The following is a 57,671-nucleotide window of genomic DNA, read 5'->3' as shown; positions in this document are numbered from 1 at the left end:
TACCCAGTAGCACAGGCTACCAGTGCCCCAAACAGACGAAAGCGAGTGCGACGAAATGCCCCACCCTCTCCGGCCGCGGCAGGCTTGGGCCGAAGGATGACCCTCACACCGCCGCCCAATAGGTGACCCTGATCACTTGTGGCATCATTGAAGGGCGAATGCAGAAAACAAAAGAATCGAACAAGGAATGATCAGTGAACGATAAATACAATATTGAAATTACCGGTGAAGCGGTTGGGGGGAAAAGCCAGCACGAAGCCGTTGCGGCGCTGGCCCGTTACGCGGGCATTAGTGAAGAGCGCGCGCAGCAGATGTTTGCCAGTGCGCCAACCGTGGTGAAGCGCGATATTCCCGAAGACCTCGCCCAGCGCTACGAGCGCAAGCTGGCGGATCTCGGTATCGGTGCGCGGCGTGCCGTTGCCAGTGTGCGCGAAGAGGCATTGGCACTGGAGCCGATGGAAGCCGGCGAAGATTCGTCCGAAGAGGTAACCAGTGCGGCATCATCGACCCCTACAGAGCGCCAGTCCGTGGATGCTCCGTCACCACAGGCCAGCCAGGTACCACCCGGCGGTGGCAGCGCGGGTGGCGAAACGGAAGGCAAGCGTCATATCGGATTTGTGTTTTCCGGAAACGGGTACGAATACTTCAAGATCTGGATTGTGAATATCCTGTTGACCATCGTGACCCTGGGCCTCTATGCACCCTGGGCCAAGGTGCGAAATGCGCAGTATTTTTATGGCAACACCAGCCTGGACAACGCCAGCTTCGCGTTTACCGCGGATCCAAAGAAAATGCTTATCGGCCGCCTGATTGCCCTTGGGTTGTTGCTGGCTTTAACGGCGATTTATAACTTCTCGCCAATGACGGGTATTCTGTTGAGCATTGGTTTGATTTTTGTTTTCCCCTGGGTGTTGAATCGCACCTTTGCGTTCTATGCCCGCAACAGTACCTACCGCAATATCCGCTTCCGGTTTGTGGGCCGCTACACCGATGCGCTAATAAATTTTCTCGGCTGGCCAATCCTGGCTTCGCTGAGCCTCGGTCTGCTGTCACCGTTTATGCTCTATAAACAGAAGCAGTATGTGATTGATAACCACCGCTACGGCAACAAGAGCTTTGCGTTCCGTGCCAAGGTCGGAGATTTCTACGGACTGGTGTTTATCGCTATCGGCATTGGTCTGGCAGGGCTGATTGCCGGTTCCTTGGTGGGGGTGGTCTTGGCGCTGATCTATACGCCGCTGGGTGTTCTTTCCGGTGTTGCTGCCCTGGCTGGTTACGCGGCGGGTATCCTGTACTTCGTCACCAACATGCAGAACCTGATTTTCAACAACACCAGCCTGGCGGATAACGATTTCAAGGCCCGTTACCAGATGAAGTCTTTCGGATTGCTGATGGTGACCAACTTCCTGTTGACCGTGGTCACTCTCGGGCTGTTTATTCCCTGGGCCAAGGTGCGTGTTGCACATTATGCCGCCGAGCACACCGCAGTGGATGTAGCTCAGGACCTGGATAAGTTCGCAGCGATCAGCCAGCCGGATGAATCCGCCTTTGGTGAAGAGTTCGGTGATGTGTTTGATATGGAAGTGGGCATCTAAGAAATCCGTATACCATGCAATACATCATCAAAGGAAAATGGCAGGACGGCGCGACCAGCGCCGTTGTGCCTGCAGAGTTGCGTTGCCTGGAAGGACGGGTATACCTGTGTGTGGATGGGCGGGAAATCCTGCGCGCACCCCACAGCCAGCTGAAGTTGTCCGCCAGGCTCGGGCGCACACCGCGATACCTTCATTTTGCCGATCAAGCCGGCCAGTTTGAAAGCGATGACCATGAACACCTTGACCGCCTGAGCGGTGACCTGGGTGGCCGTGGATTTGCACTTATTCACCGTCTGGAAAACAGTCTCGGCATGGTGCTCATGGCCACGGTGGTGGTGGCGGCACTGATCTGGGGCTATTTTGTCTGGGGCGTGCCGGTCGGCAGCAAGGTACTGGCCGAGCGGATGCCTGCGGATCTGCTGGATCGATCCGCACAGGAAACCCTGTTATTCCTCGAGAAATTTCAATTCGAGGAAACCGCGTTAAGCCTCGAGCGGCAGCAGGAAATCCGTGACACTTTCCAGGCGTTTGCGCCGGAATACCAGATTGAGAAACTGCGCTTCTATCGCGGTGGAGACCAGGGGGCGAATGCTTTTGCCTTGCCGGATGGCACGATTATTTTTACCGATGAAATTATCGCACTGGCAGATACCGATGAAGAGTTGCTGGCGGTATTCGGCCATGAACTTGGCCATGTTGCGCACCGTCATTCACTGCGCCATGTGATACAGGGGTCGGCCCTTTCCCTGACGCTGGCCCTGATTACCGGAGAGGTCTCCGCACTGGGTGACTTGCTATTGACCGCACCGGTGGTATTTAGCCAGCTATCCTACTCGCGACAGTTTGAGCTGGAGTCAGATGATTACGCGGTACGTATGCTGCGTGAGCGTGGTCACTCCGCCGACGCCCTCGCGGATATGCTGACCAAGCTCTATCTCAGTAAGCACTGCGAAACCGATAGCACCTGTGACATTACTGATGACGAAACCGCAGGTGGCAATGCCGACACTGCAAGGGATCAGGAAGCCAACTGGTTAAAATACCTCAGTACGCATCCCCATCTTGAAGAGCGTATCGCGCTCACCCGTGACCGAGAATAGATACCGGAAAAGAGATGTACTCATGAGCGCAAAATGGTTACTGCGGTTCGGGTTGGTACTGCTCCTCCTGATCATGGCATACGCGGCACTGCCGTGGTATTCCGCCCGCCAGCTCATTGAGGCTGCCCAGCACAACGATGCCGCCAGGCTGGAGCGCTACGTGGATTTCCCCCAGCTGCGCAGTAATATTCGCCGGCGTCTTCAGGAAGAAATGCACCGTTCCATGGGTGGTGATTTACCTCCGGAGCTCGGAGACTTGTTCAATGCGGGTGCCGACCTGTTTCTCGGCCCATTACTGGAGCGCCTGATCAGCCCGCAGGGGATTACCCAGTTGATTCAGGGGCAGCGAGATTGGCGGGAGTTAGAGCGAGAGTTAAGTAATCTCGGAACCGGGCAGCGGCGTCAGGGCCCTGACGAAAATGACACCTCGCGGCACTCCGGGGACGCGAACTCCGAAAGTGGAAGTGGCACCGATCACGATCATCACTGGCAGCTTGAGCACTGGTACTTTGTCGGTCACAGTACAGTGGAAGTTATGTGTGGCAACCGTGAAGATAAAGAGCTGGTACAACTGCGGTTGCAGCGCAAAGGCCTGCGCTGGCAGCTGGTGGATATCCGACAGTTAGACGAACTTTCCGGGGAAGAATAAACATGGCCCTAACCCTGCAAATGCACGAGTCACTGAACGTGTTTGGAGACCCGCTGATTCCCTGTAGTACAGACCCCCTGACCGGTTTTTTCCGCGACGGTTGTTGCAATACCAACGATCAGGATATCGGCTCACACACCGTGTGTGTGGAAGTAACCCGGGATTTCCTGAAGTTTTCCGCAGAGCGCGGCAATGACCTCAGCACACCGGTGGAAGAGTTTGGCTTTCCCGGATTGAACCCCGGCGATCGCTGGTGCCTGTGCGCGGCGCGCTGGCTGGAGGCGCAGAAAGTGGAAATGGCGCCGCGGGTATTCTTACAGCGCACTCACGTGCGTGCGCTGGAAATTGTGCCACTGGAAATACTGCGCCAATACGCGGCCGATTTAAACTGACTCACAGCGTTTGATTGGTCGGGAAATGGTTAGAAGGGAAGTATTACGCGGGCAGTGAAAAGTGCTCTGAAGTAAGCCGTCCAGGCTTACCCAGAGCCAGCCTTGCGGCCGCAACCAACTCACAGGATGAAAATTTGTTGGTGAGCGCGAAGTCCATATCTGGTGCGGATGTCGTTAAGATTCCGCCCTGCTCAGTGGATAGAATGCGCCTCGCGAGGTTAGTGAGCAATAGCCCATTCGGGCCAAATGACAGAGGGCTATCTACCCTTGCACACCTTCCCTTAAATCAGACCCTCACTGATACTTTTTGAAACCAGTTGGCCGGTTGTCTTGCATCCGGATTTTTTTAGAATATTTTTCCGGTGATTCTTTACTGTGTGCGGAGAAATGTTCAGCAGCCTTCCCACGTCCGCACTTGTTTTTCCATCAGCCAGCAGGCGCACGATTTCCATTTCACGCTGGGTAAACAGCGAGGGTGCCGCAATACAATTCTGCGGATTGTTCATGACATCGATATTCAGGTAGCTCTCGCCGCCAAACAGATTCAGTAGCGAGAGCTTGTAGTTGCTGGCGCTGGTGAGATGGGTGATATCGGTGTGAATACCCAGAGTGCGCGCCACGCCAAATTGCTCGTCGGTATCCAGAATAATCGCCTGGTGGTTGAACAGCCGGTAGCTGCCATCGGCCACGCGCATACGCCCGCTATAGGAAATCTTGTAGTTTTTCACCTGATCCATACCGATGTGGTTCTTCAGGATCGACAGTGCAGTCTCTTCGGCTTTGGCGGCGAAGGGAACGTCATCAGGGTGCCCTCGCTCGATTAGCGACTGCACCGTGGCAATCTTGGGGTCAACGCCCAAAATCGCTTCGATGGATGGACTCACCAGCATCGGCTTGTCGAGATTCAGAAAATCGAGGACGTAGTAATAACAGGGGCCGCTGCTGAAAGTGGTGGCAATAAACTGATCGAGTTCATAGCGTTGCTGCGCAACACCCCGTTTGGCGAAAAACCCCGGGATATTGTGCCAGGCCCGATAAATCAGGTTGTTGTCTGCTTCGATGGTCTCGAGGTCCATGGAGAATTCCCTGTTTATCATCAGCCTGGACGGTCACGCATGGAAGTTGTGATCTGCATCACGAGATGCTCATCTTTATACCAAATAAGTGGGTAGCGGCACAGATTCCGTTCGGGGCTGGCTCTAGGAATCTGTGGCTGAGCGGCCGGATTAGTTTCCAGTTTGCAACTTAATTCAGGTAATACAGCTTAGGTCGCTTATGTCCTAGATCAGTCCGTCGATAGCGCAGCTTGCCAGAAGCTGACTCATGTTCTGGCAGCCAGCCTTTTTCAAAATACGTTTGCGATGGTTTTTGATGGTGTATTCGGACAGCGATAGAGCTTCACCGATCTGTGCGCTGGTCAACCCCTTGGATACCAGTTGAATGACAGATATCTCGCGTTCGGTAAATACCGGTTTGCTCGGGCTGGTTTTTTCCGCGTGATTGTCGACTTCAATATTGAGGTAGGAAGGTTGACCGTTCATGCCGATCAACGACAGACGGTAGTTATTTTCCGAAGTGAGATGTGAGATATCCGTGTGCACATTCAGTGCTTTGCCGATTCCACCTTTGTCATCGGTATTGAGCACAATGGACTGATGATTAAACAGGCGGTACTCGCCGGTTTTTACCCGAAAGCGAAAACAGTAGGAAAATTTGTAATCGGTAATCTTGTCCATCCCGATACGCTGTTGCATGACACGTATCGCGGTGGCTTCTGCGTTGGAAACAAATGCCATGTCATCCGGATGAATCAGCGCAAGAATATCCTGGAAGGTCATTGTGGCAAGATTGAGATCGTGAATCTGTTCTACCTGTGGGCTGATGTACAGCAGTTCCAGGTCGAACAGGTCAAAAATGTAGTGGTAGTGCGGGCCGTTACTGAATACCCGGCTGACCATTTCATCTACCTGCAGTTTGGCCAGCTCGGTTTTGTTTTTCGCAAACAGCTCGTTGCGCTGGTTCCATACGCTGGTCAACATGTCGCTGTTCGGCTTCTCTTGTTTAGTTTCACTGGCCACTAGGGCGCGTCCTTTGTGATGTGTGTCTCATTTATCATGAGACACTTGTACCAGAAAGTTGTCGTATGGCGCAAATGTATTTATCTGGTGCCCCCTAAATAAGTCTGCGCAATACAGGATAGACATGAAAGGTTGTGTGGGTAATAGGGTGCGGGTGCAATAGGGCGCTGGGCCAGGCGGAATGTGAGTGAGGCTTTGCGCGAGCGGAAAATGGAGAGTGTGCTGTAGCAGCCACCACGCCGCGATGGCTGCTACAGGAGGTGTCATTATCAGGATGGCAGGAAATCGATCGAGTAATTGAGGGTCGATTTTTCCACATTGGCCGTGCCAAAGTTGATCAGGCGGATGCGCGCGAGCAGCTTGCGTTCCAGATCCTCGTCACCCAGCTCACTGCTGACCAGGCTCACCCCGGAGATAACCCCGTTGGGCTCGATCACCAGCTTTACTGTCACCTTGCCGGCCAGGGTCGGATCACGGCGCAGGGCGCGGTTATAAATCGCGAAGATAGCGCCCTTGTTGGCTTCCATAACCTGACGGATGGATTCCTCACCGCGGGTACCGCGTTCACGGCGGGCTTGCCTGCTGCTGGACTTCGCGGCCACTTCCGCTTCCGCCACTTCCACCTGGGTGGTTTGACGGCCAGACAGGGCGGAACCACCGGTGTTGCGGCTCAGCTGCCCGGTGTTGATGCCGCCACTGGCTGCCTTGGATTTATCCGTAATCAGTGAGCGGTCGATCTTCTGTGCATTGGCAGCGCCGCTGGCCAGGGAATTGGCATTGGCCACCTGGGATACGTCGAGACTATCGCGCATATCCATCAGGTCGTCCTGCAGCTGCATTAGGCCGCTGTTGGCTGCCTTTTCCCGCGCCTTGGCCACTTCTTCGGCCGGGGCCTTTTCCGTCAGCGGTTTGGGCTTGACGGTCTTGATCGGCTTGGGTTTGGGCTTTTCGATCGGCTTGGGCTCTTCCTTTTTAACCTCTTTGGGTTTTTCGATTTTCTTCTCAACCGGCTTTGGCTTGGGTTTTTCCACCGGCTTCGGCAGTTCTTTTTTCTCCAGAATCACACGCGCCAGTTGCGGCGGCAGCTGTTCTTTCTGCTCGCGGGTGAGTTCCGGAGCCGGAATAAACGTAAACAGCGCACCGAGCACCACAAACGCGGCAAAGCCGGATTTGAGGAACTTGATAAAGCGCTGGTCCTCTTCTTCCGTAGAGGCCCAGGGCAAAACCGAGTTGTAGTAGTGCCACGGCATCAGGGCCGGGCGGTTTGTGCTGGGGGAGACGGTAGTCATTCTCTGCCTCCCGTTATTGACCGGCGGCCGGAGCGGCCGGGTCTTGTGCGGATGTCTGTGTCACGGCCAGGTCGATATCCCGGTAGTCCGCTGCGGCGCAGGTGTTCATGATCTGCTTGAGCAGCGCGTAGGGCACCTCCTCGTCGCCGAGAATGGTCACCGGACGGCCCACTGCGACCTTGTCTTCCGGCAGGGGCTCGGCGCGGCTGGCGAGGTATTTCAACTCGTTCAGCAGCGGTTCGATCTGATCCTGCCCGTTGGGGATGTCCGCGACCTTGGCGATCATGCGGTTGCCCACTATCAGCTGGTCGCCATTGACCCGCACCACGGTGGTGGTTTCCGGTTTCTGGGTGGAAGTGGATTCCGGCAGGGTAATGGTTTTGTCTGTCTGCAGTACTTCCACATCCGAGGAGTTCACCAGCAGGAAAAATACCAGAATGGTGAAGATATCCATCAGTGAAACCAGGTTCAGTTTCGTTTCTTTATGCCGACGCGTCTTGCGCCCTTTCAGCTTGCCGCCGATCGTCGCTTTCATAGTCCGTTGCCTGCCAGCTGTTCATCTTGCCCCTGGCCACTCTGGGCCACGTCGTCCTGCTGTGATGAATCTCCTTGGGGCGCATCCCCCAGGGAGATCTGCGGGAACAGTTCCGCATCCACCACGGACGCCGCCACCACCGCGCGGAAGGAGCGCGCGGTATCCATGGCGCTCACCAGGGTGCGGTAGGGGGTGCCGGGTTCCGAGAGAATCACCAGGTCTTTCTTGTCGATATCCTTATCCCGCAGGGCGCGCTTGATTTCCTGCAGTACATCCGACACCAGCTTCAAGTCCGGCTTGCCGTCCCGGTTGGGAATGCGTTTTACGCGAATTCCCGCCGGATAGTTGATGTCGATGTACTCGGCGCGCAGCACCATTTCCAGTTGCCGGTTTTCTTTCTGCTCTTCCACACTGGCATCGCTCAATCCCGGAAGGTTGAGGTTCAGCACGGAGATATGGGAAAACACCATATTCAGAAGCAATACCGGGACCAGAACGGTCATCAGACTCATAAACGAGGTGATGTCCAGATCCGGATCGGTTTCCAGCCTGCGTCGGATAGCCATGGCTCTCTCTTGTTCTAGTTCTTAACGTTTACGATTGTTGCGTCTGCGGTCGCGTTAGGCCGGTGCGCCGGATTTGGCGGCGGGACGCGCTGCGGATGCTTCCGCTTTCTGACCGCGGGTCAGGGTAATCAGGTTAAGAAACTTCACTCCGGCCATTTCCAGGCTGTCGATGATCTCGTTGGTCTTGTTCTGCAGCATGGAGTACGCCAGCAGCAGTGGGATCGCGGAGATCAGACCGAAGGCGGTGGTGTTCATCGCGACAGAAATACTGGAAGACAGCATGCTGGCTTTCTCAGAAGGATCCGCATTGGCAACCGCGGTAAACGCCGCGATCAGACCGATGATGGTACCCAGCAGGCCCAGCAGTGTGGCTATGTTGGCCAGGGTGGCGAGGTAGTTGGTGCGTTTTTCCAGGCGCGGCACGGCTTCGAGGATGCTCTCCTCAATGGCCATGGCGATATTCTCGTCCTTGCGCGCGTGCTGTGCGGTGCTAATGCCGGCGGCAACGAGCTGGCCCATGGGGGCCTGTTCGTTCTGGGCGAACTTCAGCGCTGCGGCAAAGTTGCGCTGCTGCATCATTGGCAGAATCTGGCCGTAGGCGCGGCGATTGGCAAGCTTGGCGCGGGACAGGAACACCCAACGCTCTACAACCAACACCACACCGATCACCAGTACCAGTGCGATGGGATACATAAAAGTGCCGCCGTTCTGAAAGAAGCGCAGCAGTGTGTTGAAAAACTCCATGGTCAAATCTCCGGGACTTAAAGATTTTTTGTCGAATTTACTCTTCGGCGTCTTCCGCCTTGAGTAGTTTTATTTCTCGGTGCAGTTCCGAGTATTCCTGGTGCTGGAAACTGTGGGTAATAGCGTTGGGCAAAGTGCTTTCAATTTTTTCCAGGCTCGCGGCCTGCTTCCAGGGGATGATGTAAAGCACCTTGGGTTGTTCCTGGCTGCCAATGATCGTGGATTCCAGGGTGATGACCTCGCCACCGTCTTCCTGTGCAGACGCGCTCGCGCTCAGGAAGAGAGCAATCAAGTTAAAAAGAAAAGCGGCAGTCAGTTTTGCACTTTTCATTTACAGTCTCCGCTCCAGATCCATAATCCAGCCCAATAATGCTCGGTCTTCCTCGGACTCAAGTGCCCTGGCTTCGCGGTAGTGATGCAAAGCCTGTTCCGGTTGGTGCAGGTAAAGATCAAACAGAATACCCAGGTTGCGGTGGCCCACGGCGAAATCCGGCCACTGCTTGAGGGCGCTTTCATAGGCTTTGCGGGCCTCATCAAAACGGCCCTGGTCGCGCAGCAATACGCCGAGGGAATTCCACGCGAAGACATTTTTCGGGTTGGCAGCCACGGCCTGTTGCAGGCTTTTTTCCGCCTGCTCGGGTTGTTCCAGTTTCAGCTGAACCTTGGCCAGGTTCAGCCAGGCACCGGATAGCTCCGGCCACTGGGTGATTACCTGTTGCAGCTCGGTTTCCGCCGCACCAAATTGTTGCTGCTCGAAATAGCTGCGGGCATTGGCCAGCGCCTGTTGCGCCGCACTGGGCACGCTTGCCGCTTCCGCCAGATAGGGATTGGGTGTGGCGACGCGCTGTACGATTTCGCCCTCGGCAATACCGACCGTTTCGGTTTCTGTTGCGCCGGAGCCGGTAGGATTGCTGGCGCAGGCGCTCAGCAGCAGTGCGCCTGCCGCGAGCAGGGCGAAGCCTTTCAGGGCTTTCAGATCAGTAGGCCGCATCGCTCCACTCCACAGTTGATTCCGGTTTGCGGTAACGGGCGGGCAACAGATTTTCCAGGGAGGAGAAGCTGTTCTTGATCCACTCGTCGTAGACGCCATCGGCGGTGCGCTTTACGTTGGCCTCGTGCAGTTCGATGGCTTTTTCCTCGAAGGGGTAAGCCTGTTCTTCCAGCAGGATTTCGTACTGCTCCAGTTCCAGTGGGTTGAGCCCGTTGGGTCGTTGGGAGTCCATCAGGTCGCGGCTCAACTGGCGATAGATTTCCGCGAGACGGAAGTTCGCCGCAGTAGTGAATTCGGCAATGCCGAAGTCGAGCACCTTTTTGTAATCCGCCACCGTGGTTTCCATCGCCTGTTTCTTATTGCGCAGGCTTTGCTTCAGCGGAAGGGTCAGTGCCAGGCGTTCAAAGCGGGCGAAGCTCTGGCCGGCCAGGTCGTTCTGGGCGAAGGCGGCGAGATAGCGGCCGCGGGGTTCCGATACCTTGTTATTCGCCAGGCTCTTCAACCACTGGTTGCGTTCGCGCTGGTTGCCGGATTTTTCATACAGTGAAACCAGCTGGTTCTGTGCTTCCAGGTTTTGCAGTGCGGGCTCGCGCCAGTCACGCGCGTACTGGCGGTAGGCGCTGATGGCGCGGTCGCGGTTGCCGGCCTGTTCGAACTGTTCTGCGGCCAGATACAGGGAGTCCCGGCGCACATTCGGATTCGGATCGTTCTGGGCCAGAGCCATCAGTTCACTGGCCGCCGCCTCCGGCATATCCATACCCTGGTAAATCACCACTGCTTTTGCGGTGAGGGTCGGGGTCAGCTTGTGCTGTGGATAAAACTTGCGGAAGTCCGCCAGTTCGGCCTGTGCCTGCGGCCAGCGCTGCAGGCGAACCAACTGATTGATGGCATCGTACTGGGCGGTGGCGGCAATGGGCGAGCGGCCACTATCACGCACCCGCAACAACAGGGCGATGGCTTCCTCGGTGGGTGCCACAAATTCCATGCTGTCGGTGGTCAGGTGGACCTGCTTGAGAATGACCTCGGCCTGTTTGTAAATGGAGGACTGCAGGCGATCGCGGGTATTCAGATACTCCGGGTCGTCAGAGCCCATCCCCGCCAGCAGCTGGTTGTAGGCTAGCTCCGCGGCCGGGTAGTTTTCTGTTTCAAACTGGCTGTGCCCCAGCAGCAACAGGATACTGCGTCGCTGTTTCGCGTTGGGCGGTGGTTGCCAGGCGGCGGCCTTGATGGCGGCGTCGATGGTCTCCTGGTGGCGGTACTGGGCAAACAGGTTGTGTGCGGCATCCAGTTGCACCGGAAGCGCGCGCGGGTCCTGTGACCAGCTGTCGGCAAAGCGCAGGCTGGTTTCGGTTTTGAGATCCAGCCACAGGTTGGCCTGTTCCTCGTTGTCCGCAATCTTTTTCTCGGCGTCGTGCATGCGCCCGGCCATCAGGATCGCGGCGTAGCCGGCCTCGGTGGCCTGGCGCGATGTCGGTTTAGGCGATGGGCCTGTTTCCGCCGCGAAGCCCCAGGCAACCCGACGATACGCGTTGAACGCCTGGGCGTATTGGCCGGATTCGTTAAGGCTTTCCGCCATCAGGAAGGTGAGTTCCGGGGCCTTGTCATCGCCCGGGAAGGTATCGATAAATTCGCCATAGAGCGCAGCCGCAGCAATAAACGCCTCGCGAGACTGCTGTTGCGCGTGCGCCGCGGCCTTGCCGCGGTTGCGCGGGTCGGAAGCTTCCTTGGCCAGCGCCTGCGCTCGGGCGTGGTCGAAGCGCGCCAGCTCCTCCAGCCAGGGTTTCAGCTGAATCTTGAGCAGGCCGCGCTGCTGATCGTCGGCACTTTCCCAGTAGCCACCGCGACTGCCGTAACGGGTGACGAATTCGCGCTTGGCCGGAATTACCTCGCTGGGGAAATTGCCTTGCTGCAGAATTTCCACCGCGCGCACGTGCATGCCCGGTGCCTTGAAGCTTTGCGGGTATTGCTCTGCATAGGCCAGGAACGTTTCCGCACCGTCGCGGTAGCGCTCGCTCTCTGCGTACCAGTCGCCAAGCGCGCGGTACAGTAAATGGTGATAAGTGCGTGGGCGTTCGTCGACGACAAACGATTCGATGACCTCGGCACCACCCAGGTAATTGAACCCCAGTGCCAGCACCCGCAGGGTATCGTCAGCGAGACGACGCTCGCCTTTTTCCAGCTCGCCAAGGAAGCGCTGCTGCCCGTGGGTTTCGCCCAGCAGATCATCCATCAGAGCCAGGAACGTTTCACTGGCCGCCTTGTAGCGGGCGTCCTTGAACTGGCTCCAGCCGAGCATATAGCGGGCGTTACGTGCAAAGGGAGAATCGCCCTGCGCCAGGACGTCGCTGAAATCGCGCTCGGCGGCGCGATACTGTTTGCGACCGAATGCTGCTTCACCGCGGCGGAACAGCGCCTCGGCGATAAACGGGGAGTCCGGGTTGCGCTGTACGATATTTTCCAGCGCATCCAGCGCGCCGGGGTTGTTACCGTCCAGGGAGCGGGCGCGCGCCAATCGATAGGCCAGGTAATCGTCGTCGGCAGAGGTCTGCAGCAGCGCCTCGTAGTGGCGCACAGCTTCCGCATAGGCCACCGCTATTTCCGGATTGTCCGCCTGTAACTGTTCCAGCCGCTCCATTTCCAGATCGGCGAGGCGCAGTTGTATCTGGCGGCGGGTCTGCGGATTCTGTTGTGCGGCCAGGGCGCGCTCATAGCTGTCGATCAGCGCCGGCAGCACCAGCTTTGGCATTTCCACCAGTGGTTCCGGCGGCAGCACTGCAGGCGGTAGATCCGCGAGAGTCTTGCTTTTATCCACATAACCGGCGCAACCGCCGAGCGCGAAACTGGCACTCACCGCGAGCGCCAGCAGGTGTTTGCGGGGTGGACGTGAAAAAATAACGCTCACGATTCCGGCTCTCCCTGCTGGGCTGATTGCGGTTCTTGTGGAAGGTCTAGCGGCGGCTCTTCGGGAATACTGTCTAGCTGATCCGCGGGGGGGCTGCCGGCAAGATCCGTGGGGGCAGCTGCGGGAGAGGTTGCGGGTGTGCTAGCGGGGGGATCAAAGTGTCCCTGCATTGCCGCGTCCTGAATACGTGCGATAGCCAGGCGGGTGTGGGCCATATACTGCTCGACGCGCTCGCGCGCTCCGCTTAATGCGGTTTGCAGGTCGTTGCGAATCTGTTTTTCGATGATGGCACTGGCGCGGTCTATCGCGCTGCGCTGCTGGTCGATCCGCAGGCTGGCATCTTCCACACTGCCGGCAAGCAGGTTTAGTTGCGGCGCGTCGGCAGAAATGCGAGCCACCTTGCGCTGACTGCGCGCTGCGTCAACCAACTCGGCTTCCAGCGCAGTAATGGCTTTGCGCTTCTGCCACAGGTTCTGGTGGTATTCCTCCGAGGCCTGCCACTGCAGAATACCGCGAGCGCGCGCCAGGGTCTGCTGCTGGTAGTTGCTGGTTTTACCGGCACCGGTCAGGTACTCGTAGCGGGCTTCTGCATCGCGCAGCATCTGCAGGTACTCAGCGCCTTGGCTACTGCTTGAAGTTGCGAACATTGCCAGAGCATCTTTTTTCGCTTCTACTCGTGCCAGGGATGCCTGCAATTTTTCCAGTTGCTGCTCGGCAATCTGTACCTGCTGGTCGTATTGGGCGCTGTCGTGCTCACGTATGATATTGACGCGTCGTTGCTCGCGCTCATTGATCAGGGTGTGGAATTCTGGCAGTCGCTGCTGCCAGCGCTCCAGTACCCGGCGTAATTGCTGCAGATCGCGCAGCTCCGACAGCTGTAATTGAAGCCGGTCGCTCTGCATCATTTGCAGCAGGTAATGCTGGTTCATACGGATAAGCGCGGGAGTCTCAGCGTCTTCCAGCCAGCCATAACGCTGCAGGTCGATGCGCTCGTCACCGTCAATTTCCGCAAACTGTAGCTGACCGGCGGCATCGGTCAGCTTGATCAGGTCGTCGAGTGCACGCTGATACTGTTGCTCGGCATTTTGATAGCTGCGCAGTGCCAGCTTCGGGCGGTCCAGTGCTTCGTAGGTATAGGGCAGGGCCAGCAGGGCTTCCTGAACCTGGGGTAAAAGCCGGTTCTGGCGAATCAGGTAGCCCAGCGCATCGACCGCCTGGCTGTGTTCGGCACCATTGACCGAGGCCCAGCCAAGACCCAGTAGCGCATCCGGAGACCAGGGTGTATCCAGCCTTACCCGGCGGAATTCGTCTGCCGCCGCGGTGTAATCGCCTTGCAGAGTGAGGGCATAACCGGCGCCGATACGCGCCTTGTCGCGCAGGATATAGAGCTCCTCGCGCAGATCTGATGCCAGTTCTTTGTCTTGAGTGACGGCATCAACCAGATCCGCAGCGCGCTGGTACTCTTCTGCCGCCGCGGGAAAATATTCGCCCCGGGCGAAGGCCGCGGCCAGGTTATTGTGTCCAAGCGCGCGCTCCGCGACCGGCAGATCTGCCATGCGCAAAAGTTGCGCGGCCTGGCTCAGGTCGCCATTGCGGATCGCGAGATTCAGGGTAAGGGTGGTCTGGTGAATCGCTCCGGACTTTTCCAGCTGCAGGGCCGCAGTGTCCCAGTTCTGGTGACGGTAATTGAGTTCCGCCAGCTTCAGCCAGGCGATTTCGCGAAAATGCTCGATGCGCTGCTGGTTTTCTTCGTCAGCGGCTTTTTGTAACTGTTGCTCAAACAGTTCTGCCGCCTGGCGCTCGAGTCCAAACGCGAGGCTGATACCGCCGCGAATCAGTTCCGCATTGTCGGCATGATAAGAAATTCCACCGCGCAGGTCAGACACCATCAGGGTACTCAGGGCATCGAAGGTATTGCCCTGGAAGTAGTGGTACAGGGCGGCTCCGTAGCGCATGTCCTGCGCCTGCTGGAATTTCTCACCCCCGGCTTTTGCGGAAGCAGTGCCAGGGCCCGCCTCATCGATTTGTACATCCTCCGCCGCATAGGAGAAGGTACCGGCAATCAATCCGGTCAGTGCGAGCGCGAGGGAAGCTTTTTTGAACGCGACAGGTTTGAGCACAACAGACCCCACGGGGAACTCAGGGAGCCGGCCATTGGACGACGGTAAATTCCGGTTGCTGCTTGCCACCGGCGTCGGAGATGCGCAGTTCAATTACCGCGGGTTCATCGGTCTTGCTGAGTTCCAGGGTGGCTGCGCGCTTGAACTCGCGCTGCTCGGGACCGATGCCATTGAAGAACGCGGTAATCGTGTGCTCGCCGGATTTCAGGTTGCCCTTGAACAGGGGCTGGATGCCGCCGCGGAACAGCGCGTCTTTCTGATGTTCGGTGTACAGGTGGGTTTCCACCAGTTTGTTGTTGATATGTAGCTTTACCGAGTCCAGATCAAAAAAGTGACCGACATCCATGGAGACGTATACGGCAACCTGGCTCTGTGCGGGAAACAGAAGGTCCTCTTCCAGTACCAGCAGATCGCGGTTCAGTTTGAGCACTTCTTTTTTTAGCGATTCCAGGTCGTCGGTGGGGAAGTCGGCGTTCTGCGCTCCTGCCTGAGCTGCGACCGCAAGAGTAAATGCAGCGAACAGTACGAAAATATGGGTTTTGAGACTGTTGCGGATGGTGAAAGCGGAGCGCAGGGAAAACATGCTGGAACCTGAAAAATAGTGTGATCGGTTGTCGTTTAATTATTCGCACAATTGGACGCGCGATTATGCCCGGGTGTCACATTTTGGTTGTGACGCAGTTCACGTTTGCGTTGCGGCACGCAGGGTATTTCACGGTGGTGACAGATTTGGGCAGCTCCCCCAACGGTGCATCGAGCTACCGGTCCGCCAGGCCGCGGGAAAAAAACATGCGTCGATTGGCATCAATGACTATCGCTTCATATCCGTCCATCTTATCGATCAGTGCCAGCCCTTTACTTTTACCCAGTACAAAGACACTGGTGGACAGAGGATCGGTATCGAACCCGGCGGGGCCAATGACGCTGACGCTGATCAGTTTTTCTTCCGCAGGGTCACTTTCGGTTCCCTCGCTTTTTGATCCGCTGTCGGTGTCTGCTGGCTTGCCGGTGGCCGGGTTGAAGATATGGTGTACCCGGTGATCGTCGTCATCGATAAAAAACCGCTCGTAATCTCCGGAAGTGGAGATCGCGGTATTTTCCAGCGGTATCACCGCCGCATTTTTGCTTTTATCCCTGGGGTGGCGAATGCCCACCAGCCAGGGTTTACCCCGTTTGTCTCCCAGTAGCCGTGCATCGCCTCCGGCGCTCACATTGGCATTGGTGACACCGTATTGTTTCAGAATATTCACTGCGCGGTCTACCGCGTAACCCTTGGCAATACCACCGAGATCAATTTTGGTGCGGCTGTCGCCATAGCGAAGCGTACCGGCGCTACGGTTCAGCTGCAGGTGGTGATAGCCGATGGCGTCGCGCAGACTTTCGGTAGTTTCCCTGTCCACCTGTTTGCCTTCGCGGAAATTGTACAGGCTGCCCAGGGTGGCAAAAGTGATGTCGAAAGCCCCGTGGGTCTGTTTACTGTAAAACAGGGACTTATCCACAATCCGTGCCAGCTCGTCGGATATCTGCACGGGGCCCTGCCCCGCCTCCCGGTTGACCCGGGAGAGCTCGCTGTCTTCTTTATAGGGGGATAGGGCTGCGTCCAGACGGCGGAACTCGTCCATCACCGCGCGGTTAATCTGCTGCGCTTTTTTGTCGTCTTCGTGCCAGAACTGCAGGTGTATCTCGGTACCCATGATTGCCTGCTTGTCGTAGTGCCACTCGGCGTGTGTGGTGGCGGACCCCAGCAGGGTGCAGGCAATCAGAAGCAGGCGCATTGGGTACATCGTTTTATATTTGCTGTGTCAGTGCGTTAAGTACGGAATCACCGGATTGGTGCAAATGCCGTGAGACTGTCCATCAGGCTGGCATTGCCGAGGCCGTGATTGGGGAACAGGCTGGCAAAACTGCCCTGCTCTCCGTGCAGTGCCATGTAATTGAGCACCACGGTCTGTACCAGCTGGTTGACGTTGTTGGCGGCCGGACTGCCCGCGGTTTCCACATCGCCGGAGGGGCGCATATAGCCAAGTTGCTGGTGCCGCGCCTGCTCATCGGTGCTGCCACCTAACAGCTGCGGGCGGCCCGCGGGATTGTAAACCAGGAAGTAAGACGCCGCGGTTTGCTGGTTGTCTCCGGTCCACACACCCTTGCCGCGACCTTCCGCGGAATCGTCGATCATACCGTTACTGAATACGGAGCCATCACTGAATACGTACACCATCAGTGGCTGGCCAACCCGCGCGGCGTATTCCAGGCAGGCGCCGATACAGCGGCCGGCGCGCAGATCGCGAATCTCGCCGGTTGCGCGGTCACCGGTGTGATAGTCGTAGCCACCCATGGTAATGGTGCCTGCGCCGGCGTAGCCGTTGACCACCAGTTTCATGGTGGAGGCGGCTTTCTGGAACTCCCGATCACCGAAGAATTCATCGGAAGAGAAAATACCACCGGGGCCGACGATGTCCGGGTCCAGCGCAGGGTCGAGTGCGCTGGGGTTGCCGAAACGATCCGCCAGATCTGCACTCTTCATATACCCGCATTTCACCAGATCCTTGATGACCGCATCATTACTGACCTGAGTATTTACCTTGCCCAGTTTGGCGTTGGAGATACGGTACATGGATTCCATGACTGCGACGGTATCTTCCTGGCTGAGCAGGCCCACAAGGTCACCCACGTCCACCAGGCCGGTGACGTCGGAGGGACGGTCGATTTTGGTGGGGCGCACTTCCGCGTTGATCAGGTCCATGGGTGCCATGGAGTTGCCGCCGGATTCACTGGTTTGTGAACCGATCAGTGCCAGCAGTGAGCCGTTGGCTCCGGCGCGATTGATGCCGTACATGGGGTTGTGGGGATTGTTGCCGGTATCGTTTTCGGAGCGTGCCGGAATCACTGCGCCGTTGATGGCGCCGGAGGTGCCGGGCCCGACTTTTTCCAGAATACCGCGCAGCATCTGGCTGTCGCTGTGGAAGGCGAGGCCGAGGTCGGTGTTGTACAGCGGGTTGCCGAGGCCATCGGTGAGCGATGGCACCATGTCACCGGGCAGGCCCTGTTTGCTGTAGCCGGCGGTGCTGAGAAAATCGAACTGTCCGCCCTGTTTGCCGACAAGTACGTTGGAGCCGGCAATATTGGCGCCGCCAGCCAGGTCGAAACAGATAAACGGGATCTTGCCAGCGCCGTTGGCGCTGACGCCGCAGGTTGCGCGCATGGCTTCCAGGTCTGAAGACAGCGCGGCCTGGGCTGAACGCGGATTGGCAAACAGGCTGAAGACCGAACCGCCCAGCACCGTCGCCATACCCGCGCGAAAGCCCTGGCCGAGAAAGTCCCGTCGGCTCACCGGCCGGTGGTGGTCCGGGTGGCGCAGTGGTTGGTCCAGTTCAAAATATTTTTTCTTGCTCATGGCTCTTCCGGGGTCCCCGTTTATCGAGGTAGTCCGTTGTATTGAAATCAGTGAATCAAAATCATCGCACTACCCATAGCCGCCGCACAGGTAGCCTTCACAGTGGTCGTGGTGCGATCCGCGCTACAGCTTCCGCCGCACTCCGTCATGGTATCGATCAATCCGTCCAGCTCCGCGCGCACCGCGCTCTCATCCGGAGCGCTGGCCAGCTGGGCGGTGTGCCCACCCATGGCGGCAGACCAGGTGATTGGGCGGCCCAACAGCTTTTCCAGCAGTGGATCGATGATCTGGGCGCGCTTGGTGTCATCGTCGAAGGCGCTGTTCGCCCCGGCAGAGAAGTCGAAGCCCGGGAAGTAGCTGGCGCGTGCGGTCTCGTCGTCCACCAGTGTGCTGCAGTACTTCACCGCCAGCTGGGTGATGCCCATCTGCTGAGCGGCGAGGAAGCCGCGCACATCGGATTCAACCGGTAACTGCTGTTTCACCTTTTCCCAGGTGTCGACCACCGCCGGGTGCGCGCTGGAGATGCCGGTGGCTGCAGATAGCGCCGCGTGGATCTGTTCGAAGCGGCGGATACCGATACGCGGTTGCGGAGTGAGATCTGAAGGCATGGCCGGCGCCGCCGGGGTGGCTTCCACACGCACAAACTCTTCGTTGCCCAGGCGCTCGAAGGTCAGGAAAAATTCGTCAGAAGTCGGGCCTTTTTCCAGGGTGATGATGGTACCCAGGGGAGACAGCTTCTGACCGGTTGCCGGATCGTAATCCGCCGCGGTTACGGTTGTGTCGAGATTCGCCCACGCCTGACCAACCACCGCTTCGCGGCCGTTGATGCCGATGCGCATACCTTCAATTTCGATACCGTCAGGTGTGACGCCATCTTCGAGAGTGATGAATTTGGGTTCGCTGAACAGGTAACCGTGGTTGTCGTATTGCTGTACTTCAAACATTACGTAGCCCTGGGGCACGCCGGTTTCCTCTTCCACCTTGAACAGCAGCAGGTATTTTTCACCTACTCCTGCTTCGTAGTTGGTGAGGATGTCATCTTGGGTCAGGGCGCGGGAATGGATCGCCAGCAGGCGGATGGAGCCGTGCCACTGGTTTGCATTGGATACCTCGCTGCCCAGTGCCAGGGCGAAGGTGTCATCCCAGGTGGACAACAGGCCCGGTTCTACCGGGTCGGCGTCGCCGGTAAATTCGCCATTCACATACAGGCGGCGGCCGTTGATCGGGTCAAAGGTTGCTACCACATGTTGCAGGGTGGCCTGCACCCGCTCCGCCATATCCTCAGTGATCAGCGCCGGCATGCCGTTGGCATCGGTGCTGGCATCGTTGCGATTCTGGAAGGTGTAGTTGTACATCGCCTGGCCGAGGGTGAAGTTGCGAATGTCGTTGCCACCGGAATAGCTGACGATCCGCGCCGGGCCTTCCTGCACCACGTTGGCCGGGGCGACCCAGGCTTCGATGGTGTATTCACCGGTACCGCTCAGGGTGTCGAACAGGCGTTTGCTGGTGGCGGTGGCAGCCTGGGCCTTGCCGCCGGCCAGCTGGATACCCCAGGAGCCCAGCCACTCCACGTCCCCGGACAGGTTCAGATCGATGGCAGGGTTGATGCCCGAGGTGTCGTATGCGGTGGTGCCGCTGCCGGATTTGAACTCGTACAGGGCAATGGCATTGTTCTCGATACGTCCGCCGCCACTGCTCACCACGCCGTCGGTAAGAAACAGCGCTTTACTGATTACCCAGTTGGGATCCACTTCGGTGAGGGAAATACCATCGGCGAAATTGCGAATGGCCGCTGCCATGGTGTCGGCGTTTTCTGAACAGTCACCCCAGCAGTTGTGGAAGTCGCTACCCAGGCGTACCACGAAGCGGGATTTCTCCGGGTTGTCCAGATCGATCCGCGCTTTTGAGGCCTCGTAGGCCTGGTCGACATCGCTACTGGCAAAGTACGGCTGTTGCGCCGTGTCAGCATCTTCGCTGTGGCAGCTCGCGCAGTACTCTTCGAGCAGTGGGTAGACGGTGGTGGCAAAATTGCCGCTGGCGGCGGGGAAACTTTTGCTCGCGCCGACTTCGCGCTCGGTGGGTGGAGTCAGGGTGATGGTGCTGGCCTCGGAGCCCGCCGCAGATGCCCAGTCCTCAATGTAATTGGTGATGATTTCCGCACAGGCGTCGGCGCTGGCGAGCCAGCAATTGTGGCCGCTGGCCACTTTGGTAACCAGGCGGGATTCTTCCGGTGCGCTGAGGTTCACCAGCTCGCGGCCTTCGCCATGGGCCAGGTTGATATCGTCACTGCGCACAAAACGCGGGCTCTGGTTGCCTTCGACATGACAGCTGCCGCAGCGGTTTTCTGCCGCCAGGTTGTCCCAGATATAGCGCTTGTAATTCTGCACGTCCTCGCTTTCCGGTGCGGGGCCGGAATAACTGGTATCACCGGAGTCCGGATTGGTGTTTGGCAATTCCTCGGTGGACTGGCCGCTGCCGCCGGAGCAGGCGACGAGTACGGCGGAGCTGAACACGGTCGCCAGTAGTGCGGCGCGGCGCAGACGCGGCGGTGTCATGACCTGACACAGATCGAATATGGCTTGCAGCGGGGTTTTGGTAACAAAAGAATCACTGAGTGCGGTTTGGTGTTTCATGAATTTATTCCCCCGCACAGTAAGCAGCAGTATCGGCATATACCTGCTTCAGTTTGTAGCCATTGCTGGTGAAATTGTCGGTGATGCTGTCGATACGATTGCGGTCGCTGCTGTCTTCCGGTGCGCGCAGGCACACCTGTTCGAATACTTTGGTGACCTGGCACTGGGCAAAGGCTTCACTGTTGGCAAGTTCCCGCCCCATGGATTTTGCACCGTTGCCAGAGCCGGGCAGCGCTTCGCTCCACCCAAGATGGAGGTTGGGCCCCTCGCGCCAGTAGTTGTCCCATTTGTCATCGGGAATGACAAAGCCGTAGGGGAAGGTGGCACTGTTGATATGGTTTTTCGCTTGCACGCGTGTTCCGGTGGTCGGGTCGGTTTCACCGGCGCGGTTGTAGTCGAGTCGGCCATTTTCGCCGGTGGGATCATTGTCCACGTCGTACTCGAAGTTGTAGTACGCGAAGGCCTGGGCCATGGGGTCCATGCCACTGTGGCAACCCACGCAATTGTTCTGGAATACGCGACTGTCGCCGCCGGGACTGCGGCTTACATCCTGGCGGATACGATCCGGCGGTCTCGAGGTATCGTGCACCTGTTCCAGATCACGGCACAGATGGTTCATCAGGGTAAAGCGGAACATGGCACGGTTGGTGCCGGCATAGAAAAACGCCTTGGCGCCGCCGCGTGTGGTCATCACGCCGGCGGTGGCATCACTGGGAAGGCCGGTAACGGAAGATTGTGTCTTTCGCTCCAGTGTCGTCTGCAGTGGATATCCTGCGGCTTCCAGTGACTCGTAATGGTCGTTGTTGGCACTGCTGTAAGCGGGAAGGCCCAACCCGGAAGCGCCAGTGTAGATAATATCGCCGGAGAGAATCTCGCGAAAATCCACGTCGTCGCGCACCATACCAATGACTGTTGCGGTGTAATCGTTCAGCGGTGCAAAGTTGTCGCCATCGCGGTTGGTCCACGGCGTCACCAGGTTTTTCAGGGTGACGTTGTAGAACGCATCATTTTCCATCGCCCGCTCAGCCGCGGCGTTGGCATCGCCACTGGCGATGTCTTCTGCCATGGCGGTGAGCACTTCGATGCTGGGTTTTACCCCGGTCAGCCGGCTGTGCATTTGCGCCGCCTGCTCTTCCGGGCCGGCGACGGCAGACATGGGGAGCGAGGCGCCGAAGCAGGCGGTCGCCGCGAGCAGTGCGCGCGCGGCGGGCGAATTTATTTTCATGATTGGATTTGTTCGCGTCTGGTTCTCGTGCCCGGGTTTCGCCAAAGGGGTTTTGCCATCTGGGTCTGACCGTGGGGACTGTATGCGTTGTAACCTCGCCAGATAGTAAAGAATGCGGAGGGATACGCCAGCGGCAAAAATATAAAGCGTGTTCTGGTTGGCAAATTACTTGTGCACAACTTGAGATTACCCAGACCAAACGGGAGAATCAGAAATTATTCTGGCGTCATTGGCTGGCGAATATCCAGCTATTCTGCGGCTGCTGCGGTGAGTGAGTACTACGTGGCACGGGTGAGCTGTCGCTAAAAATTCACAAAAATTGTTGAAAAATACAACGCCGCGCACAGGGGTGGCGATAAAAGAGGTGGACTCTTGAACATTTTTTGCACGCGGGCTGCGGCGGTTGGCCGGAAATTGTCACTACTGTCGATTTTTTCCGCAGTTGCCCTGGTAGGGTGCGGTGGCGGGTCTGGTGACGGGTCCAGTCTCGGCGGTGGCGACCAGGCGGAAGACCCGGTGGTGGTGGATTACCCCGTGGTGTACGTGCGTCGCGCACTCAATCGCGATGAAGATGACGCGCTGATGGGTGACAGCATCTATATGCCCTCCGCGTTTAATCCCGGTGCCGAGCTGTTGTTGCGCGACCGCGCCACTGCGAGTGCGCCGGAGCGCTCTCTGACGGAAGGGCTGTTTGTCAGTGACGAAGAAGCGGGCATTGTTTATGAAGGCGGCTACGACGTAAAAGATCTGGCGGTGTCAGCCGATGGTAGCCAGCTGGCATTTTCCATGCGCGCGCCGGATATCGATGGCCTGGACGACGATGAACAGCCCAGCTGGAATATCTGGCTGTATGAATTCGACACGGCGCAACTCAAGCGGGTTATTCAGTCTGACCTGATCGCCGAGGAAGGGGATGATATATCCCCGGCTTTTTTGCCTGACGGTCGCCTGGTGTTTACCTCTACCCGCCAGCGCCGCTCCCGCGCGTTACTGCTCGACGACAACAAGCCGCAGTTTTCCGCCCTGGCTGAAAACCTGGATGAAGCTGCGTTTGTTCTGCATGTGATGGAGTCCGACGGTAGCGATATCCAGCAGATCTCCTACAACCAGAGCCACGACCTGTCGCCAACAGTGCTGTCCAGTGGCCGCATCCTGTTCAACCGCTGGGATAATATGGGCGGGGTGGATCGCCTCAGTCTCTACACCGTAAAACCTGACGGTACGGATCTTCAGTTTTATTACGGTTACCACAGCCAGGCGACAGGCGCTGGCAGCGGTGAAGACCCGATCCCGGCAACCTTCAGCAAACCCCAGCAGATGCCGGATGGTCGAATTCTCGTCACCCTGCGGGCCCCGGAGGGTATTACCTACGGCGGCGATATGGTGGTTATCGACGGGGAGAATTACACCGAGGCCTACAGTGAGCCGGAACAGGAAGGCGTGTTGGAAGGGCAGGAATCCCTGTCCGTCGAGCAGGTGATTACCGATGGTGGCCTGTCGCCCCATGGACTGTTTGCCAATGCCTGGGCGTTTCACGATGGCACCAGCCGCCTGCTGGTGAGCTGGAGTGAATGCCGGGTGATCGACCCGGAAACCGAAACCCCGCAGCCCTGTACCGACGAGTGGCTGGCGACACCGGATATTGTCCCCGCCGACCCGCTCTACGGACTGTGGATATACGACTACGGCGAAGGCACCCAGCGCCCGATCATACAGCCGGAGGAAGGCATGATGATCAGCGAAGCGGTTACTGCCGATACCCGCCCGGTAGCGGAATTTATTCCCCAGCCGATTCCCGGTATCGATATCGACCGTGACCTCTACGAAGAGGGTATGGCGGTACTGGATATTCGCAGTGTTTACGACTTTGACGGCAGCGCAGTACTGGATATTGATGTGCTCGCCGATCCACTGCAAACCACTGCCGCCGAGCGCCCGGCACGTTTTCTGCGGGTGGTCAAAGCGGTCGGTATACCCGACCGCGACACGCTGGATTTTGACCGCTCCGCATTTGGCCGCAATCGCAGCCAGCTGATGCGTGAAATTATCGGTTACACCCCGGTGCAGCCGGACGGCTCGGTGCGGGTCAAGGTGCCTGCGGATATGCCCCTGGCGATTTCCGTTGTGGATGCCAATGGCCGCCGGATCGTAGGGCGCCACAACAACTGGCTGCAGTTCCGTGCCGGGGAGGTGCGCAAGTGTCAGGGCTGCCACACCCGCGATAGTGAAGTGCCCCACGGACGCACGGACAAAGAACCGGCTGCGGCCTGGGCCGGCGCAGCCACCAGCGCCGCACCCTTCCCCAACACCGAACCTGCGCTGATTGCCGACATGGGCGAAACCATGGCGCAGGTACTGGCGCGTATCGCCGGCCATCCGGAACTGGAAGGAGACCTCAAGTTTGTCGATCACTGGACCGATCCGGCGCTGCGCGACAAGGACCCTGCCAGCGAATTGCTGATGAGTGATCTGCCGACCCCGGCGCCTACCAGCGTGGCCTGCCAGAGCGGATGGAGCACGGATTGTCGCACCATCATCCACTACCCGGACCACATCCAGCCAATCTGGGATCTGCCCCGGGAAATTACCGACGAGATGGGTGTGGTGCTGGAAGATCGCACCTGCACCGCCTGTCACAGCAATCGCGATGCCGACGGCATGGCGCAGGTGCCGCCGGGCCAGCTTGACCTGCGCGGTGATCAGTCCGGGGTCAATACCAATTACAGTACCTCCTATGTGGAGCTGATCTTCGATAACCCGACACAGGAGCTGCGCGATGGCGCTGTGCAGAATGTGCTGGTGCAGGATACGGACGACAACGGCAATCCTCTGTTCGAGACCGATGAAGATGGCGAATTAATTCTGGATGCCGATGGCAACCCGATTCCTGTTATGGTTACCGTCAATATTCAGCGGATCATGGACACCAACGGCGCCAACGCCAGCCGCTTCTTCAATGTGTTTGAAGCCGGGGGCGTACATGAGGGAGAATTATCCGCTGCGGAGTTGCGTTTGATTTCCGAATGGTTGGATATCGGTGCGCAGTATTACAACAATCCATTTGAAGCGCCGGTTAACTAAAAAATGAACAGGCAGCTCGGTTTCAGAGCACATGGGGGCGTGGCAGTGAGCACGGCCCTTTTTATCCTGGGGGTGCTGGGGAGCATTGCGCCTCCCGTTCACGCACAGTCGGATACTGCCAGTGATGAACTGGTCACCGACAGCTTCTCCGCACACCAGTTCGACGAGCGTCAGCCGCAAACACTGTCATTCGACAGCGAGCAGGTCATTGTCGGGGCGGAATTCCTGAACCTTTACACCGGCCCTGGTCGCGGTTACGTGATTGATCACGTGGTCGAGTACGGTGAGCCGCTGTGGTTACTCAAGCGTCGCACCGACTGGGTCAAGGTGATGACCCGCAGCGGCAAGACGGGTTGGGCCAAGATTGCCGAGCTGGACGAAATCTACACCCCGCAAGGTGAGCAGGTCGCAGTACCCACGCCCGGAATTGACGACTATCACGAGCAGAGCTTGCGTATGGGGTTTGCCTACGGTGACTTTGCCGGTGCCAACTCCATGGGACTTTCACTGGGTTACCGCTTTACCGGCAATATTTCTGCAGAAGTGCGCGCGGCGCAGACCATCGGCGCCTATTCCGATAGCCAGACCTATCAGATAGCGGTAGTACATCAGCCGTTTCCGCGCTGGCGTCTGTCCCCGTACTTTCTGCTGGGTACCGGGGTAAACATCACCTCTCCCAACGCCACCATTGTTGCGACCGAAGACCGCAAGGATACCGCCATGCTCGCGGGTCTCGGTGTTACTACCTATTTATCCCGTCGCTTTGCCCTGCGCGCGGAAGTTGCCAATCATTACCTGCTCACTTCGCGGGACGAAAACCAGGAGATAGTCGAATGGAAACTCGGATTCGACGTATTTATGTAAAACTCGCGGGCCTGCTGCTGGCGGGCGCCGCGGCGGTCCCCTTTTCCTCTGCCGCACTCGCACAAGCGGGGCAGGAAATCGACGATATTATTTCCCCGGACCTGGAGCGTCGCGAAATCCGCGAGGCCAAAATCGACAGTGAGGACTTCGAGTTCACCCTGTACCTGGGTGGCATTCTCAGTGTGGAAGACTTCGGTACCAGCCGCATGATCGGCGGCAGCCTCGCTTACCACATTAATGAAGATTTCTTTATGGAGGCGGCCTACGCCCAGTCCACGCTCGGGGAGTCCAGTTACGAGCGGCTGAGTGGTTCGGCGCCGCTGCTGACCGAGGACGAGCGCGACCTCAGCATGTACAACCTGTCCCTGGCCTGGAATTTCCTGCCCGGGGAGATTTTTATCCTCGACAAGTTTGCCCTCAACAGCAACCTGTACCTGATCGGCGGCGCCGGCAATACCAATTTTGCCGGTGAGGAACACTTCACCTACAACATCGGCGCCGGTGTGCGCATGCTGGCCCAGGACTGGCTCGCACTGCGCCTGGACGTGCGCGACCATATTTTCGAGCACGAGATTTTTGGCGAGCCATTGAATACCAATAACCTGTCCGCCCAGCTGGGCGTGTCGATTTACTTCTAATCACAACAAAGAAAACCATTGGAGTTATTCCATGCGTAAACTGATAGCCGCCCTCTGCACCAGCGCCGCTCTTCTCGCGGGAGCCCCCGCCATTGCCAAGGTGCCAGCCAGTGATTTCACCCTGGCTTCCCTCAAAGATGGCAACCTCAAGCTGAGCGAACAGCGCGGCGAAGTGATCATGCTGAACTTCTGGGCCTCCTGGTGCGGTCCCTGTCGCGAGGAAATGCCACTGCTGAACGACCTTCACGCCCGTTACGAACCTGTGGGTTTTCAGGTGTGGGGTGTGAATGTGGATGCAAATCCGCAGGATGCCCAGGCGATGCTGAATAAGATTCCGGTAGATTTCCCGGTGCTTTTCGATTCCCAAAGTGATGTGAGCAAGTTGTTTGGTGTGGAAGCCATGCCGAGCTCCGTTTTTATCGACCGGGACGGCAACGTGCGTTATGTGCACAAGGGCTATCGCACTGGCGACGAAGCCGAATACAAAAAAATCATCAAGGAATTGATTCGGGAATAAGCCATGACCATGCGCGCGCTTCTGTTATTGCCGGCTCTACTGTTGTTGGGTGGTTGCGAAACCATCATGCCCGAGCCCTGGGTAAAGCCGTACGAGCGGCACTACCTCGCCGACCCGATCATGAGTTTTGAGCGGGATCCCGTGGCGGCCGGTTTTATGAACCACGTCTATGAAGCGCGTGAAGCCGCCCGCGGCGCCGAAGGTGGGTCTGGAGGCGGTTGTGGCTGCAACTAAAAAATCACTTGAGAGCTACTGCGCTCCACGCTTTGGCGGTCGGCGGTGCTGGAGCGCCAGCCCGGGCGTCTCCTCACGCACAAAAAGTGCGCTGCGGGCGCTGTGCTCCGGCGCTCACCAAATCGCGTTCGCTCGCGACGCTCTCAAGCGATTTTTACTCTGTTTGGTTTTCGTGGTGTCGCCAGTGGTGAATGCCGCGGTATTGTCGGAAGAGCGCGCGGATACCCTGTATCACAGCTATAGCGGCGGTGGTGTCACCATTGATGGCCCTTCGATCCTGGTGCGTAAAAATATTGGCAATACGGTATCCCTGTCGGCCAACTATTACGTGGATATGATTTCCGGCGCGTCCATTGACGTGGAGGCCACCGCCAGTCGTTACACAGAGCAGCGGGATGAATTTTCTGTGGGGGCGGATTACCTGGTGGATAAAACCACCATGAGCCTGAGTTACACCAATTCCAGCGAAAACGACTACCAGGCGGAGACGGTTGGCTTCGGTATCTCACAGGATTTTTTCGGCGACCTCAGCACCCTGTCCATGCGTGCCACTTACGGCAGCGACGATGTGATGCGCAATGGCGACGAGAACTTTCTTGAGCACGCGGAGCACCGCCGCTACTCCCTGGGCTGGAGTCAGATTCTCACCACCAAACTGATCGCCGAGCTGAGTGTGGAAACCGTAGCGGATGAAGGGTTTCTGAATAATCCCTACCGCAGCGTGCGCTACCTGGACTCCAATTCCGGAACCGGGTTCAGTTACCAGGCGGAGCTCTACCCGACTACCCGCAACAGCGACGCGGTAGCCCTGCGCGCTAAATACCGCCTGCCCTATCGCGCCGCGATAAAAACCGAATACCGCCGCTACGCGGACAGCTGGGGAATCGAGGCAGATAACCTGGAGTTCCGCTACACCCACCCGCTGGAGAGTGAAAACCTGATCCTCGAAGGCAAGCTGCGCTTTTACAAGCAGGACGGTGCGGACTTCTACAGTGACCTGTTCCCCTACGCAAACGCGACCAATTTCCGCGCTCGGGATAAAGAACTGAGCGATTTCAGCAGTACCGCGATCGGCTTCGGGGTTTCCTACCAGATGCCCGAGCGCTGGGCACTGTTCAATCGTAAAAATACACTGAACCTCTACTGGGACTACATCCTGTTCGATTACGAGAACTTCCACGATGTTCGTGTGCACGATGGCGATGGCAGCTACCTGCCCGGTGAAGAGCCTGCCTATAGTTTCAATGCCCACGTAGTACGTGCGTTCTGGTCCATGTGGTTTTAATTGTTCGAAACCAGACGAGGTCCGCAGATTGGGGGATTGGTTCTCCCGCTGCGGCGCGTCTTATCTTGTCACCCCGCTGACTATTGTTGTATGTTTTCCACACAACAGAATAAGTGATCGGGTGTGAGCCGAAAGCCGTGGTGGTTGTGATCTAGTACCGCCAGCAAGCTGCCGTCGCACGCCCGACCCCGCCCCCGCGGGCATCAGCGATGACGAACTGCCTATGCTCAAGACCTACCTCAGGTCAATGTGCGCCCGGATCCTGGCGACGCAGCTGAGTGCCATTCCGGCCGGCATTGCTGTTGCCGAATCGAAAGTCCAGGATCCGACGCTTTCTGGATCCGCACTCTACAGTTTCCAGCTCCCGGCCCAGTCCCTGGAGCAGTCACTGCTGGCGTTCTCCCGCGAAACCGGCCTCGCAGTTATGGTTGGCGCGCAAGGGCACGCCCACCTCGATGCGCCCCCACTGACCGGAATGTTCAGTATCGACGAGGCGATGCGCCTGCTGCTTGCCGAGTCCGGGTTACAGTATCGTCGGGTGGACGGGCAGGGCATCGTGATACTGCCTTCCCCTGAGGAGTCTGCCGAACCGGAAATAGAAACCCGAATTCCCGAAGACGTCCGCCCGTTGCTGGAAGAAATCGAGGTGGTCGCCAGTAAGCGTCGTACAAACCTGCAGCGCACACCGATGACGGTGACCGCGCTGCACGGTGGTCTGTTGCAGGAGCGCAACATCGACAGTCTCGAGGCGCTGGCTGCGGAGGTGCCGAGTCTGCAGGTCACCCGCAATGGGGACCACACCGCATCCATGCTGTATCTGCGGGGTGTCGGCTCTGACAACCACACCGAGGCGGGAGACTCCGGCGTGGCGACCCATGTGGACGGCATCTTTAGCAGCCGGGTGCAGGGCACTGCGGTACTGCTGTATGACCTAGATCGGGTCGAAGTCTTGCGCGGCCCCCAGGGTACCCTGTTCGGGCGCAACTCCACGGGCGGTGTCATCAACTATCACACAGCGCGCCCGGAGCGCGAGTGGTCGGCGGAACTCAGCACGTCCATGGGCAGTTTTCAGGAGCAGAAGCTGGCCGCGGTCGCCAACGCACCGCTGAACGAGGACTGGTCGCTGCGCTGGGCTGCGGTCAAGCACCTGGCGGACAGTCCCATCGAATACAGCGATGACTCCGTCTATGCCAGAGCCGGTGACCGCTATAACAATACCGACCTGTACAGTTATCGCCTCAGCTCCGCCTGGCAGCGTGAAGGCCTGTTCAATTGGTGGCTGAGCTACGAGCGCTTTGAAGACCGCGGGGCGGGCAGTCTGCCCATAGTGGATTACGACACGCCGGTAGTCATCGACACCCCCGGGCGCACCGAGCTGGACCAGGATGCCTGGCGCAGCCGCTTGGAGCTGCAGTTGCCATCTGCGCACACCCTCACGTACATCAGTGGCTACGGGATTACCCGTCGCAGCCAGGACTGGGATGCGGACCGCACCGGCCCGGTGGGCAGTGAGACCGATCCCGCGCTGTATCACCAGAGTAATCGCACCATCTGGTCGCGGTATCGCGCGCGCCAGCACGAAGTGCAGTTGAAAAACAGCGATGACCAGCAGTTGCGTTGGTTGCTGGCGTATTTTCACTTCGCGGAAAAAAATGCAATCCGCTTCGATCTCGAGCACCAGCTGGCCAATGGCAGTGGCTGGGGGGGAGCGCCGGCGCACAGTTTTCAACAGCCGGATCGCGGCACACGCATGAGCGCGGTTTACGGGCAGCTGGATTACGATATTACCGACAACTGGCAGGTCAGTGCCGGTGCCCGGAGCGGACGCGATCAGCGGTACGACCGAGGTGGGCGCAATATTGCCTGCCCTGATCTGATCCGCACCGATCGCGGCGGTGTACTTGGCGACATTGCGGTAAACGATGCCTCCGCATCGGCCGATCAGTGCTATGTGGCCAACTACAACGATGTGGATCGCGCGTGGCGCAGCACGACCGTGATGACACGCGTCAGCTATCAACCCAGTGATGACCTGCTGCTGTATTTACTTTATGCCGAAGGGTTCAAACCCGGAATCGTGCAGGATGGTGCGAGCCTGCAAGGGGAGTACGACGGCGCGGGCGATCCGGCCTATCAATCTGCACTGGCGGCACTGATTCGCCGCAATAACAGTGGCGCCGCCTACGTCGGGCCGGAGACCAGTGCCAATGTGGAGCTGGGGTTCAAGCTGGGTTTGCTGGATGGCGCCATGACCCTGAACGGCGCCCTCTTTGACACCTGCTACCGGGACCTGCAGGTGTCGGGGATTGCGGTAGAGGAGGACGGCACCGAGCTGATTCGCAGCACCAATGCCCCCAGTGCCACCATCCGCGGCCTCGAGCTGGAGCTCAACTGGGCGTCCAGTCACAATGGTCGGGTCAGTGGATTCCTGTCCTGGCTGGACGCGCGCTACGACCATTTCCTGGCCGTGGACAACGAGTACCCGGACCATGGCCGAACCTGGAACCCCGGTGCCGACAATCCGGAAATTACCAACCTGGTGGACTTCAGTGGCAATCGCCTAAAGCAGGTACCCGGTCTCAGTCTCGGGCTCAACTACCGGCACGGCTTCACCCTCACCGACCGCCTGCGGGCCACCGCCCGCGGGGGCCTGCGCTACACAACCAGTATGTACTTTGACGAGGCCAATCGGGGTAACCGGACCGGTTGGCTCCTGGAGAACGACAGCGGCGACTGGGTAGAGGATCCCGCCGGTGCCACCCGCAATATTGACCGCCGCGGTGCAGCCACCCTGCTGAACGTCGGGTTGAAGCTGCAGCCCGTAGATGGCAACTGGTGGTTAGATCTCTACGGGGACAATCTCACAAACACCCTGCTGGCGAGCGATGTGCACGAAGCCGATGTGGCCACTCCCGCCTACTACTACAACCCGCCGCGCACCTTTGGCGTGCGCCTGGGACTACATTTTGACTGAATCGCAAAAAAACCTCCCCGCAGGGGGGACGTTCTTTCCCGCCCACCCGTTCTAACGACGAGAGTAGTATCCGATAACAAAAAGAATGGTGAAGAGAATCCATGGCGACAGCGTTGGCGAGCCCGATGACGCCCGATAGTGACGACCGGAGGGTGCCCGAGATCGAAAGGGACCTGGATTTCTACTACCGCGAGTATCAGCAGGAACTGTGTCGATATGCGGTGAGTAAGTTCGGTTTGTCCTACAGCGAGGCCGAGGATCTGGTGCAAGAGGCATTTGCCCGGATGGCACCGCAACTGCAACAGGGCGATATCGAGCATGTTCGCGCCTTTCTTTACCGCTCCGTCCACAATGCAACCATCGATGCGTTGCGCAAAGGGCAGGTGCGGGAAAGTTACGCGCAATCCGTGCAGGGCGACCCCGACCGTGAACAGGATAGTCGCAGCCCCGAGCGGGTAGCGGCTGGCCGGCAGTTTCTCGGCCTGATCAGTCGCGCCCTGTGGAGCATGCCCCACAAGCGCCGGCGGCTGTTATTGATGAACCGTGTCGACGGGCTCTCCTACGCGGAAATCGCGCGTCGAGAAGGGCTCTCCGCCACGGTAGTGAAAAAACACGTGGCCAAAGCCCTCGCAGGATGTCAGGAAGCCCTGCGGGTCAATGGTGGTAAGTACGGTGGAGAAATATGATGGCGACTGGTAACAGTCATCCGCAAACCGATATCCGGCGGATCGAAGCGGAAGCCCGCGAGTGGTTCATGCTGCGAGCTGAACGTCCGCTATACGCCGCTGAGCAGGACGCATTCGACACCTGGCTGCAACAGGGGGGCAACCGAGACGCCTACCAGCAGCTGGAGCAGATTGACCGCAGTCTCGCTGTTCTCGCCGCTAGTGACGAAGGCGCTCGACTGCGTCGGCCCGGCGCTTTTATCAGTCTGTTACAGAACCTCAGAAGCTACTTGGGCGTCAGCCCCCTGAGTGGCCTCGCGTTTGCCTGCACTCTGATTCTCGCCGTCGGCGTTGTGTTTCTGGCGCCCTGGCAGAGCGAGAGTGATTCTGCACATGGCTATGCATCGGAGCTCGCGCAAACCCGCCAGGTCACCCTGCCCGATGGTACCCTGGTAACCCTTGGTGGTGACTCCGCCATTGAAACGGAGTTTGGAGCCGCCGCGCGCAAGGTCAAACTGCTGCGCGGCCAGGCATTTTTCGCCGTGCGCAAAGATTCCAGTCGCCCGTTTATTGTGCGCGCCCAGGGCGCTGAGGTGCGCGTGATCGGTACCCGCTTTGACGTCAACGCCGGCAACAAAATGAACCCGGCGGTAAAAGTGACGGTGGAAGAGGGGATCGTCGATGTGGCAGCCAGGCCGCAGGGTCAGTCTGGCGCAACCGCAGGCAGCAAAGTGCGGCTGACCGCGGGCCAGCAGGTCAAGGTGCGCGAGGATCAGGTGAGTCGCATCAGTAAAGTTGACGCCGCACAGGTCGCCGGTTGGCGCCAGGGCAAATTCAGCTACCGGGATGCCCCCCTTGCGGAAATTGTCGCCGATGCCAATCGCTACCGCAAACAGCGTATCGTGATCGGTACTCCGGAACTCGAAGATTTACGTGTGACCACCGCATTTACCGCTGATCAGGCCGAAACCTTGGTGGCCATGCTCGAGCAGTCGCTGCCGGTACGGGTATTCCGGGAGCCAGACGGGCGGGTGATTATCTGGCCCGGTAGTGTGGAGCACTGAATTTACCGTATTGAAAAGCTTCGTATAAGCGCCCGGGGTCATCCCCGGGCATTGTGCTTTCCGGTACATACAAAAAAGGCCGCACCCTATCGGGAGCGGCCTTTTTTGGTATGGTGCCCAGAGGCGGAATCGAAACATCGTCTGACGCTCTTGTGTTGTCTAGGTGCAAGTGGTGCGAATCGGTGGGTAACCACAGCTATAACCACAGATTAGCGATATCCTCAATATTGCAAGTCTGTTTTGCAACACCCTAGCAAGCTCAGTCCCAGAAGTGTAGTCGCTCCGGCCTATGGCTCCATCACAGCACCAGAGACAGATCTAGTGGCCCTGGCGCTGTATCCTTTCAAATAGGTTTTGCGCGGAAAGCCTGGCATGGGATGCTTGCTCTGAACTAATCGGATCAAGCGTGACAGCGTCCCGGCCACCAACAAACATTGGTCCTCCAACATCATCGTCATAGAGTGACCCGTCCTCGTGGATCGCGTAGTGGCCGCTTTGTGACAAGTCAGTGCCAAGCAGCTGCGAGAGGTACATCCATGTCCAGCACCTGTTTAGATCACTTCCATCATAATCTTCAATGAGCTGTAGCATGGCATCTGTATTTCCCTGCTCAGCAGCTATCGTAAGCCAATGTTTTGTACCAACAGTATGCCCAATTTGCTCGGCGATCGCTGCAACGTCGATTGGTTCCGCATCAATTTCGCTTAATCCAAGCTCGAAAAATGTCATATCGCCATAGTGTTCCGCCATGCCCAGCAGTGCTAGAGGATTACCGCGTTGACCAGCTTCCCTGAGATGAAATTCATGTTTCCTTGCCTGGTTGAGGCTAGCTTCATACTCATCGGCCCATTGCTTCTCAGTCGGACCTAAAGTTCGACCTTTTTGGGCCTGCTCATACCAGTATGAATTTATACCACTGTCTTGATCATATTCATCGTCTGGCCAATAGATCAGCGCGAGCGCATAGTGTGCGTTGGCATTACCTTTGTCGGAGGCGTTTTTCAACCCATCTAGTAGCAGCGTGTTAGCCCAGTCTGGATCGCAAAAGTCGAATGGCGGCGCATCGGAAACATTGAGGCCTTCTAAATGTACCGAAAACTCCTCTCGGATCGAATCTATGAGACCGGAAATCTTCACAGCTCCTATTCGCTGCTCCGCTAAAAAAAACTGAAGTGCAGATAGTGCCAGGGTGGCAGTGTTTGATGGGTAACCAAGTTCGATATACCGCTGTGACTGACCCGTGGTATTCGGAAGAATGGGGTTTTCAGCTTCCCTGAACGTGGTGAAAACGGTATCGGCTTTGAATGCAGCATAAGATTTGAAACCAAACGAAGCGGCAAGTAGCTCGTAGGTATGCGCTTTCTTAAAAGAAAAACCAATGCTGGATTGAAGGTGCTTTTGCGCAGCGTGCGCAAGTTCTTTGATAGTCATGGCAAAAACCTTTCCAAAACGCCACGCCAAATTCGGGTCAGACGCACACGTTTAAGTCCCCGGCGACGAGGCTTATAGAGAGGTTTAAAGTGGCAGCGAAAGCAACGCCTTTTTTTACTCGTGTGCAAGTAAGGTGGGCACCTAAGAAGAAAGTTTATCCGGCTTCCAATAGTCTGTCTAGATGACGGCACGGTGTAATGACACACTGGCGTGTTCAAGAATACATACGGCTGCAGAGCCCGCTGAAGCGGCCGATCCATGGCGAAATGTTGATTACAAGTTGTGATGTCACTGTAGGACTCCTAAAAGTTACGGTGAGGAGCAGTGGTATCTAGGCTCAAAAATGCGGATTCTTTTAGGTACTTGTAAAATATGAGTGATTTGACCAGCAAGGGCTTAGTGGTCAGTAGGCGTGATGAGACTCTTGACGACCAGCTTTCGGCGCTGATTGAAAACTCGGCCCATATAATTCAGAGTCATCGTTTGCGGCGGCTTCTCAGGGCGGCAAGACGGCTCAATGCGCACGGGCTGGATCCGGCTAGCATTCTCGAAAGCGCTTTGTCTGAATTGGGTGAAGTTGAGATGGCTCAAACCGCGCTCAGCCATGATGAGCTCCTGACGCTAGGTGGTGGAGAGGTATTACCGCTGGCCTCAGAGCAAGAGATCGCAGATGCCCGCGCAGCGCAGCAGAACCGATATCAGCAAGTATTAACTGAGGGGCTGACTGCTCGGGAAGTCGCAGAAAAACTAAAGCTAAGCGACTCAAAGGTGCAGAGGCTGGTAGATGCGGGAAAGCTTTTTGTAATTGGCTCTAATGAAGAATGTCGATTTCCGAGCTTCCAGTTCACATCAGAAGGGATCCTGCCGCATTTAGACGAGTTACTATCGGCAACGCAGGGGTGGCACCCACTGACAATTATCCGTTTTTTTACAGTTCCTGATCCGGATATACAGATCGGTGTTGATAGAGCTGCCTCCGTCGCTGACTGGCTCGCTGCGGGTGGTGATGTAGCAATAGTTCAAGCATTGGTGGAGGGACGCTGACACAGTTTGGCAGAGTTTGAATTCGTGGTTTCGAACGCCTCGGTTTTTCTGCAATGCTCTTCCTTAATCCTCGCCAGTAATTGGCACGAATTCGCCTTTCTCGAACGTGCCAATGGTCACTATCCCATGTTCATCAATACGTTCCAGCTTGCCCGGGTGCGCCTTGGAGGCCTGATATCGAACAGCGGCCCTTGTAACGACGCAAGCCAATTCGCCACTGTCCCTTGCCAGATCTACCGCATCGAACACTTGCCTGGGGTCGAACGCTTCATTGGACTTCATCTTTATCTGAGCTCAGCCTTCGCCATAATAAACCCCTTAAAATCATCACTTTCCCACCTGCGCTAGCCGTTTCCTGCTGAGTGGTTGATCGGTCAGCAACCTTACTGAGAGAGAGCTAAAAGTTAACGTCAGTAGTACTGAAAAGTCTAACTTTGGCTTCAAGCATCGGCTAGCCGAATTCAGTCCCCCCCCCCCTTGGCCGGGCGAACTTCTCTCCAAGGCATGATAGTTTTTGGCTATTATTGGCCAGCATTTCATTTCCCATATAAATCCGGCCAGCTGCATTGTCCTGCCCTAAGAAGGTGGTCTCCTTTCTAAATCACTTAATTAATTAGCAAAATGACCGAAATGCGCAAGCCGGTATCTGGGAGCATCTGGTAGGCGTCAAATTAAACGGGTATTCTGTGATGCTGATCACAAAACGCACAGTGGCTTATCCCTTGCGGTGATATTCGTGGCTGCAAATCGACCGCGAGCAGGACTAGGACTAGACCACTCTGCCGGGATGGGTGTTGGAGTGCATTTCAGTGGTTCTGTTCGCCACAGATTGGTGAGCTGGTGCTTGGCCATTAAGACTAGCTTCAAAATCGCATCACGCGTAGTGATTAAAGTTGCACGAACCCTCGAAGGATTGGGTGATTCGACTAATTAATCGGTTTTGGGTGGACTTATAAAGTGGTTCATGTGTTTTCGTAAGCACATTTGCACTCAATCGTAGCCGCCGGTCGATACTGAATTGCGCCATTTGCGCCAAATTAATTGCCAATATGTCTTGGATTCTTTGAAATGCTGGATCTTCTGAAACTTCTCTGGCCGGATTTTTCCCTTCTCTTCAGCGCAGACACGAGTGGGGTCAGCGCTTGGTTCTGGGTTATCACCGCTGCAATTTTTGCGATCTCCATGGTTATGGTGTTCGTGCATTACCAGAGATTCAAGCAATCCATGTCCGCCCTGTACTCACTCCTTGAAGGGCAGACCAAAGAGTCATTGGCGGACACACGGCGTGAGATACTGGAAAAGGCCAGGGCACTTAGGGCTCCAAATATTGGCATGCTTTGGCGTGAGTTCGATGAAAGCCTCGTGCAGTCGCCCGATCAAAAGCACCTATTCAATACACTTGATGCGGATCACTTCTTCAATTCGCGCACCCTGGCGGGCGGACTAACTGGAAGCCGACTACTGGCGGCTGCTCCAAGCTTCCTTGTAGCTCTCGGTGTACTGGGTACTTTTGTCGGACTCACGATCGGTTTGACCAAGCTCAACATCGACAGTCACGCCAGTGTTGATCAAATGCGAGAAGGTATAGACTGGATGATTCAGGGGGCTGCCGTAGCGTTCACTACATCCGTTTGGGGCGTTGCGTTCAGTTTGATGCTCAATTTTTTCGAGAAAATGTTCGAGCGGAGTGCTCTGAGCTCAATCCAGAGCTTGCAACATCAGATCGATTTCCTCTATCCCCGTATTCCGGCAGAACAGTCGCTGGTTCATATCGCTGAGTATGGCAAAGAAAGCAAGGAAGCCCTACAGGAGCTCCATGAGCGTATCGGCGAGCGATTACAGGAAACACTCACCGGTGTGAGTGAAGCGATGCAGTCGGCACTGACCGACAGTTTGAATAATATCATGGCGCCCGCAATTCAATCGTTGGTAAACACCACTAGCCAGCAGTCCACTCAAGTGTTGGAGCAGCTAGTTGGGAATTTCATGGAAGGTATGACATCGGTTGGCAAGGAGCAGGGGCAGCAAATGCAGAAAGCCGCTGCTGATGTTAACACTGCCGTCAGCGATATGAGTACGCGCTTGAATCAGCTATTTACCAGCCTGAATGACCAGCAGAGTCAGCAGTTGGAAGCTGCTCAAAATCAAACCTCCCAATTTGAGGCGCAGCTGCAGCGTATTAGTGGTTCCGCCGAGGTGCGTCAGGAACAGATGGAAAAACGCTTCACTGAGCTGATGTCTGGCCTGACTAACCAACTTCAAAATCAATTCGGTGCTGCCGAGCACCGGGATGGAGAGAGGCAGGCTAAGTTCGAGGAGTTGCTGGATCTTTCTGCCCGAAATCAAAAAGCTTTACTTGAGCAAGTTACTGCCAACGCGAACGAGCAAATTAAATCATCAACAGACGCAGCAAACGCGCGCCAACAAGAACTGGAAAACACTTTCAGCCGCTTGGTTGAAAATCTTGACGCACAGAATACTTCTCACGCTGAGGCCGCCGAACAGCGTGAGGAAGGGCGCCAGCAGCGATTCAACACCCAACTTGAAGCGATGGCTACTCAGCAAGAAAAGCTCATGTCCGAAATCGCTTCAGCTGTGACTGCCGGGCAGCGCCAGAGTCGAGAAATGGCAGAGCAGCACCAGCAATTACTGGGGCAATTGAAAGAAGTAACGCTTGCTACGGAGAAAAGTAGCAAGCATATGGATAGCACGGCGAATCAATTGGGCCTGTTATCGGCGAACTTGCGTCAGGCATCTGATGCGCTGGGTCAGCAAATTGAAGCCGTCACTCAAGGTGTTGAAAGGGTTGGGCAGCAGAATGCCGATGTGGCAGCACAGCTACAAAGCCAGGCTTCTGCGTTGTCGAGACTACAGGACACCCTACTTGAGGGAGCGCAGCGTTTGGAGCTGGCAGCAAGCGAGGCCAATAGTGGCTTCAGTGGAATGCAGGCTGCACAGCAACAGTTCCTCAGTGGCATCCGTCATGAATTCAACAGTTTGGGCGAGACGCTACGCGATCAGGTCGAAGGTATCGAAAAGCAGGCGGAAGAATGGCTGCGCAGCTATGCCGGAGCGGTGCATACCCAGATTGATGACCGTATGAACAAATGGAACGAGGTGTCACTTTCATACGCGGACCAGATGCACAGAACTGCCCAGGCAATGAGTGGCATTCTGGATGAGCTGGAGGCCCGCTGATGCGCCTAGGTAAGTACAAAGATGTGAGGGTCGACGAAGACAACCCTTATTGGATGTCGTTCTCAGACATCATGTCGGCGCTATTGGTGATCTTTATTCTGGCATCGGTGATATTGATTTTGCAGCTAATGGAACTGCAGCAAGAGTTGGAGGAGCGTCAGGTCCAGTTTGAAGAGGATATAGATAGGCTGAAAGAAGCCGAGCTAGTGCGTCGAAGTATTCTTGACGAAGCAGCTGAGGCTTTGCGCAATCGCGGTATTAAGGTTGAGGTGAGTGAAAATCATACCGTGCTCAGCATTCCCAATGAACTGCTGGGTTTCGGCTCCGCTGCGTACGAGATCAACGCCGACTATCAACAGCAAGCTTTAGAGATTGGGAAGGTCATTAATGAGGTCGTTTCTCGGGATAACAGAGTTGAATTTTTGGATACGATATTCATCGAAGGACATACCGATAATCGGCCGCTAAATGGTCTTATGGGCAAAGGTAATTGGGCGCTTTCCACTTTTCGAGCCATCTCGCTCTGGCAGTTCTGGGAGAGTGAGCTTTCAGATGAAGAGCAATTGTCACGCCTGAAAAATAAGGACGACAAGCCGTTATTTTCTGTAAGTGGATACGCAGAAACTCGTCCCGTCGTCGAGAATCAGCTTACAGAGGAAGATTTTAAGAAAAATCGACGTATCGACATCCGCTTCACGATTCGCCGACCGGGCAGTGCTCAATACGAGCAAGTCAGGCAACGACTTGGGGAGCTCACCCAGTGAAGTTGCCACCTGCTGCGTTACCCAGTAGTGATTGGAATAGCCAACAAATCGATCGTTGGGGTGCATTGGTCAGCAAAGCGGAAAAGCTGGAAGCGGCCAATGGGAATAGCGATGCATTTGAGAGCATGTTGGCTACTTTGCGGAAAATAGTCAGCACCAAAAAGTTTGAAGATATTCCGAAACTTCTGCGGCGGCGTATAGGCGCACGGGCGCTTACCTGGCTTTGGCTGAATGATGAAGTAATAGGTAAGCAACTGCTAAATCAGCATCTTCTGTCCGCGCTGACAGAGATGCAGAAGCCCAGGTTCACACGCATTACTCTGCAACAGCTGGCTCAGTTGTATTTTCGGCGATTCGATGAGTTGGATAAGTGGGGCGGATTACGTGCTCTGTTAGAGCAGGTGCTGCTGCAGCAGTTGAAAGAGATGCCGCCTCCCAGGATTGAAAGTACCTGGGCAGACCCATTGGTAACCCTGAAATATGAAGGTCATTGGCTTCTCGCTTCAAATGGCCCTGGTCAGCTCGCAGAGCGAGTTAAGCAGGAAGGACGTGAACTCGGTGAAACCTTTGCCCAAATGGGGTTGCAGGGGTTTGATAATGGTCGATATGGAGATATATGTCGGGCCCATTTCTACCTGGAAACTCTGCGCCATCTACCCATTGGTGAGTCAGATCCGGTACTCGATGAATTACTCAAACCATCCGTAGCCCAGGCACCTTTCGAGGGTGTGAGGCGAATTGGTCATGCAGCACTTGAAATACTCATTGATAGAACCGGACAGGAGCCCGGAGAGGTTTGGCAAAACTTCATAATTAACCTGGCGGGGGATCCACGTATTGCCAGTCATGCTCGTAATTACCGAGAATGGTGGCAGCCGCTCGGAGAGAAACGCATTGAGAAAGTACGTGGATGGTTGTCGAAGGAAGACCTACGACTATTCTTGCAGGCAGTAGAACAATTCGGAATCGATGAGAAAAAGAAAGACCTGCAACGGATGTTCCCGTCAAGGAAGCTTTTCCTTGAAGGGCTGTTTGAGCAAAAGCTGATTCGCAGTACACGTTTGCTGTTAGGTGGCAAGGCTCAAGAGGCCGTTAGGCGTATACTTGGTGAAGACGTTAAAACTAGTTTTGCCCGAATGGACGGGCAGATGAATGACAAAGCGGTGATTTACTTAGATTGTGGCGATTTTCACTTGGTAGAGGGGTCGCATCAATTCAAGATCTGGATTTATCTAACTTCCCCATGGGATGCACTTAGGTCGTATGAGCATGAAATTTTTAGCCATTACGAACTGGCCACAACTGCTCCAAGGAACTACAAGAAAGTCTACCCTTCGCTACCTTATGCTTCCTTCAGGCATCATCCTCCGGTTACTTGGCAGAACAACGTATTTACGTTTCTTGCAGAGCACGGTATTGCGCTCGATTTAGAGCAGATGTTGACTCCCGAAGATTATCAGGAGCAATTACAGAGATTTGGTATTCCTTCAGTTAACCCTATGCGCACGGTCATACCAGAGCCGCTGTATGTGGAGCAAAGCACTTCGAGTAAATCGATAGAGCCCCGTACCCGTCGCGCAGGGGTGGCCGATTATGGTTCAACTTCAGGCTGGCCCGTTCCTGAATCACTCAAGCCCACGAGAGCGTCTGAGATTGATGCAAAATCGCTACGCAAACCCAGCTTAAAGCCAACTTTATCCGCTAGCGATGGCTACCAAATATCCAATCTAAGTCCTTTTGAATTGAAAGTATTGAATTATTTTCATGATAAGCCCGGTGATTATGTTCGCTTTGCGGCCAAAGTGATTGGCGGTGAACCAACAGAAATCAAACAGGTTCTAAATGGTGCTCTAAGCAAGCTGTGTTTTCAGGACTATCAAGGTGGCTGGCGTTTGACGAGTACAGCTATAGCAGCAATTGATGCATACAACCACGAAAAAAAGCGGAGTCAATAAATGGGTGTTATGGATTTGCTGCGCTCCCTCCTGGGAGAGAATGACGAAGACATGAAAGCTATGGAAGGCTTTCAGTCTTCCGCCGACTCCAATGGCGTAAATTTCTATCTCCCGATCGAGCATTTTGAATCCTTACATAACGGGCTCGGCAACACCCTGGAAAGAGTCCAGTTGACCGTATTCAATATGCTTGCGGAACAGGGCATCGCGGAACCGATGGCCAATGGCTTCCATATTGGTGCTGAAGATATTGCCGCTATGGATCATGAGCAGGCCGAATTGCTGCGGTTGCCTGGCCGTTTTCCCGGTCGATTCCTGACGTCGATAAGTGGTCGCACCGGCAATAGTGGATTTCGGGTAGGCCTCTCGGTGGAGATGCCCGATGGCCCGGCTACATTCAATCGAAAAGGTCCTTACCTGTATTTGACCAGTACCGAGTGTTACCGGTTATCACCCTCCGAGCTTATGGGGTTGGCGGCCTGGGAGCGGCACCAATCCCTGGCTCCAGAGCAACGCGGGGAGGCAGCGAACTTGCGTTTGATGGCCGAACTGCAGACTGCCGCCCGTAGCGATATGCCAATCGATCTGAGCCATTTTGAGCGGCTTGACGTGGTGGTGCCCGACAATATCGGCGTGACCGCTACACGCCTGCCCGATGGCAGCCTTCAGCTCTGCCCCTGCCTCGGCGATGGTTCCACTCCGGACCAGTTGGAAAAACGCTGGGGAACGCTGGATATGTCCGCAGATGGCGGAGTTCTGCGCATAGATAACAGGGTGGTGCTGCTGGACCAGGACAGAATGAACGGCATTCGAGATGTGATGGGAAACAAACGTATCCCCGCAGACAAAGTCGCCGAGTTTATTGCCACGCCCACTGCCTTCCTCGATGCCGCACTCGTAAACCTGGAAGTCGGCTTCTCTGCCCGGGTGGCCGGCATTGGCAAACTACAGCATATGGACTTTGGCGGTCTCGATACCGACCGAAATGACTGGTTTGCACTGGACAAGACTCCATCCCCTCCGGAAGTGTTGAGCAAGGTCATTCAGTCGCCGGAGGAGCTGCAGCGATTCGAAGAGGTATTACAGGCCGCACGCGAGCAGGGCGCAGAAAGCATATCGTTTGCCGGTGAGACGATCGACATATCGGATGCCGCGGTTGTTGAGAAACAGCTAACCAAAGCGAAAGAAACTTTCGAATGCCCGCAGCCAGCAGATCCAATAGATCCGGCAGTGCCGGAAGCTTCTTCAGCTGCATATATTGACGAAGCTAAAGAAAAAGTCGGGGTGATCCTTAAGGATGCGGACGAGATCAATTCCGCGCTACTTAACAAGGCAGCTGGCGGCACGTTATTAAACGAGCCAGATTGGCAGCAATATGCCCGACAGCCATTCCCGCATCAGCGCGAGGGAATTCAGTGGATGCTCAAACTTCTGGGTGCAGCACTTAAGGATGACCATGACAACCTGTATCGCCTGCAGGGGAGTCTGCTCGCGGATGATATGGGGTTGGGTAAAACCTATATGTCATTGGTTGCAGCGGGTGAGTATCTTTCCAGTCAGCGAACAGCCGAAAAGCCACAAAAGCCGATACTGGTGGTTGCACCACTTAGCCTCTTGGAAAACTGGGAGGATGAAGTCGGAAAAACTTTCAAGAGTGTTCCTTTCCGCGATGTGGTGGTCCTGCAATCGGGGCGTGACCTCAAAGAGTTCAGGATCAAAGGGGCGGAGCGCGAATCTGTTCAGCTGGCCTCTTTAGCCGATGAGGACGGCATGATGGATGAGCAAAGCATCCGATATGCATTGGCGATTGGGCCGGAGTCCGGCGTAAATCGCCTGGATATGGATCGCCGTTTGGTGCTGACCACATACCAGACATTGCGGGATTATCAGTTTTCTCTCTGCCGCATCGACTGGGGCATGGTCATTTTCGACGAGGCGCAGAATATTAAGAACCCCAATGCCCTGCAAACCAGTGCAGCAAAAGGGCTGAAGGCTGATTTCAAACTGCTTGCCACCGGAACACCGGTTGAAAACAGCCTGGGTGACTTCTGGTGCCTGCTGGATACTGCGCAGCCCGGATTGCTGGGAGACTGGCAGACCTTCCGTGATAGCTGGATCAAGCCAATTCTGGCTGCCAGTGAAGATGAGCGCGATGAGGTCCGAGCACGTCTTGGCGACCAGCTGCGAAAGGCCGTGGGGATCTTCATGCTACGCCGGGTAAAGGAAGACCAGCTAAAAGGGTTGCCGCCCAAGACCATACGTAGTGGTGTGGAGCAGGCATCCCACGCCTCGCAGCAGTATGTCGCAGAGCTCGGGGTGTCCATGCGGGGTGTGCAGCTGCAGGTCTATGACGATGTGCTGGGGGATTACCGCTCCCGTCGTGCAAACGATGAAGACATGCGCGGCACTGCACTGGCCGCATTGAGTCAGCTCCGCTCGATCTCCCTTCACCCCAGGCTCGCCGATGAGGCCTCGTTGTATAGCCGCGACGGAAAGCATGCGCGCGAGCTGATGATGGAATCGGGCAAGTTGGCAGTATTGCTCAAGCTTTTGGATGGAATCCAGGCGAGTGGGCAGAAGGTCATCCTTTTTATGATGACCAAAAAGCTGCAGCGACTGTTGAAGCTGTGGTTGGATCAAATCTACGGCTTGGATGTTTCAATCATCAACGGTGATACCAAGGCGGTAGCCGCAAAATCGGAAGACATGACGCGCAAGAAACTGATCACACAGTTTGAAGCCAAAGAGGGCTTTAATGTGCTGATCATGTCGCCGGTTGCCGCAGGTGTAGGGTTGACCGTAATTGGCGCCAACCATGTTGTGCACTTGGAGCGACACTGGAATCCGGCCAAGGAAGCCCAAGCGTCAGATCGGGTATATCGTATTGGTCAGGACAAAGAGGTATTCATCCATCTTCCCGCAGTGACGCACCCACAGTTTGATTCCTTTGACGTTCACCTAGACCGACTGTTGCGTGGGAAACTTATGCTCAAGGACGCTGTCGTCACACCAGAGGCCGTGAGTGAGAAGGAAATGATTCAGTCTCTTGGGCTTTGAATAACCTCTATACTCGCAGATCTCAATAATCCGGATTCAATCCAGAATTGGATCTGGCCTCAAAAGAAGAAGTTGGTGGTACGTGAAAATAGCACGATATGACTCATTGATATGGATTCTATTGTCTGCATTGGTATCCGTTCCGGGGCGCGCCCATGAAAATGAAAGCGGTTACTATTTCGACAAAGAACCATTTATCCATCCGAGAATGATAGAAGATCTTTCCACTTGGCTTAGTGATGGCGGAGAGCAGGTTGTATCGATCAATATTCTGGATTCGGTTAATAGCAAACGTTACTTTGGTGACATACAGGTGCGCGGAGATGGGCTTCCTTTTGTTTTTCACGAGGATAAGAAGTCGTGTGAGCAATACTCCTGCTCCAGGGGTGCGCCGTACTTTGGCTACCAATACCTCGGCACCACCACATCCGGGATTCATGCCCTGCTGACCACCGAATTTGGCGGTGGCTCCGGTCGTTTCCGAAGTGTGATGTTGGTCACCACCGTCGTCGAGCACGCATTTGAGCCCTACCACTACCCCCAGAAATCCATGAATCTGGAGCGTGAGCGCTGGGTGATCAAGCGCTTGGGGGTCATTCATCTCGGGGATCGGTATTCTGGCCAAATCACCGTGAAAGGCGATGAACTGCATGTCGGCAAGGATCAAAACCCCAATTCGGTCGGAAATTTTCCGGAAGACACCATGATCAAGCTGGAGGTCTACCCTGAGCACATCCGCGGTTAGCTTGTACCTACCAGTTTATCCCTACAGAGTGTGAGTGATCGGCGCGCGATTTCATGGTATTTGAAAACCACTGTGTGCCCTTTCCCAAGGGAAGCTAGCTCCAGGTGATGGGCCCTAATTTTGAATAGGTAAGCATATGGCGAATGGAGTAGATTTTGGTACCTTCGAATAAAAGCGGCTGCCTATGGAAGCTGTCCCATAATTTTGGCGGGCGCGACTACATTGTTGGCGACGTCCATGGGCACCTAGGGCAACTGAAAAGCCAGCTAGAAAATATCAATTTCGATCCTAGCGTCGACCGTCTATTTTTTCTTGGTGATATTGTTGATCGTGGGCCAGACAGCCTGGCCATGATTGATCTCATTGATCAAAGTACTTACATCAGTATTCTTGGGAATCATGAAGCAATGACGATTGCGGGCTTTGAGGATTCCGCTTGTATTCAAATGCACCATTCGAATGGTGGCGGATGGTTCTATGAGTTACCCACAAGTAAGCAACAGGCGATTGTTGATAAGGTGAGGCGCTGGCCTTGGGCAATTGAGATAGATGTGGCTGATGCCCGGGTGGGGCTTGTTCATGCAGATGTCCCCGATAGCAACTGGGATACGGTAAAAACACTTCTGAGTCAGCTAGATAAGGCCTGGTCAGACGGAGCTTCACTGACCGAACCAAATGTAGAAGTAGTGGCTCGTACTCTTCTATGGCGAAGGTCGCTGGCGTCTCGTTTGTACTTGGAGGTTCTGGAGCTGGGGAATAAAAAGAGAACGTTATCGGAATATAAGCGGGACTTTCTCAATCGAATTGACTGTCTAGAAAATGCGGATCCCTCACTGGTTCATATGTAGTAGTTCAGACTTGATCTGACAGAGCACCTTCTGAAAAAACCGGTAACTGTCAGATCAAGTCTGAACTACTACACATTACCCCAGCCATACATGTCTGAACTAATCCAAATAACGCCTCACAATGGACGGTTACGCATTCTCAATGGCGACTCGAGACGCCGTTTTTTCCGGTGCCGAGAACTCTAGATCTCCACCGATATAGCTCCACTGACCGTAAAATTCAGCAATTTCGCGGGCGATTGTTTTGTATACATAGGCGGTCTGTTCACTGTACGCGTTATCAAGCTCTTCCCAAAGCCATTTCATGTGGTCTAAAGTCCACGCGCTTGGTCGAACATGGTATTTATTGAGTATTTTTTCGGCGATACTTATCATCCTTTTCTTCCGTCTTTCATTTGTGCTGCGCCGCTTCCCTCTGCGATGCCGAATAATGGTCTCAATGTCCCGCCTTACATGCTGTTTACTTGTTCGTTTGCTCATCGCTGTTGCACCCGGTAGCTGCCGATATAGACTGAAACAATCTGCACCCGCCCATGACCGAGCTCATGGCTAATGATTTCGCGAGCCATTCGATCAAGATCTCTATCTGCCAGTGGGTGGCCAAATGCAATGCAATTAACTGGGGTGTGGTGGCCAGTCAGTTCTCGATAACGCCGGGCAGCGTACTCATGCCTCAACCCATGGATACCTAGCCCGTACCTCTCGTTGAGAGCCGGGAGTGCTTCATGTTTAACCATTTTTTTGAAGGCTTCCCGTTTCATGCCTTTTGGTATGAGTGAGAACATTGGTCCGGTCAGTTTTCGACAATACCTAAGCCAGTTGTACGCAGCGTCATTGACAGGTAGTAGTCTCTCGCATTCTCTCCCGCGCCCACCTTTTGTTCCGTAGATGATGTCGATAGTGCCCGTTGCCGAATGCTCCTTGAGGGCGGCAACAACATCTAGGCTAGCAGCTTCCTCGAGCCGGATACCGAAGTGCGCGATCAGGCCAATAACCGCATGCGCCTGCGGACTTAGATGTTCTCTAAGTGCTTCTACTATTGCCTCAGGTTCAAGGTACAGATGTGGGTCCACTCGGACATTGCGACGCTGGCTCCGCGTGGTCTTGGATGGGGAAACGCTTTGCCATTCGCCGTACGTGATTGTTCTCATCAGCGAGTTAATGGCCGAAATTTGCTTCTGGAAAGTTGACGCGGTGTAATCATGCGCGACAGACTGTGCAAACTGTTCCAGGTGCTTCTCTTCGTACCGCCCGATATCATAGATTCGATGCTCTGTGCGCATATACTGCGCAAAATTTTTGAATGCTCGGATGTAGCACTCAGTTGTCCTATCGCCAATTTCACCTTTTCTGACGCGGTTCTTTAGTGCCGATTTGACTGGCGATTGACCCCAGCCATAGTTTCTGCCTGTGCTCATACGCTGCTACCTAATCTGTTATTTCGGGATGTATAGCGGACTCGACATGTGTATCGGCCAATGTGTTTAGCGATTTCGCCGCTGATTAACGGCTGCCGAATTTACATGTGAGAAAAATCGCCATAAAAGATAGGCGAATGAACATGCGGAACTGCCATGTGCTTTGGCAGGTAGCATGATTTTGATATGGAGGTGCGCTACACGGAGGTTGGTCAGACCTGGCATCCCCTGAGGTATGAACCTGATCACTCAGCAGGAGTGACTGGATTGATGCTCAACAACGCCGAGCTAGCAAAACACAGCAACGCTGTGTTTAACAAAATTTAACGTAATTTGATTCGCGTTCTCTCCCAGCCCGGCCTTATGGCAGCGGGGTTAAATGCATCTTACACCTAAGAACGTTTCTGTCTAGAAGAAAAATCAAATTCCTACTACGTGATAAATCCTGAGACGAATCGAGATAAATAATTCTTCTGGATCCGCTGAGAGAAAGTTTCCGGTTCCTGTATTTTGGGTTCGTCTCGCAAGATGAAAGCCGTTGCATCTAAGTTATTGGGCGTATTTTCCCTGCAGGCTGCTTAGTGATCGTGACATTCAGGAGTTGGACCTGCGGGAACGGAAATGGGCTGACACGGCAATGTTCGACAGCAGCGAAGGGTATTTACCCCTCGCTCGAGGCGTTCTCGATGCGCACGGCACTGTCGTTAAATTTTCTGTGTTATGAATGCCTGTGACATAGTATGAGGACATTGTCATGCGAGAGCGAGAATATGATGAGCACCAGCTATTGCGGCGGGCTGAAGTGGCTGCGTTGCTTGGTATCGGTATGTCAACCTGGTCGAGGTGGGTCGCGGAAGGGCGGGCGCCCCAGCCGATTCGACTCTCAAAAAGATGTTCGGTATGGCCAATGCGTGACGTCTTGCAGTTTATCGACGACCGATCAAAAAATGACATGGTGGATAATTCGTGCGATCTACCCGACTGAATTGTTCAGTATCAGTTTACTTCGGATCTTTGCCCGGTGCTGCGTTTCGATGAAGCACTCGGGTATGTGTATCGCATTTTCTAATTGGTAATCGAGCATATTCCTCTTGGGATCGGAATGTGCCAAATATATTGCAATTGGCTACCCTGTTGGCCTAGACCCTTTCTCAGCGGATCCCCGGTATTCCTGCGCGCTGAGCTCAGACATTTCCGTGCTAACCTCCCAGTCCTGAGCGCAGCTCCCGCAAGCCCTCATCGTAGCCTCTGCTCTGGGCCAGCAGGCTGCACGCCTTGCTTAAAAATTCCTGAGTAGCACTTGTATATCCCGGCTGCCCATCGTCTGCCATGTCGCGCAGGTGTTCGGCAAGGTTGCCGTGTTTAAGGGGCGTTTACAGGCAATAGGGCGGGACCAGTCACCGCACATAGACAGGGTGATATCCCCAGCGCTGTACTAAGTATTCATGCACAAGTAATAGCAGCAACTTCTGAGGAGTCCGCGAGGGCGATATTACGTGCGGCAGTCAAAATGCCAGTCCGCAACCGAGCACTGTGAAGGCGTCGGGACGCAGCTAGCGTCCAAACCGCTATATCGGCGTCAGGATGGGAAAAGTCGTCATGCCGAGCTCCAGTCGCGCGCGCATGAAAAAAGATTAGCGAAGACAAATCTTGGCGGATTGGCAAAGAACGCCTTCGGTGTGTGTGGCGTGAATTTGCACGGTCCTCCTTGCTGGTGAGCGGACGCAAGATCTCGGCGATGGAGAGGCGTTTGCTGCCCGTGAGCGACTGGCCAGGTCTTGCCATAGGCCCCGGCCCATGCCGAACTGTATCTGGATAGTGCAAATGAGGTCGGCGAGGATCGGGCTGAGAAATGGTAGGCAGCCGATGACATAGGTGAGCCACGCTCCCACAGTAGGCTGAGACCCGCCGCGGCAAAATGGCTCATCAGTATCAACATGTGTTCCAGCGGGCAAGCCCCGATGCGAATGCGCAATGTGACTCGACCCATGCGCGCAAGTAGGCATTCGAGCTCAGCGGGCACTGCCAATCCCTCGAGATACGCATGCAGCTGCTCCTCGCTGGCATAGTGCCGCGCCATTGCCGGGAGCTCGTCCTCGGAAAGGCCATCGAAGCGCACACGATAGCGGCACCCTGCATCTCGGGAAATGACACTAATGCATGACGCCTGCCTCTCCTCTACTCGCTCTCTTATGGGCACGCGTGCCAAATTTGCCCGCAGGCCAGAGGTGCATGATGTGAGGGAACCGGTAGGGCAGGTGCGGCGAGCATCGGATGCTGTGGCGGCGCTCGCTTATATCGGGATTTGAATAGGGCTGCGTATACATCGGTGATTTGGGCTGGTCAGTAATTCGAACTGAGGCCCTCGGCATAGGGGCTGGAGAACAATTGTGTGGGTACGAAATTGTCGGGGGCATGAGTGCAATCGCACAGGGTATGAAACAAAGATATCTAGGAAATCTTGAAAGCTGCAGCCTTATAACTGGGTCACTGTTAGTCACGTGAGAGGCTTGACGTTTACCGTGATTCTGCAGCCAAGCGCCAAGTTAAGAAATGACCAAGCCGTATTGGTTTGGTTGAAAACTATTCATTTACGGGTAACGCTTGCATTACGCATAAACTACGAACAAAATACGCGCTGTTCGTAATTAATAACAAACAACCCGTAAAGTCTGAAATGGTCTCTAGCTTACTAAGCGAGTATACGCACAAGTTCCCGGCCGTCCGCGGCATGCAAGCAGGCAGGCCATGCTACATCGCGATGTGCCCAATGCGCCTGATACCCAAGTTATTCGTTTTTGACGAAGACGTCGTTCCCCCAGAGCTACGCGCTCAGCGCCGCCTAAACGAAAGCCGGGTACCTGATATCACGCATTATCTGGTCGAAAATCCTGACTCATATACGCTTTCTGCGATAACAGCATCAATTGATGGCTCCGTTATTTTCGAGCCGGTGGCGGACACTGGCCCAGCCATTAACCTGGGTATGCTCTCGATCGGGATGGACACCCAGATTCTTGTAAATGATGGGCAGCATCGTCGTAAAGCCATCGAGCACGCAGTAAAGGAAGCCCACGAATTGGGGCACGATAATATCCCTGTGCTGTTCTTCGTTGATGAAGGCCTCGCCCGAAGTCAACAGATGTTTGCCGACTTGAACAAGCACGCTGTGCGACCTTCAGACTCACTTAGTACACTCTACGACCATCGAGATGGTGGCTCAGCTCTCGCAAGATATGTTTTTGAGAGCGTGTCCTGCTTTAACGCTTTAACTGATCTCGAAAGCAGTAGCCTCTCCAAGCGAAGCAGCAAGCTCTTTACCTTGAGCTCTCTAAAACAAGCGTCAAAGGCTTTCCTAGATAAGCGCGGGAGAGACCCGATATCAGAGCCCGAAATGCAGCTTGCTGCGGAGTACTGGGAAGCGGTCTGTAGTAACATGCGCGACTGGCAAGATGCTCTTGATCGCAAGATTTCAACCTCAGAACTTCGGGAACAATACATCCATGCGCACGGGATTGGATTGGGAGCCTTGGGAGAAGCGGGATCAGACCTCCTAAGGCAATTTCCGAACGATTGGAAAGCAAAACTCTCACGCCTTTCGGAGATCGACTGGGGTCGCTCAAATATCAAACAGTGGCGCGGCAGAGCCATGGATAATCATGGCAAACTCAGTAAAACACGCAGTAGTACCGTGCTAACCGCAAACATCATTCGTCGTGCACTTGGTGTATCACTGGGTGCAGAACAGCAACACATCGAAGACCAGCTGACCTCATGAGCCAGAGAAAAACCCTGTACCCCAGCATGGATAAGATGCTGGAAGAGTCTGAATTTGCCGGCCGCCCGGTGCTCGACCTAATCCGCGAAATACAGAACCTATACCTAGAGAATGATAAACCATGGGTCATCGGCTTCAGTGGCGGAAAAGATAGCACAACAGTTCTATCTCTCATTTACGTGGCTCTTACGCGTCTCCCAGAAACCAAGCGCCACAAACATATCTATGTGATTTCGTCGGACACTCTGGTCGAGACGCCAATGGTCGTCGATATGATCAACGACTCGATTCAGGCCATTAACAGAAATGCGCAGGAAAAGAAGTTGCCCATTTCGGCCCACGTTGTATACCCCGCATGGAACGAAACCTTTTGGGTAAACCTTTTGGGTAAAGGCTATCCAGCACCGACGCAGAACTTCCGTTGGTGTACAGAGCGTATGAAAATCGATCCAGTCAGTGCATTTATCAAAGATAAAATTGCACGCTTTGGTGAAGTAATTGTTGTCCTTGGTGCTCGCAGCCAGGAAAGCTCTTCCCGAGCTCAGGTAATCGCAAAACACAAAATCGAAGGCTCATCTCTGTCGCGTCACTCATCCTTACCAGGCGCCTTTACCTATATGCCTATTGAGGACTGGACCTTTGATGAGGTCTGGATGTACCTACTAGGTGCGCCCGCCCCTTGGGGGGGGGATCATTTTGAACTCTTCGACCTCTACAAAGATTCCAGTGCTGGAGAGTGCCCACTGGTAATTGATACCAATACACCATCCTGTGGTAACTCTCGCTTTGGCTGCTGGACCTGCACGGTCGTCACAAAAGACAGAGCTATTGAAGGGCTTATTGATTCAGGTGAAGATTGGCTGATGAAGCTAAAAAGTTTTCGGAACAAGCTCTTTAAAACTACGCTTCCAGAAAATAAAACCAAATACCGTAACTATAAACGTCGTACCGGACGGATTCAGTATGCTCGAGGAGCGATTGACAATGACAATATCGCCGAAATCAAAACAATTCCGGGGCCTTATCTTCTCGAATATCGAAAAAAATGGCTGAAAGAGCTACTGACCATTGAGAAAAACCTAATAGACCAAGGCCGAAAGATTCAGCTTATTCATCCGGAGGAGTTACATGCCATTCGAAAAGAATGGATGTTCGATCCCAATGAGCCAGACTGGTCGGATGAACTGCCCAAAATCTATCGCAGCGTCTATAAGAATGACTTAGATTGGGTTGAGCATGATAGCGGAGCGTTCTCGCAAGAAGATGCTGATCTTATTGCCACACTTTCGACTGAGAACGGTGTGCCAGCAGAATTAGTCATGAAATTACTAGAGCTTGAACTTTCTATGGATGGCCTTGGCCGTCGAAAGGGGCTATTTAACAAAATCGAGAGCTTGCTGAAAAATGACTGGGGAACTATCGATGACATTAAAGCAGCTAAAGCTACGGCGACTCACAACTCAAAAATTAAAGACCAATTGAAAAATCAGCTGAAAGAAGATAGCGCAGATTTATATCTGAAGTCTGTCTATGGCGAACAACTAAAGGTCCTCGAAAAAGAGTATAAGGCGCTGGCCGAATGATTTTAAAAAGTCTCTACTTACAAGATTTCGGTGTTTTTCAGGGAGGATTTGAGAAAAATCATGTCGACCTGGAACCGCGTGTAAAGTACAACCGTAAACGACCTATCATTCTTTTCGGTGGCTTAAATGGTGCCGGTAAAACAACAACTCTGACTGCGGTACGCCTTGCTCTCTATGGAAAGCAGAGTCTTGGGCGTGCAGTTTCGATACAGGCTTATCACCAATTTTTGGCAAGCACTATACATACGCCCAAAGATAAAGTACTTGGACCTAATACTGCTGGCGTTAAGCTAGACTTCAACTTTGGTCGTCAGGGAGAAATCATCGACTACACCGTTGAACGCATGTGGACGATGCGCGGAAAGAGCGTATTCGAAAATGTTGAGATCTATCAAAATGGCGACCATCTCAAGAATCTCACTGATCAGCAGAAACAAGCGTTTCTTAATGAGCTGATTCCTATCGGCGTTGCTGACCTGTTTTTTTTCGACGGAGAGAAAATTGCAGACCTCGCCGAAGACGATAACAACAGTGCACTTTCAGATGCTATCAATCGTCTTTTAGGCCTCGATATTATCGATCGGCTAAAAGCCGATCTTGGCGTTTACTTGCGTGATCAGAAGCGCGATAGGCTACCTTCTGATATTCGTAAAGAGCTGGAATCACTGGAGAGTAATTACCAGTCACTTTATGCCAAGTATCAGTCTCAACTTTCAGGGATTGAAGATCTGAAAGTTGAATCAACTGAACTTGAGGCCACTAAAGAACGCTTGAACCAAAATATTAACGAGCTGGGTGGTGCTTGGGCGAGCAGCAGACGGGAGGCAGAAGCGAAAGAGCAAAATCTACGGAGCAAACGCGACGATTTACAGGCGCAAATTAAAAGCTTGATTGCAGATGCGGCGCCCCTAGCGTTGGCGAAAAAGCAAATTGCCAGCCTGCTAAAGCAGCTCACGGCCGAACAGAAAACTAAGCGCCAAATGGTCCTCCAGGTTGAGCTACGTAAGCAGCTAACCAAAATCCAGAGTGCACTTATTAAGTCACTTGGCAAAGAACATGAAAAGGCTATTGAAATCTCTATCGGCGAAAGCTTGGCCCCTGAAAAATCCATTGTTACCGAAATTATTCACGATATCTCTGATAGCGAATTCAACCGCTTAAGCCACCTGATTACCAAGGTCGCCCCAGACCAGCAGGCCAAAGTGAAAATCCTTTCGAGTGAGCTTGAAGACGTTGAAGAAGAATTGGCGAATGTCGGCCTCAATATTTCACGCGCCCCAGATGAACGCCGGATATCCAGCTTCGTCTCCGAATTGGGAGAGATTCAAAACGCTCTCGGTCAGCGTAAAGTTGAAATCAAGCAAAAGACTGAGGAGGCTAAAGCCTCGCTCCGTGAGGCCATGGATAGCTTGCGAAAGCTGCGAGATAAGGAAAAGGAATTCAGTAGCGTAACGAGCCTGGATCAAGCAGTCACTTTGGCTGACCGCACCCGTGGGCTACTCGAGAGCTTTGGTAGTAAAAGTCGAACCAGCAGAATCCAAACTCTTGAGCAAGAGTTTATTAAGTCCTTTGCCAAATTAGCACGCAAAGACGATTTGATGATTACCGCTAAAATAGACCCGGAAACGTTCAATGTGTCACTTGTTGACGGCCAAGGTCATGTCATCGATAAGAAGAAGCTATCCGCAGGGGAGAAGCAGATCTACGCCATCGCCATGTTGGAGGCTCTCGGTCGTACCTCCGGTCGAAACCTACCAATCATTATTGATACACCTTTGGGCCGACTAGACTCTCATCATCGAGAAAATTTGGTGAAGAACTATTTCCCAACGGCCAGCCACCAGGTATTGCTTTTGTCGACGGATACAGAGGTAGATGAGGACTTCTACAGGGAGTTATCACCAGAAATTTCCCATGCTTTTGAAGTGGCCTACGATTCACATGCAGGAAGCTCTACATATTACGAGGGCTACTTCTGGCGGTATTAACTCGAACCGTCCGGAAACGATCTGAGAGAACTATAAGGATCCCAAACATGCTGCCGCAGAACATGAAGATTTCAGACAGGGCTTTTTCCTCGCTCCGTCGCCTCCAGAACAATACCGGTTTAACCGTAAACATTGGGGCGCGTTTGGCATTCTTTGCATCTATAGAGCGCGGTTACACCTGGAAAGGCGAAGATATCCAGCTCACACAACGTGAGCTAACTAAATATACCTGGCTAGGAGACTACGGCGATATCGTTGAGATGCTGCTGAAACAGAAGTACCCAGACCTCGAAGCAAAAGATTACTACAAGGCCTGGGCGAGCCATGTGGATGATGGAGCATTAATAATGGAAAGTAAAAAGGCTCCTTTTATCTAATCACACAGGCAAAGTAATATGTTCTAGTAGCTTATTCCGAATGCTAGTCTTCCCAATTCCTGATGCCTGGGCATCCGAAAAGTCCAGGTCTGCAGCTCTCGCAGGAGTAAGCTTCTCTTGAAAGTCTTCCAGCTCTCCGTCAAGTCGTTCTGAAAAATTCTTTAACATTTTATCAAGAACTTCAAAAAATGCTTGAACACCTACGGTTTTATAAATATATGATCCTTCTTCAGCATCTTTCCAAAAGTATTCATCAATGACAGTGAAAAAATTAAGGACGACTTCATATATAACATCGTCATATCCTTGTTTATACAAAAACCTTAACGGGGATTCATCATCAGGCAAAAGACTTCGAGATCTATCTTTTCGACTATAGCGCATCATTAAAGAGCGGTCTTTCTTTGGTTTTCGCGATATTAATCGAAGCAGGCCGTCAACTACGGTGGCCATAGATATCTTCATCCTGTCGTGACTGGTGGATGCGCCTACAACTCCTAAAACAATCGCGCCCTTAAAGGGAGTATCCTCTATATTCAAACGACGAGCGAGTGATACCGCTAATGTTTCCGGAACCCACTTGTCGGGCTCCGAAGCATCAATGTCAAAACCAAACAGGTTGTAAGCAAGGCTGCGGTCGACTTTCTTCTGGTTGAAATTAATAGTTGAGAACAAGTAAGCATGGTAGGGGATGGGAAGGTCTACGTAGACAGAGCAAAGGAGCTCAAAACGCTTCCGCTCATCAAAATCAACGTTTCGGAAGCTTCTGAGTCGATGCTGACCATCGATTATGGAAGCTAGCTTTACCTTGCTCGGAATTATAAGTTTATAAGCACCGTTTTCTAACGCTTCTATCCTCCATGCAGCGCTCGACTCAATATATTCTCCAGCTTCTGAATAGTTTGCTCCCAATATAATTGAGTTTGGGAACGCAGCTTCTTTACTACGTATATATTCAGATATTTCGATCTGCCTTTTTTCGTCTTCCTTTCTCTGTGTTCCAGTAATCCCAAAACCATCTTGGTTGGTCTCAGCTTTGTCCGAATAACAAACTTCAAGCAGTTTATCTGCTGATATACTGATTACAAAAAAGGTTCCCAGCGGCTGTTCCACTCGAAGTGCAGATCCTTCGTAAAATGGGATCTCACTCATGATTCTCCACCATTGCTATGCTGGCTTGATTTTAGATCTCTCAAGCTCACTGGCTTAGAATTTGAGGATTGAGAATGCATAGGATCGCCTATTGTAGATTGCTCAACTGTTTCCCGAGATATAGGTATGCCAAATTTTTGAGGCTCCAACAATATCCACCACAGAAGCCAGACTAAAGCTGCGGCCACACTCATCCAGAACCAAGCCCAAAAGCCGCATTTTAATACTACGGCAATTACTGCAAATGACGTGATAAAGACAACTAGGCCTACAACGAGGACCGTGAAATCCTTCTCAATATCGTTCCATTCATCTAAAAAATTCTCACCTCTAGATGAGGTGAAAAAATCAGCAACTACTGCTGCAAGAAGCGCAAATACATAAGTCATTGCCGAATTTAAATTGGGTTCACCTTTGTCAAGAAGTGGATACCAGAATCCAACGCCACCCGCTAAGAGGATAACCGATAGAAAGTATATAAAGGGTGCGGGCTTTTTAAAGCCTCTAGTTATTAAATCCCATAAAGTGCCGGAAAAAATTTTCCACTCATTCTTTTGCTGATTCATTACAATTCCCAAAAAGCCAAATCTCTAATCTTGGCCACTTTCTTCCTTCCATCTATATATAAGCTGTGATGCTTTTCCAACTTGCGAATTTGTCCCATGAAATATTCTTCATCCTGCTTTGTCTGGGTGTTAAAAATTGCTTTGACCTCTTGCGGCTTAATGTTCGACACCTGGTGAATGACCCACGATAAAATCAATGACGAATAGTCGTTGTCGCTAGTTTTAAAGTGCG

Annotated in this window: 47 protein-coding genes (1 of these 47 cut by a window edge); 25 read left to right on the top strand and 22 right to left on the bottom strand. The window is 54.5% G+C overall.

Annotated elements, in window-relative coordinates:
* Nucleotides 1-194: 194 nt before the first annotated feature.
* From ACXAG1_RS14435 to ACXAG1_RS14420, 4 genes are read left to right on the top strand one after another with little or no spacing between them, the layout of a single operon-like run.
* Nucleotides 195-1,595 (top strand): YjgN family protein, encoded by a 1,401-nt coding sequence (locus ACXAG1_RS14435; protein ID WP_475120079.1) that lies wholly within the window; start codon nucleotides 195-197, stop codon nucleotides 1,593-1,595.
* Between the two features lie 14 nt (nucleotides 1,596-1,609).
* The gene (locus ACXAG1_RS14430; RefSeq protein WP_475091134.1) at nucleotides 1,610-2,695 is read left to right on the top strand and encodes a M48 family metallopeptidase; all 1,086 of its coding nucleotides are present in this window, start codon (nucleotides 1,610-1,612) and stop codon (nucleotides 2,693-2,695) included.
* A gap of 22 nt (nucleotides 2,696-2,717) precedes the next feature.
* Nucleotides 2,718-3,344, top strand: a complete 627-nt coding sequence (locus ACXAG1_RS14425; RefSeq protein ID WP_475091133.1) for a DUF2939 domain-containing protein — start codon at nucleotides 2,718-2,720, stop codon at nucleotides 3,342-3,344.
* A 2-nt stretch (nucleotides 3,345-3,346) separates the two neighbouring features.
* On the top strand, nucleotides 3,347-3,736 hold the full coding sequence (locus ACXAG1_RS14420; protein WP_475091132.1) for a DUF2237 family protein: 390 nt from the start codon (nucleotides 3,347-3,349) through the stop codon (nucleotides 3,734-3,736).
* Between the two features lie 281 nt (nucleotides 3,737-4,017).
* On the opposite strand, the gene ACXAG1_RS14415 is transcribed toward ACXAG1_RS14420, so the two are convergent.
* From ACXAG1_RS14415 to ACXAG1_RS14345, 15 genes are all read right to left on the bottom strand, one after another.
* Complete coding sequence (locus ACXAG1_RS14415) at nucleotides 4,018-4,812, bottom strand: response regulator transcription factor (RefSeq protein ID WP_475091131.1); 795 nt, start codon at nucleotides 4,810-4,812, stop codon at nucleotides 4,018-4,020.
* Between the two features lie 204 nt (nucleotides 4,813-5,016).
* Entirely contained in the window at nucleotides 5,017-5,814 is a 798-nt protein-coding gene (locus tag ACXAG1_RS14410; protein WP_475091130.1) for a LuxR C-terminal-related transcriptional regulator, read from the bottom strand.
* A gap of 269 nt (nucleotides 5,815-6,083) precedes the next feature.
* Nucleotides 6,084-7,103 (bottom strand): AgmX/PglI C-terminal domain-containing protein, encoded by a 1,020-nt coding sequence (locus ACXAG1_RS14405; protein ID WP_475091129.1) that lies wholly within the window; start codon nucleotides 7,101-7,103, stop codon nucleotides 6,084-6,086.
* 13 nt (nucleotides 7,104-7,116) lie between these two features.
* Nucleotides 7,117-7,638 (bottom strand): ExbD/TolR family protein, encoded by a 522-nt coding sequence (locus ACXAG1_RS14400; RefSeq protein ID WP_475091128.1) that lies wholly within the window; start codon nucleotides 7,636-7,638, stop codon nucleotides 7,117-7,119.
* Entirely contained in the window at nucleotides 7,635-8,204 is a 570-nt protein-coding gene (locus ACXAG1_RS14395) for an ExbD/TolR family protein (RefSeq protein ID WP_475120078.1), read from the bottom strand. The genes ACXAG1_RS14400 and ACXAG1_RS14395 overlap by 4 nt, the downstream gene beginning before the upstream one ends.
* 54 nt (nucleotides 8,205-8,258) lie before the next feature.
* Nucleotides 8,259-8,948: a MotA/TolQ/ExbB proton channel family protein gene (locus ACXAG1_RS14390; RefSeq protein ID WP_475091126.1), complete on the bottom strand. Its 690-nt coding sequence runs from the start codon at nucleotides 8,946-8,948 to the stop codon at nucleotides 8,259-8,261.
* A 37-nt stretch (nucleotides 8,949-8,985) separates the two neighbouring features.
* Nucleotides 8,986-9,279, bottom strand: coding sequence for a hypothetical protein (locus tag ACXAG1_RS14385; RefSeq protein ID WP_475091125.1), 294 nt, complete (start codon nucleotides 9,277-9,279; stop codon nucleotides 8,986-8,988).
* Complete coding sequence (locus ACXAG1_RS14380; protein ID WP_475091124.1) at nucleotides 9,280-9,939, bottom strand: tetratricopeptide repeat protein; 660 nt, start codon at nucleotides 9,937-9,939, stop codon at nucleotides 9,280-9,282.
* Nucleotides 9,926-12,841: a tetratricopeptide repeat protein gene (locus tag ACXAG1_RS14375; RefSeq protein WP_475120077.1), complete on the bottom strand. Its 2,916-nt coding sequence runs from the start codon at nucleotides 12,839-12,841 to the stop codon at nucleotides 9,926-9,928. The genes ACXAG1_RS14380 and ACXAG1_RS14375 overlap by 14 nt, the downstream gene beginning before the upstream one ends.
* The gene (locus ACXAG1_RS14370; protein ID WP_475091122.1) at nucleotides 12,838-14,961 is read right to left on the bottom strand and encodes a tetratricopeptide repeat protein; all 2,124 of its coding nucleotides are present in this window, start codon (nucleotides 14,959-14,961) and stop codon (nucleotides 12,838-12,840) included. Before ACXAG1_RS14370 ends, ACXAG1_RS14375 begins: the two co-directional genes overlap by 4 nt.
* 19 nt (nucleotides 14,962-14,980) lie before the next feature.
* Nucleotides 14,981-15,544 carry an AraC family transcriptional regulator gene (locus ACXAG1_RS14365; RefSeq protein ID WP_475091121.1) on the bottom strand — a complete coding sequence of 188 codons (564 nt, stop codon included), beginning with the start codon at nucleotides 15,542-15,544 and terminating at the stop codon, nucleotides 14,981-14,983.
* A gap of 175 nt (nucleotides 15,545-15,719) precedes the next feature.
* The gene (locus tag ACXAG1_RS14360; protein WP_475091120.1) at nucleotides 15,720-16,736 is read right to left on the bottom strand and encodes an FAD:protein FMN transferase; all 1,017 of its coding nucleotides are present in this window, start codon (nucleotides 16,734-16,736) and stop codon (nucleotides 15,720-15,722) included.
* A 47-nt stretch (nucleotides 16,737-16,783) separates the two neighbouring features.
* Nucleotides 16,784-18,355, bottom strand: coding sequence for a hypothetical protein (locus tag ACXAG1_RS14355; protein WP_475091119.1), 1,572 nt, complete (start codon nucleotides 18,353-18,355; stop codon nucleotides 16,784-16,786).
* A gap of 47 nt (nucleotides 18,356-18,402) precedes the next feature.
* Nucleotides 18,403-20,910 carry a LamG domain-containing protein gene (locus ACXAG1_RS14350; protein ID WP_475120087.1) on the bottom strand — a complete coding sequence of 836 codons (2,508 nt, stop codon included), beginning with the start codon at nucleotides 20,908-20,910 and terminating at the stop codon, nucleotides 18,403-18,405.
* Nucleotides 20,911-20,992: 82 nt separating this feature from the next.
* A complete protein-coding gene (locus tag ACXAG1_RS14345) occupies nucleotides 20,993-22,213 on the bottom strand; it encodes a hypothetical protein (RefSeq protein WP_475120076.1) in 1,221 nt (406 codons plus the stop codon).
* A 414-nt stretch (nucleotides 22,214-22,627) separates the two neighbouring features.
* On the opposite strand from ACXAG1_RS14345, the gene ACXAG1_RS14340 reads away from it, so the two are divergent.
* From ACXAG1_RS14340 to ACXAG1_RS14300, 9 genes are all read left to right on the top strand, one after another.
* Complete coding sequence (locus tag ACXAG1_RS14340; protein ID WP_475120075.1) at nucleotides 22,628-25,294, top strand: HzsA-related protein; 2,667 nt, start codon at nucleotides 22,628-22,630, stop codon at nucleotides 25,292-25,294.
* A gap of 45 nt (nucleotides 25,295-25,339) precedes the next feature.
* Nucleotides 25,340-26,158, top strand: a complete 819-nt coding sequence (locus tag ACXAG1_RS14335) for an SH3 domain-containing protein (protein ID WP_475120074.1) — start codon at nucleotides 25,340-25,342, stop codon at nucleotides 26,156-26,158.
* A complete protein-coding gene (locus tag ACXAG1_RS14330) occupies nucleotides 26,128-26,796 on the top strand; it encodes an outer membrane beta-barrel domain-containing protein (protein ID WP_475091115.1) in 669 nt (222 codons plus the stop codon). Before ACXAG1_RS14335 ends, ACXAG1_RS14330 begins: the two co-directional genes overlap by 31 nt.
* 31 nt (nucleotides 26,797-26,827) lie before the next feature.
* A complete protein-coding gene (locus ACXAG1_RS14325) occupies nucleotides 26,828-27,313 on the top strand; it encodes a TlpA family protein disulfide reductase (RefSeq protein WP_475091114.1) in 486 nt (161 codons plus the stop codon).
* A gap of 3 nt (nucleotides 27,314-27,316) precedes the next feature.
* On the top strand, nucleotides 27,317-27,547 hold the full coding sequence (locus ACXAG1_RS14320) for a DUF4266 domain-containing protein (protein ID WP_475091113.1): 231 nt from the start codon (nucleotides 27,317-27,319) through the stop codon (nucleotides 27,545-27,547).
* Nucleotides 27,548-27,734: 187 nt separating this feature from the next.
* Complete coding sequence (locus tag ACXAG1_RS14315) at nucleotides 27,735-28,832, top strand: DUF3570 domain-containing protein (protein WP_475120073.1); 1,098 nt, start codon at nucleotides 27,735-27,737, stop codon at nucleotides 28,830-28,832.
* A gap of 223 nt (nucleotides 28,833-29,055) precedes the next feature.
* Nucleotides 29,056-31,806, top strand: a complete 2,751-nt coding sequence (locus ACXAG1_RS14310) for a TonB-dependent receptor (RefSeq protein WP_475120072.1) — start codon at nucleotides 29,056-29,058, stop codon at nucleotides 31,804-31,806.
* Between the two features lie 101 nt (nucleotides 31,807-31,907).
* Nucleotides 31,908-32,492, top strand: coding sequence for an RNA polymerase sigma factor (locus ACXAG1_RS14305; RefSeq protein WP_475091109.1), 585 nt, complete (start codon nucleotides 31,908-31,910; stop codon nucleotides 32,490-32,492).
* On the top strand, nucleotides 32,489-33,535 hold the full coding sequence (locus ACXAG1_RS14300; RefSeq protein ID WP_475120071.1) for a FecR family protein: 1,047 nt from the start codon (nucleotides 32,489-32,491) through the stop codon (nucleotides 33,533-33,535). Before ACXAG1_RS14305 ends, ACXAG1_RS14300 begins: the two co-directional genes overlap by 4 nt.
* Nucleotides 33,536-33,853: 318 nt before the next feature.
* Here ACXAG1_RS14300 and ACXAG1_RS14295 read toward each other — a convergent pair whose 3' ends face one another.
* On the bottom strand, nucleotides 33,854-34,966 hold the full coding sequence (locus ACXAG1_RS14295; protein WP_475120070.1) for a hypothetical protein: 1,113 nt from the start codon (nucleotides 34,964-34,966) through the stop codon (nucleotides 33,854-33,856).
* Nucleotides 34,967-35,338: 372 nt separating this feature from the next.
* Between ACXAG1_RS14295 and ACXAG1_RS14290 the strand changes: the two genes are divergently transcribed.
* Nucleotides 35,339-36,010 carry a helix-turn-helix domain-containing protein gene (locus tag ACXAG1_RS14290; RefSeq protein ID WP_475120069.1) on the top strand — a complete coding sequence of 224 codons (672 nt, stop codon included), beginning with the start codon at nucleotides 35,339-35,341 and terminating at the stop codon, nucleotides 36,008-36,010.
* A 63-nt stretch (nucleotides 36,011-36,073) separates the two neighbouring features.
* Here the strand turns inward: ACXAG1_RS14290 and ACXAG1_RS14285 are convergent, their stop codons facing one another.
* Complete coding sequence (locus tag ACXAG1_RS14285; protein ID WP_475120068.1) at nucleotides 36,074-36,292, bottom strand: hypothetical protein; 219 nt, start codon at nucleotides 36,290-36,292, stop codon at nucleotides 36,074-36,076.
* A 786-nt stretch (nucleotides 36,293-37,078) separates the two neighbouring features.
* Here ACXAG1_RS14285 and zorA point away from each other — a divergent pair.
* From zorA to ACXAG1_RS14255, 6 genes are all read left to right on the top strand, one after another.
* Nucleotides 37,079-39,208 (top strand): anti-phage ZorAB system protein ZorA, encoded by a 2,130-nt coding sequence (gene zorA, locus ACXAG1_RS14280; RefSeq protein WP_475120067.1) that lies wholly within the window; start codon nucleotides 37,079-37,081, stop codon nucleotides 39,206-39,208.
* Nucleotides 39,208-39,972 carry an OmpA/MotB family protein gene (locus ACXAG1_RS14275; RefSeq protein ID WP_475120066.1) on the top strand — a complete coding sequence of 255 codons (765 nt, stop codon included), beginning with the start codon at nucleotides 39,208-39,210 and terminating at the stop codon, nucleotides 39,970-39,972. The genes zorA and ACXAG1_RS14275 overlap by 1 nt, the downstream gene beginning before the upstream one ends.
* Nucleotides 39,969-41,927 carry an EH signature domain-containing protein gene (locus ACXAG1_RS14270; protein WP_475120065.1) on the top strand — a complete coding sequence of 653 codons (1,959 nt, stop codon included), beginning with the start codon at nucleotides 39,969-39,971 and terminating at the stop codon, nucleotides 41,925-41,927. The genes ACXAG1_RS14275 and ACXAG1_RS14270 overlap by 4 nt, the downstream gene beginning before the upstream one ends.
* Before the next feature lie 186 nt (nucleotides 41,928-42,113).
* Complete coding sequence (locus tag ACXAG1_RS14265; protein ID WP_475120064.1) at nucleotides 42,114-44,984, top strand: DEAD/DEAH box helicase; 2,871 nt, start codon at nucleotides 42,114-42,116, stop codon at nucleotides 44,982-44,984.
* 121 nt (nucleotides 44,985-45,105) lie between these two features.
* A complete protein-coding gene (locus ACXAG1_RS14260; protein WP_475120063.1) occupies nucleotides 45,106-45,729 on the top strand; it encodes a hypothetical protein in 624 nt (207 codons plus the stop codon).
* A gap of 155 nt (nucleotides 45,730-45,884) precedes the next feature.
* Nucleotides 45,885-46,577 carry a metallophosphoesterase gene (locus ACXAG1_RS14255; protein ID WP_475120062.1) on the top strand — a complete coding sequence of 231 codons (693 nt, stop codon included), beginning with the start codon at nucleotides 45,885-45,887 and terminating at the stop codon, nucleotides 46,575-46,577.
* A 129-nt stretch (nucleotides 46,578-46,706) separates the two neighbouring features.
* Here the strand turns inward: ACXAG1_RS14255 and ACXAG1_RS14250 are convergent, their stop codons facing one another.
* Complete coding sequence (locus ACXAG1_RS14250; protein ID WP_475120061.1) at nucleotides 46,707-47,057, bottom strand: hypothetical protein; 351 nt, start codon at nucleotides 47,055-47,057, stop codon at nucleotides 46,707-46,709.
* A complete protein-coding gene (locus tag ACXAG1_RS14245) occupies nucleotides 47,054-47,995 on the bottom strand; it encodes an integrase domain-containing protein (protein ID WP_475120060.1) in 942 nt (313 codons plus the stop codon). The genes ACXAG1_RS14250 and ACXAG1_RS14245 overlap by 4 nt, the downstream gene beginning before the upstream one ends.
* A gap of 754 nt (nucleotides 47,996-48,749) precedes the next feature.
* On the opposite strand from ACXAG1_RS14245, the gene ACXAG1_RS14240 reads away from it, so the two are divergent.
* The 5 genes from ACXAG1_RS14240 (at nucleotide 48,750) to dndE (ending at nucleotide 55,721) form a co-directional block, all read left to right on the top strand.
* Nucleotides 48,750-48,980: a helix-turn-helix transcriptional regulator gene (locus ACXAG1_RS14240; protein ID WP_475120059.1), complete on the top strand. Its 231-nt coding sequence runs from the start codon at nucleotides 48,750-48,752 to the stop codon at nucleotides 48,978-48,980.
* 1,692 nt (nucleotides 48,981-50,672) lie between these two features.
* The gene (dndB, locus tag ACXAG1_RS14235) at nucleotides 50,673-51,773 is read left to right on the top strand and encodes a DNA sulfur modification protein DndB (RefSeq protein ID WP_475120086.1); all 1,101 of its coding nucleotides are present in this window, start codon (nucleotides 50,673-50,675) and stop codon (nucleotides 51,771-51,773) included.
* Nucleotides 51,770-53,356 carry a DNA phosphorothioation system sulfurtransferase DndC gene (dndC, locus tag ACXAG1_RS14230; protein ID WP_475120058.1) on the top strand — a complete coding sequence of 529 codons (1,587 nt, stop codon included), beginning with the start codon at nucleotides 51,770-51,772 and terminating at the stop codon, nucleotides 53,354-53,356. The genes dndB and dndC overlap by 4 nt, the downstream gene beginning before the upstream one ends.
* The gene (dndD, locus tag ACXAG1_RS14225) at nucleotides 53,353-55,344 is read left to right on the top strand and encodes a DNA sulfur modification protein DndD (RefSeq protein WP_475120057.1); all 1,992 of its coding nucleotides are present in this window, start codon (nucleotides 53,353-53,355) and stop codon (nucleotides 55,342-55,344) included. Before dndC ends, dndD begins: the two co-directional genes overlap by 4 nt.
* A 47-nt stretch (nucleotides 55,345-55,391) precedes the next feature.
* A complete protein-coding gene (dndE, locus tag ACXAG1_RS14220) occupies nucleotides 55,392-55,721 on the top strand; it encodes a DNA sulfur modification protein DndE (RefSeq protein ID WP_475120056.1) in 330 nt (109 codons plus the stop codon).
* Here dndE and ACXAG1_RS14215 read toward each other — a convergent pair whose 3' ends face one another.
* The 3 genes in view from ACXAG1_RS14215 to dptH are tightly spaced (each overlapping or abutting the next) and all read right to left on the bottom strand, a layout consistent with a single transcriptional unit that may run on beyond the window.
* Nucleotides 55,722-56,873 (bottom strand): DGQHR domain-containing protein, encoded by a 1,152-nt coding sequence (locus ACXAG1_RS14215; RefSeq protein WP_475120055.1) that lies wholly within the window; start codon nucleotides 56,871-56,873, stop codon nucleotides 55,722-55,724.
* Nucleotides 56,870-57,439: a hypothetical protein gene (locus tag ACXAG1_RS14210; RefSeq protein WP_475120054.1), complete on the bottom strand. Its 570-nt coding sequence runs from the start codon at nucleotides 57,437-57,439 to the stop codon at nucleotides 56,870-56,872. Before ACXAG1_RS14210 ends, ACXAG1_RS14215 begins: the two co-directional genes overlap by 4 nt.
* On the bottom strand, nucleotides 57,439-57,671 hold the final stretch of the coding sequence (gene dptH / locus ACXAG1_RS14205; protein WP_475120053.1) for a DNA phosphorothioation-dependent restriction protein DptH. 4,867 nt of this gene lie beyond the right edge of the window; only the last 233 of its 5,100 coding nucleotides appear in the window; the start codon falls outside the window, past its right edge; it ends in the stop codon at nucleotides 57,439-57,441. Before dptH ends, ACXAG1_RS14210 begins: the two co-directional genes overlap by 1 nt.

It is taken from the genome of Microbulbifer sp. ABE4_465 (genome assembly GCF_056160765.1).
Note: the sequence above shows the minus strand (reverse complement) of the source record. Positions and strands in the feature narration are given on the sequence as shown.

Bases quoted from the DNA above. Each gene is read 5' to 3' on its own strand.
- ACXAG1_RS14250 (WP_475120061.1), bottom strand. From the start codon at position 47,057: ATGAGCAAACGAACAAGTAAACAGCATGTAAGGCGGGACATTGAGACC.
- ACXAG1_RS14355 (WP_475091119.1), bottom strand. From the start codon at position 18,355: ATGAGCAAGAAAAAATATTTTGAACTGGACCAACCACTGCGCCACCCG.
- ACXAG1_RS14385 (WP_475091125.1), bottom strand. From the start codon at position 9,279: ATGAAAAGTGCAAAACTGACTGCCGCTTTTCTTTTTAACTTGATTGCT.
- ACXAG1_RS14215 (WP_475120055.1), bottom strand. From the start codon at position 56,873: ATGAGTGAGATCCCATTTTACGAAGGATCTGCACTTCGAGTGGAACAG.
- ACXAG1_RS14325 (WP_475091114.1), top strand. From the start codon at position 26,828: ATGCGTAAACTGATAGCCGCCCTCTGCACCAGCGCCGCTCTTCTCGCG.
- ACXAG1_RS14295 (WP_475120070.1), bottom strand. From the start codon at position 34,966: ATGACTATCAAAGAACTTGCGCACGCTGCGCAAAAGCACCTTCAATCC.
- ACXAG1_RS14365 (WP_475091121.1), bottom strand. From the start codon at position 15,544: ATGTTTTCCCTGCGCTCCGCTTTCACCATCCGCAACAGTCTCAAAACC.
- ACXAG1_RS14305 (WP_475091109.1), top strand. From the start codon at position 31,908: ATGGCGACAGCGTTGGCGAGCCCGATGACGCCCGATAGTGACGACCGG.
- ACXAG1_RS14210 (WP_475120054.1), bottom strand. From the start codon at position 57,439: ATGAATCAGCAAAAGAATGAGTGGAAAATTTTTTCCGGCACTTTATGG.
- ACXAG1_RS14320 (WP_475091113.1), top strand. From the start codon at position 27,317: ATGACCATGCGCGCGCTTCTGTTATTGCCGGCTCTACTGTTGTTGGGT.
- ACXAG1_RS14420 (WP_475091132.1), top strand. From the start codon at position 3,347: ATGGCCCTAACCCTGCAAATGCACGAGTCACTGAACGTGTTTGGAGAC.
- ACXAG1_RS14310 (WP_475120072.1), top strand. From the start codon at position 29,056: ATGCTCAAGACCTACCTCAGGTCAATGTGCGCCCGGATCCTGGCGACG.
- ACXAG1_RS14360 (WP_475091120.1), bottom strand. From the start codon at position 16,736: ATGCGCCTGCTTCTGATTGCCTGCACCCTGCTGGGGTCCGCCACCACA.
- ACXAG1_RS14430 (WP_475091134.1), top strand. From the start codon at position 1,610: ATGCAATACATCATCAAAGGAAAATGGCAGGACGGCGCGACCAGCGCC.
- ACXAG1_RS14275 (WP_475120066.1), top strand. From the start codon at position 39,208: ATGCGCCTAGGTAAGTACAAAGATGTGAGGGTCGACGAAGACAACCCT.
- ACXAG1_RS14285 (WP_475120068.1), bottom strand. From the start codon at position 36,292: ATGAAGTCCAATGAAGCGTTCGACCCCAGGCAAGTGTTCGATGCGGTA.
- ACXAG1_RS14390 (WP_475091126.1), bottom strand. From the start codon at position 8,948: ATGGAGTTTTTCAACACACTGCTGCGCTTCTTTCAGAACGGCGGCACT.
- ACXAG1_RS14425 (WP_475091133.1), top strand. From the start codon at position 2,718: ATGAGCGCAAAATGGTTACTGCGGTTCGGGTTGGTACTGCTCCTCCTG.
- ACXAG1_RS14290 (WP_475120069.1), top strand. From the start codon at position 35,339: ATGAGTGATTTGACCAGCAAGGGCTTAGTGGTCAGTAGGCGTGATGAG.
- dndC (WP_475120058.1), top strand. From the start codon at position 51,770: ATGAGCCAGAGAAAAACCCTGTACCCCAGCATGGATAAGATGCTGGAA.
- ACXAG1_RS14350 (WP_475120087.1), bottom strand. From the start codon at position 20,910: ATGACACCGCCGCGTCTGCGCCGCGCCGCACTACTGGCGACCGTGTTC.
- ACXAG1_RS14300 (WP_475120071.1), top strand. From the start codon at position 32,489: ATGATGGCGACTGGTAACAGTCATCCGCAAACCGATATCCGGCGGATC.
- dndD (WP_475120057.1), top strand. From the start codon at position 53,353: ATGATTTTAAAAAGTCTCTACTTACAAGATTTCGGTGTTTTTCAGGGA.
- ACXAG1_RS14345 (WP_475120076.1), bottom strand. From the start codon at position 22,213: ATGAAAATAAATTCGCCCGCCGCGCGCGCACTGCTCGCGGCGACCGCC.
- ACXAG1_RS14240 (WP_475120059.1), top strand. From the start codon at position 48,750: ATGCGAGAGCGAGAATATGATGAGCACCAGCTATTGCGGCGGGCTGAA.
- ACXAG1_RS14400 (WP_475091128.1), bottom strand. From the start codon at position 7,638: ATGAAAGCGACGATCGGCGGCAAGCTGAAAGGGCGCAAGACGCGTCGG.
- zorA (WP_475120067.1), top strand. From the start codon at position 37,079: ATGCTGGATCTTCTGAAACTTCTCTGGCCGGATTTTTCCCTTCTCTTC.
- ACXAG1_RS14380 (WP_475091124.1), bottom strand. From the start codon at position 9,939: ATGCGGCCTACTGATCTGAAAGCCCTGAAAGGCTTCGCCCTGCTCGCG.
- dndB (WP_475120086.1), top strand. From the start codon at position 50,673: ATGGTCTCTAGCTTACTAAGCGAGTATACGCACAAGTTCCCGGCCGTC.
- ACXAG1_RS14405 (WP_475091129.1), bottom strand. From the start codon at position 7,103: ATGACTACCGTCTCCCCCAGCACAAACCGCCCGGCCCTGATGCCGTGG.
- ACXAG1_RS14395 (WP_475120078.1), bottom strand. From the start codon at position 8,204: ATGGCTATCCGACGCAGGCTGGAAACCGATCCGGATCTGGACATCACC.
- ACXAG1_RS14245 (WP_475120060.1), bottom strand. From the start codon at position 47,995: ATGAGCACAGGCAGAAACTATGGCTGGGGTCAATCGCCAGTCAAATCG.
- ACXAG1_RS14415 (WP_475091131.1), bottom strand. From the start codon at position 4,812: ATGGACCTCGAGACCATCGAAGCAGACAACAACCTGATTTATCGGGCC.
- ACXAG1_RS14265 (WP_475120064.1), top strand. From the start codon at position 42,114: ATGCTTGCGGAACAGGGCATCGCGGAACCGATGGCCAATGGCTTCCAT.
- dndE (WP_475120056.1), top strand. From the start codon at position 55,392: ATGCTGCCGCAGAACATGAAGATTTCAGACAGGGCTTTTTCCTCGCTC.
- ACXAG1_RS14330 (WP_475091115.1), top strand. From the start codon at position 26,128: ATGGAAACTCGGATTCGACGTATTTATGTAAAACTCGCGGGCCTGCTG.